The organism is Streptomyces sp. NPDC050422, assembly GCF_044458665.1.
Taxonomy (GTDB): Bacteria; Actinomycetota; Actinomycetes; order Streptomycetales; family Streptomycetaceae; genus Streptomyces.
The window spans coordinates 57,672-114,022 of the sequence record NZ_JBITIE010000016.1; the positions used below are offsets into that span (position 1 = coordinate 57,672).

General features: G+C 70.6%; 51 protein-coding genes and 1 tRNA gene (2 of these 52 cut by a window edge). 31 read left to right on the forward strand and 21 right to left on the reverse strand.

Annotated features, from left to right (window positions below; all coding sequences use genetic code 11):
• A protein-coding gene (locus ACIBJG_RS25035; protein ID WP_399310582.1) for a serine/threonine-protein kinase crosses the window boundary here: on the reverse strand, positions 1–1,883 show its 5' portion. It extends 178 nt beyond the left edge of the window; the window shows 1,883 of its 2,061 coding nt (coding positions 1–1,883); it begins with the start codon at positions 1,881–1,883; its stop codon lies off the left edge, out of view.
• 198 nt (positions 1,884–2,081) lie between these two features.
• Here ACIBJG_RS25035 and ACIBJG_RS25040 point away from each other — a divergent pair, with 198 nt between their 5' ends.
• The 3 genes from ACIBJG_RS25040 to ACIBJG_RS25050 all read left to right on the forward strand — a co-directional run bounded on the left by ACIBJG_RS25040 (position 2,082) and on the right by ACIBJG_RS25050 (position 5,095).
• Entirely contained in the window at positions 2,082–3,443 is a 1,362-nt protein-coding gene (locus ACIBJG_RS25040; protein WP_399310584.1) for an aspartate aminotransferase family protein, read from the forward strand.
• Between the two features lie 66 nt (positions 3,444–3,509).
• Entirely contained in the window at positions 3,510–4,265 is a 756-nt protein-coding gene (locus tag ACIBJG_RS25045) for a GntR family transcriptional regulator (protein WP_399310586.1), read from the forward strand.
• 179 nt (positions 4,266–4,444) lie between these two features.
• Positions 4,445–5,095, forward strand: a complete 651-nt coding sequence (locus ACIBJG_RS25050; protein WP_399310588.1) for a hypothetical protein — start codon at positions 4,445–4,447, stop codon at positions 5,093–5,095.
• A gap of 77 nt (positions 5,096–5,172) precedes the next feature.
• On the opposite strand, the gene ACIBJG_RS25055 is transcribed toward ACIBJG_RS25050, so the two are convergent.
• Positions 5,173–5,967 (reverse strand): SLATT domain-containing protein, encoded by a 795-nt coding sequence (locus ACIBJG_RS25055; protein WP_399310590.1) that lies wholly within the window; start codon positions 5,965–5,967, stop codon positions 5,173–5,175.
• Between the two features lie 377 nt (positions 5,968–6,344).
• Between ACIBJG_RS25055 and ACIBJG_RS25060 the strand changes: the two genes are divergently transcribed.
• The 8 genes from ACIBJG_RS25060 (at position 6,345) to ACIBJG_RS25095 (ending at position 13,595) form a co-directional block, all read left to right on the forward strand.
• Complete coding sequence (locus tag ACIBJG_RS25060) at positions 6,345–6,680, forward strand: YbaB/EbfC family nucleoid-associated protein (RefSeq protein ID WP_399310804.1); 336 nt, start codon at positions 6,345–6,347, stop codon at positions 6,678–6,680.
• Between the two features lie 78 nt (positions 6,681–6,758).
• Positions 6,759–7,358: a recombination mediator RecR gene (recR, locus tag ACIBJG_RS25065; RefSeq protein ID WP_266780167.1), complete on the forward strand. Its 600-nt coding sequence runs from the start codon at positions 6,759–6,761 to the stop codon at positions 7,356–7,358.
• A gap of 101 nt (positions 7,359–7,459) precedes the next feature.
• Positions 7,460–8,119: a DUF5063 domain-containing protein gene (locus tag ACIBJG_RS25070; RefSeq protein WP_399310592.1), complete on the forward strand. Its 660-nt coding sequence runs from the start codon at positions 7,460–7,462 to the stop codon at positions 8,117–8,119.
• Between the two features lie 156 nt (positions 8,120–8,275).
• On the forward strand, positions 8,276–8,827 hold the full coding sequence (locus ACIBJG_RS25075; RefSeq protein ID WP_399310594.1) for a GNAT family N-acetyltransferase: 552 nt from the start codon (positions 8,276–8,278) through the stop codon (positions 8,825–8,827).
• 211 nt (positions 8,828–9,038) lie between these two features.
• Positions 9,039–10,310 carry an aspartate kinase gene (locus ACIBJG_RS25080; protein ID WP_328894868.1) on the forward strand — a complete coding sequence of 424 codons (1,272 nt, stop codon included), beginning with the start codon at positions 9,039–9,041 and terminating at the stop codon, positions 10,308–10,310.
• Positions 10,307–11,371: an aspartate-semialdehyde dehydrogenase gene (locus ACIBJG_RS25085; protein ID WP_399310596.1), complete on the forward strand. Its 1,065-nt coding sequence runs from the start codon at positions 10,307–10,309 to the stop codon at positions 11,369–11,371. Before ACIBJG_RS25080 ends, ACIBJG_RS25085 begins: the two co-directional genes overlap by 4 nt.
• A gap of 359 nt (positions 11,372–11,730) precedes the next feature.
• Positions 11,731–12,306, forward strand: coding sequence for a SigE family RNA polymerase sigma factor (locus ACIBJG_RS25090; protein ID WP_323178042.1), 576 nt, complete (start codon positions 11,731–11,733; stop codon positions 12,304–12,306).
• A gap of 92 nt (positions 12,307–12,398) precedes the next feature.
• Positions 12,399–13,595: a hypothetical protein gene (locus ACIBJG_RS25095; protein WP_399310598.1), complete on the forward strand. Its 1,197-nt coding sequence runs from the start codon at positions 12,399–12,401 to the stop codon at positions 13,593–13,595.
• A 29-nt stretch (positions 13,596–13,624) separates the two neighbouring features.
• Here ACIBJG_RS25095 and ACIBJG_RS25100 read toward each other — a convergent pair whose 3' ends face one another.
• Together ACIBJG_RS25100 and ACIBJG_RS25105 are read right to left on the reverse strand one after the other, a co-directional pair.
• Positions 13,625–14,494, reverse strand: coding sequence for an SURF1 family protein (locus ACIBJG_RS25100; protein WP_399310600.1), 870 nt, complete (start codon positions 14,492–14,494; stop codon positions 13,625–13,627).
• 83 nt (positions 14,495–14,577) lie between these two features.
• Complete coding sequence (locus ACIBJG_RS25105) at positions 14,578–16,425, reverse strand: S9 family peptidase (protein WP_399310602.1); 1,848 nt, start codon at positions 16,423–16,425, stop codon at positions 14,578–14,580.
• A 62-nt stretch (positions 16,426–16,487) separates the two neighbouring features.
• Between ACIBJG_RS25105 and ACIBJG_RS25110 the strand changes: the two genes are divergently transcribed.
• Both ACIBJG_RS25110 and ACIBJG_RS25115 read left to right on the forward strand, forming a co-directional pair.
• Positions 16,488–17,336, forward strand: a complete 849-nt coding sequence (locus tag ACIBJG_RS25110) for a class I SAM-dependent methyltransferase (protein WP_399310603.1) — start codon at positions 16,488–16,490, stop codon at positions 17,334–17,336.
• Between the two features lie 75 nt (positions 17,337–17,411).
• Positions 17,412–17,825: a nuclear transport factor 2 family protein gene (locus ACIBJG_RS25115; protein ID WP_399310605.1), complete on the forward strand. Its 414-nt coding sequence runs from the start codon at positions 17,412–17,414 to the stop codon at positions 17,823–17,825.
• An 88-nt stretch (positions 17,826–17,913) separates the two neighbouring features.
• Here the strand turns inward: ACIBJG_RS25115 and ACIBJG_RS25120 are convergent, their stop codons facing one another.
• Both ACIBJG_RS25120 and ACIBJG_RS25125 read right to left on the reverse strand, forming a co-directional pair.
• On the reverse strand, positions 17,914–18,708 hold the full coding sequence (locus ACIBJG_RS25120) for an SGNH/GDSL hydrolase family protein (protein ID WP_399310607.1): 795 nt from the start codon (positions 18,706–18,708) through the stop codon (positions 17,914–17,916).
• Positions 18,709–19,068: 360 nt separating this feature from the next.
• A complete protein-coding gene (locus tag ACIBJG_RS25125; RefSeq protein ID WP_399310609.1) occupies positions 19,069–20,193 on the reverse strand; it encodes a cobalt-precorrin-5B (C(1))-methyltransferase in 1,125 nt (374 codons plus the stop codon).
• Between the two features lie 11 nt (positions 20,194–20,204).
• Here ACIBJG_RS25125 and ACIBJG_RS25130 point away from each other — a divergent pair, with 11 nt between their 5' ends.
• On the forward strand, positions 20,205–20,960 hold the full coding sequence (locus tag ACIBJG_RS25130; protein WP_399310611.1) for a cobalt-precorrin-6A reductase: 756 nt from the start codon (positions 20,205–20,207) through the stop codon (positions 20,958–20,960).
• Positions 20,961–20,972: 12 nt separating this feature from the next.
• Here ACIBJG_RS25130 and ACIBJG_RS25135 read toward each other — a convergent pair whose 3' ends face one another.
• On the reverse strand, positions 20,973–21,599 hold the full coding sequence (locus ACIBJG_RS25135) for a precorrin-8X methylmutase (protein WP_399310612.1): 627 nt from the start codon (positions 21,597–21,599) through the stop codon (positions 20,973–20,975).
• A gap of 453 nt (positions 21,600–22,052) precedes the next feature.
• Here ACIBJG_RS25135 and ACIBJG_RS25140 point away from each other — a divergent pair, with 453 nt between their 5' ends.
• Both ACIBJG_RS25140 and ACIBJG_RS25145 read left to right on the forward strand, forming a co-directional pair.
• Complete coding sequence (locus ACIBJG_RS25140; protein WP_399310613.1) at positions 22,053–22,241, forward strand: hypothetical protein; 189 nt, start codon at positions 22,053–22,055, stop codon at positions 22,239–22,241.
• Positions 22,238–23,269 carry a LacI family DNA-binding transcriptional regulator gene (locus ACIBJG_RS25145; RefSeq protein ID WP_399310614.1) on the forward strand — a complete coding sequence of 344 codons (1,032 nt, stop codon included), beginning with the start codon at positions 22,238–22,240 and terminating at the stop codon, positions 23,267–23,269. Before ACIBJG_RS25140 ends, ACIBJG_RS25145 begins: the two co-directional genes overlap by 4 nt.
• Positions 23,270–23,324: 55 nt before the next feature.
• Here the strand turns inward: ACIBJG_RS25145 and ACIBJG_RS25150 are convergent, their stop codons facing one another.
• On the reverse strand, positions 23,325–24,290 hold the full coding sequence (locus tag ACIBJG_RS25150; RefSeq protein ID WP_399310615.1) for an ROK family protein: 966 nt from the start codon (positions 24,288–24,290) through the stop codon (positions 23,325–23,327).
• Positions 24,291–24,438: 148 nt separating this feature from the next.
• A complete protein-coding gene (locus ACIBJG_RS25155) occupies positions 24,439–24,837 on the reverse strand; it encodes a VOC family protein (RefSeq protein ID WP_399310616.1) in 399 nt (132 codons plus the stop codon).
• Between the two features lie 91 nt (positions 24,838–24,928).
• Here ACIBJG_RS25155 and ACIBJG_RS25160 point away from each other — a divergent pair, with 91 nt between their 5' ends.
• From ACIBJG_RS25160 to ACIBJG_RS25170, 3 genes are all read left to right on the forward strand, one after another.
• On the forward strand, positions 24,929–25,930 hold the full coding sequence (locus tag ACIBJG_RS25160; protein WP_399310617.1) for a helix-turn-helix transcriptional regulator: 1,002 nt from the start codon (positions 24,929–24,931) through the stop codon (positions 25,928–25,930).
• Positions 25,931–26,140: 210 nt separating this feature from the next.
• A complete protein-coding gene (gene metG, locus ACIBJG_RS25165; protein WP_399310619.1) occupies positions 26,141–27,862 on the forward strand; it encodes a methionine--tRNA ligase in 1,722 nt (573 codons plus the stop codon).
• An 880-nt stretch (positions 27,863–28,742) separates the two neighbouring features.
• A complete protein-coding gene (locus tag ACIBJG_RS25170; protein ID WP_399310620.1) occupies positions 28,743–29,081 on the forward strand; it encodes a MerR family transcriptional regulator in 339 nt (112 codons plus the stop codon).
• Between the two features lie 558 nt (positions 29,082–29,639).
• Here the strand turns inward: ACIBJG_RS25170 and ACIBJG_RS25175 are convergent.
• Positions 29,640–29,713 (reverse strand) — tRNA-Pro (locus tag ACIBJG_RS25175).
• Positions 29,714–29,806: 93 nt separating this feature from the next.
• Positions 29,807–30,748: a metallophosphoesterase gene (locus ACIBJG_RS25180; protein ID WP_399310621.1), complete on the reverse strand. Its 942-nt coding sequence runs from the start codon at positions 30,746–30,748 to the stop codon at positions 29,807–29,809.
• A gap of 79 nt (positions 30,749–30,827) precedes the next feature.
• Here ACIBJG_RS25180 and ACIBJG_RS25185 point away from each other — a divergent pair, with 79 nt between their 5' ends.
• A complete protein-coding gene (locus ACIBJG_RS25185) occupies positions 30,828–31,292 on the forward strand; it encodes a GatB/YqeY domain-containing protein (RefSeq protein ID WP_359080736.1) in 465 nt (154 codons plus the stop codon).
• 97 nt (positions 31,293–31,389) lie between these two features.
• Here ACIBJG_RS25185 and ACIBJG_RS25190 read toward each other — a convergent pair whose 3' ends face one another.
• Positions 31,390–33,612, reverse strand: coding sequence for a transglycosylase domain-containing protein (locus ACIBJG_RS25190; RefSeq protein ID WP_399310623.1), 2,223 nt, complete (start codon positions 33,610–33,612; stop codon positions 31,390–31,392).
• A 398-nt stretch (positions 33,613–34,010) separates the two neighbouring features.
• On the opposite strand from ACIBJG_RS25190, the gene ACIBJG_RS25195 reads away from it, so the two are divergent.
• Complete coding sequence (locus tag ACIBJG_RS25195) at positions 34,011–34,361, forward strand: WhiB family transcriptional regulator (protein WP_018551136.1); 351 nt, start codon at positions 34,011–34,013, stop codon at positions 34,359–34,361.
• Positions 34,362–34,391: 30 nt separating this feature from the next.
• On the opposite strand, the gene ACIBJG_RS25200 is transcribed toward ACIBJG_RS25195, so the two are convergent.
• Positions 34,392–35,876 (reverse strand): ArsA family ATPase, encoded by a 1,485-nt coding sequence (locus ACIBJG_RS25200; protein ID WP_399310625.1) that lies wholly within the window; start codon positions 35,874–35,876, stop codon positions 34,392–34,394.
• Positions 35,873–36,862 carry an ArsA family ATPase gene (locus ACIBJG_RS25205; RefSeq protein WP_399310626.1) on the reverse strand — a complete coding sequence of 330 codons (990 nt, stop codon included), beginning with the start codon at positions 36,860–36,862 and terminating at the stop codon, positions 35,873–35,875. The genes ACIBJG_RS25200 and ACIBJG_RS25205 overlap by 4 nt, the downstream gene beginning before the upstream one ends.
• A gap of 82 nt (positions 36,863–36,944) precedes the next feature.
• Between ACIBJG_RS25205 and ACIBJG_RS25210 the strand changes: the two genes are divergently transcribed.
• The 4 genes from ACIBJG_RS25210 (at position 36,945) to ACIBJG_RS25225 (ending at position 39,442) form a co-directional block, all read left to right on the forward strand.
• Entirely contained in the window at positions 36,945–37,103 is a 159-nt protein-coding gene (locus ACIBJG_RS25210; RefSeq protein ID WP_019063748.1) for a DUF4177 domain-containing protein, read from the forward strand.
• Positions 37,103–37,573: a RidA family protein gene (locus ACIBJG_RS25215; RefSeq protein WP_399310627.1), complete on the forward strand. Its 471-nt coding sequence runs from the start codon at positions 37,103–37,105 to the stop codon at positions 37,571–37,573. Before ACIBJG_RS25210 ends, ACIBJG_RS25215 begins: the two co-directional genes overlap by 1 nt.
• Positions 37,574–37,721: 148 nt before the next feature.
• On the forward strand, positions 37,722–38,615 hold the full coding sequence (locus tag ACIBJG_RS25220) for an NUDIX hydrolase (protein WP_399310628.1): 894 nt from the start codon (positions 37,722–37,724) through the stop codon (positions 38,613–38,615).
• A complete protein-coding gene (locus tag ACIBJG_RS25225) occupies positions 38,612–39,442 on the forward strand; it encodes an MBL fold metallo-hydrolase (RefSeq protein ID WP_399310630.1) in 831 nt (276 codons plus the stop codon). The genes ACIBJG_RS25220 and ACIBJG_RS25225 overlap by 4 nt, the downstream gene beginning before the upstream one ends.
• Positions 39,443–39,520: 78 nt before the next feature.
• Here the strand turns inward: ACIBJG_RS25225 and ACIBJG_RS25230 are convergent, their stop codons facing one another.
• Positions 39,521–40,195 (reverse strand): Crp/Fnr family transcriptional regulator, encoded by a 675-nt coding sequence (locus ACIBJG_RS25230; RefSeq protein ID WP_123460131.1) that lies wholly within the window; start codon positions 40,193–40,195, stop codon positions 39,521–39,523.
• Between the two features lie 681 nt (positions 40,196–40,876).
• On the opposite strand from ACIBJG_RS25230, the gene ACIBJG_RS25235 reads away from it, so the two are divergent.
• From ACIBJG_RS25235 to ACIBJG_RS25255, 5 genes are all read left to right on the forward strand, one after another.
• Positions 40,877–41,875, forward strand: a complete 999-nt coding sequence (locus ACIBJG_RS25235) for a hypothetical protein (RefSeq protein WP_399310631.1) — start codon at positions 40,877–40,879, stop codon at positions 41,873–41,875.
• Between the two features lie 58 nt (positions 41,876–41,933).
• Positions 41,934–43,361: an MFS transporter gene (locus ACIBJG_RS25240; RefSeq protein WP_399310633.1), complete on the forward strand. Its 1,428-nt coding sequence runs from the start codon at positions 41,934–41,936 to the stop codon at positions 43,359–43,361.
• A gap of 161 nt (positions 43,362–43,522) precedes the next feature.
• Positions 43,523–44,356, forward strand: a complete 834-nt coding sequence (gene nth / locus ACIBJG_RS25245) for an endonuclease III (RefSeq protein WP_399310635.1) — start codon at positions 43,523–43,525, stop codon at positions 44,354–44,356.
• Positions 44,357–44,418: 62 nt separating this feature from the next.
• Positions 44,419–45,222 carry an NUDIX hydrolase gene (locus tag ACIBJG_RS25250; protein ID WP_399310637.1) on the forward strand — a complete coding sequence of 268 codons (804 nt, stop codon included), beginning with the start codon at positions 44,419–44,421 and terminating at the stop codon, positions 45,220–45,222.
• Positions 45,223–45,311: 89 nt separating this feature from the next.
• Positions 45,312–46,517, forward strand: a complete 1,206-nt coding sequence (locus tag ACIBJG_RS25255; RefSeq protein WP_399310638.1) for a MarP family serine protease — start codon at positions 45,312–45,314, stop codon at positions 46,515–46,517.
• Between the two features lie 569 nt (positions 46,518–47,086).
• Here the strand turns inward: ACIBJG_RS25255 and ACIBJG_RS25260 are convergent.
• From ACIBJG_RS25260 to ACIBJG_RS25285, 6 genes are all read right to left on the reverse strand, one after another.
• Complete coding sequence (locus tag ACIBJG_RS25260; RefSeq protein ID WP_399310640.1) at positions 47,087–47,290, reverse strand: hypothetical protein; 204 nt, start codon at positions 47,288–47,290, stop codon at positions 47,087–47,089.
• A gap of 105 nt (positions 47,291–47,395) precedes the next feature.
• Positions 47,396–48,448, reverse strand: coding sequence for an alpha/beta fold hydrolase (locus tag ACIBJG_RS25265; RefSeq protein WP_399310642.1), 1,053 nt, complete (start codon positions 48,446–48,448; stop codon positions 47,396–47,398).
• Positions 48,445–48,975 carry a phage holin family protein gene (locus ACIBJG_RS25270; protein WP_399310644.1) on the reverse strand — a complete coding sequence of 177 codons (531 nt, stop codon included), beginning with the start codon at positions 48,973–48,975 and terminating at the stop codon, positions 48,445–48,447. Before ACIBJG_RS25270 ends, ACIBJG_RS25265 begins: the two co-directional genes overlap by 4 nt.
• 39 nt (positions 48,976–49,014) lie before the next feature.
• Positions 49,015–50,421, reverse strand: a complete 1,407-nt coding sequence (gene nhaA / locus ACIBJG_RS25275; RefSeq protein ID WP_399310645.1) for a Na+/H+ antiporter NhaA — start codon at positions 50,419–50,421, stop codon at positions 49,015–49,017.
• Between the two features lie 254 nt (positions 50,422–50,675).
• The gene (gene acs / locus ACIBJG_RS25280) at positions 50,676–52,673 is read right to left on the reverse strand and encodes an acetate--CoA ligase (protein ID WP_399310647.1); all 1,998 of its coding nucleotides are present in this window, start codon (positions 52,671–52,673) and stop codon (positions 50,676–50,678) included.
• A gap of 170 nt (positions 52,674–52,843) precedes the next feature.
• On the reverse strand, positions 52,844–55,759 hold the full coding sequence (locus ACIBJG_RS25285; protein ID WP_399310649.1) for a bifunctional SulP family inorganic anion transporter/carbonic anhydrase: 2,916 nt from the start codon (positions 55,757–55,759) through the stop codon (positions 52,844–52,846).
• Between the two features lie 284 nt (positions 55,760–56,043).
• Between ACIBJG_RS25285 and ACIBJG_RS25290 the strand changes: the two genes are divergently transcribed.
• A protein-coding gene (locus tag ACIBJG_RS25290; RefSeq protein ID WP_399310651.1) for a hypothetical protein crosses the window boundary here: on the forward strand, positions 56,044–56,351 show its start. Its footprint extends 1,024 nt past the window's final position; 308 of the gene's 1,332 nt are visible here — the first part of the coding sequence; the start codon lies at positions 56,044–56,046; the stop codon falls past the right edge of the window.

Genomic DNA, 56,351 nt, shown 5'->3' on the forward strand with positions numbered 1-56,351 from the left:
GCGAGGTCGGCCTCGAAGACGCAGCGGTAGGTGCCGCCGGTGTCGAGCGGGCCCTCCGCGGTGAGGGTGAGGACCGCGTCGCCCACCTGGCCCTGCTGGATGACGAGTTCACGGGTGGAGTGACCGCCGGCGTTGTCGATGCCGGCCGACCAGCTGCCCAGATAGCCCTCCGGGACGAGGCCGTCCTCGTCCTGGCCGTCGTCTCCGTTCCGCCCGTCGGTTCCGGGCGACGAGTCCTGGGGGCCGTCCGGGGAGGGGGAGTTGGAGGAGTGGTCCCCCGGGGAGGGATCGGTCGAATCGGTGGGGGAGGCCGTCGTTCCCGTCCCGCGGTCGTTCATGAGCGCGTAGACGGACCCGCCGGCCCCTATGGCGACGAGCACCGCGATCGCGACGAGAGCGATGGTCGAGCCGGCGCTCCGGCGCGCGGGCGCGGGGACGGGAGGCTGGACGCCGGTCGGGTGGAGCGGGCCGTACGGGGGCGTGTGGCCGAAGCCCGGCTGCTGCGGATAGCCGTACGCGTAGCCCTGGTTGGGGTTCGGCTGCTGCGGGATGCCGTATCCCTGGCCCGGGAGCGGCTGGGCGGGCAGCTGCGGGTAGCCGTACGGGGGCGAGGGCGTTGCGGGCGCCGGCGGTTCGGCGGCGTGCGAGGCGGCGGCCGGTGGGGTGGCGGGCGTGGGAGGCTCGACCATGGTGGGGAGCGCGCCGGCCACGGAGTGCCCCGGAGGTACGGGGGGCACGGCAGGCGCCGACGGGGCGGAATCGGCGGGTGCCCGTGTCGGTCCAGGTGTCGGATCAGGTGTCGGATCAGGTGTCGGATCAGGTGTGGGAACCGGCGTCGGAATCGGTGCCGTAACCGATGCCGGCCCGGCGGCGGCCGGCTCCGAGCCGCTCGGCCCGGCGTCGCTCGGGACGGCGTCGCCAGGGACCGCGTCGCTGGGCGCCGCGTCCGTCGGGTCCTCGGAGTCCAGCAGGCCCACCGCGTGGCGGCCGAGTTGGGCGATGAGCGCGCCCGGAAGCCAGGGCTCGGCGGTGTCGCCCTCGTCCAGCCGTTCCAGGATCTCGTCCGTCGACGGACGAGCCCCCGGCTCCTTGCGCAGGCAGTCCTGGACCAGCTCCACGAGATCGACCGGCACCCCGGTCAGGTCGGGTTCCTCCTGCGCGATCCGGAACAGCAGCGCGTGCACCCCGCTGGCCGCCGCGCCGAACGGGAGGCGCCCGGTCGAGGCGTACGCCAGCACCGACCCCAGACAGAACACGTCGCAGGCCGTGGTCACGCGCTCGCCGCGCACCTGCTCGGGCGACATGAAGCCGGGCGAGCCGACCAGGGCGCCGGTGCGGGTGAGACCGCCGTCCGTGATGGTGTCGAGCGCCCGGGCTATGCCGAAGTCGATGACGCGCGGGCCGTCGATCGTCAGCAGGATGTTGGACGGTTTGAGGTCGCGGTGGATGAGCCCGGCGGTGTGGATGGCCCGGAGCGCGTGGGCGAGGCCGGTCCCCAGGATGTGGACCGAGCGGTCGGGCAGCGGCCCGTACGCCCCCGGGGCCGGGCCGGCCGACGTGGTCGCGCGCCCGGAGACGGTGGACTGGAGGGAGGGGCCGGCGACATAGCCGGTGGCGACCCACGGCACGGCGGCCTCGGTGTCGGCGTCCAGCACGGGGGCGGTCCAGGTGGAGCCGACCCGGCGGGCGGCCTGCACCTCCTGCCGGAACCGGTCGCGGAACTCCTGCTGTGCGGCGAGTTCCCCGCGGACCAGCTTGAGCGCGACCACGCGGCCGCGGTCCGAGCGGGCCAGGTACACCTGGCCCATGCCGCCTGCGCCGAGCCGCCCCAGCAGGCGGTAGGCACCGATGCGTTGCGGATCGGTGGACCCGAGCTTCTCCATGGTGTGCAGTCCTCCCCCGTACGGCGACACGCCGGACGGGGTCGAGAATAGCGGCGCGGGCAGCCCGGGCGGGGGGCCGGTGGGCGGGTGGTCCGGGGACGTCGCCCCGCGGCGACCCGACACCCTGCCGAACCATGAGGCCCACGCCATACAAGGTGGCCATACCGGGCGCCGCCCGGCGCCGCCTACGCTCGTCGCATGACCCCTCATCCCCCTGTCGACTCCGCTGCCGGTGCGGCCGTCAAGGCCGCCGACCGCGCGCACGTGTTCCACTCCTGGTCCGCCCAGGGCCTGATCGATCCGCTCGCCGTCGCCGGCGCCGAGGGGTCGTACTTCTGGGACTACGACGGCAACCGCTACCTGGACTTCACCAGCGGCCTCGTCTTCACCAACATCGGTTACCAGCACCCCACCGTCGTCGCCGCGATCCAGGAGCAGGCGGGGAAGATGACGACCTTCGCGCCCGCCTTCGCGATCGAGTCGCGCTCCGAGGCCGCCCGCCTCATCGCCGAGCGCACCCCCGGCGACCTGGACAAGATCTTCTTCACCAACGGCGGTGCCGAGGCCGTCGAGAACGCCGTCCGGATGGCCCGGCTGCACACCGGCCGTACGAAGGTGCTCTCCGCCTACCGCTCGTACCACGGCGCCACCTCCACCGCGATCAACCTGACCGGCGACCCGCGCCGCTGGGCGTCGGACAACGGTTCCGCGGGCGTCGTACGGTTCTGGGCCCCGTTCCTCTACCGCTCGCCGTTCTACGCCGAGACCGAGGCGGAGGAGTGCGCCCGCGCGCTCCAGCACCTGGAGGACACCCTCGCCTACGAGGGGCCGTCGACCATCGCCGCGATCATCCTGGAGACCATTCCGGGCACGGCCGGCATCATGACGCCGCCGCCCGGCTACCTCGCCGGTGTCCGCGAGATCTGCGACCGGTACGGCATCGTCTTCGTCCTCGACGAGGTCATGGCCGGTTTCGGGCGCACCGGCAAGTGGTTCGCCGCGGACCACTTCGACGTCACCCCCGACCTGATGACCTTCGCCAAGGGCGTCAACTCCGGGTACGTCCCGCTCGGTGGCGTCGCCATCTCCGCCGAGATCGCCGCCACCTTCGAGACGCGCCCCTACCCGGGCGGCCTCACCTACTCCGGACACCCGCTGGCCTGCGCCGCCGCCGTGGCCACCATCCATGTGATGGAGGACGAGAAGGTCATCGAGAACGCCGCCCACATCGGCGAGAGCGTCCTCGGCCCCGGCCTGCGCGAGCTCGCCGAGAACCATCCGTCGGTCGGTGAGGTCCGCGGCCTCGGCGCGTTCTGGGCGCTGGAGCTGGTCCGTAACAAGGAGACCCGCGAACCGCTGGTCCCGTACAACGCGACGGGCGAGGCCAACGCGCCGATGGCGGCCTTCGGCGCCGCGGCGAAGAGATGCGGGCTGTGGCCCTTCATCAACATGAACCGCACGCACGCCGTTCCTGCCTGCAACGTCACCGAGGCCGAGGCCAAGGAGGGCCTGGCCGCTCTCGACGCCGCGCTGTCGGTGGCCGACCAGCACACCGCGTAACGCTGCCGCGCCCCTCCCCTTCCACCTCGTCTAAGGTGACCCGAGGCCGAAATGGGGAGGGGCGCCATGCGCGCGAGCGGAGCGGTCACCCGCAGTACGCTGCGGCAGCAGATCGCGGACGCGTTGCGTGACGAGGTGCTTGCCGGGCGTTTGCAGCCGCGACGGGAGTTCACCGTCAAGCAGATCGCCGAGCAGTACGGCGTCTCCGCGACGCCCGTCCGCGAGGCGCTCTTCGACCTCTCCGCGCAGGGGCTGCTCGAATCGGACCAGCACCGCGGGTTCCGGGTCCACGAGTTCACCGTGGCGGACTACCGCGCGATGGTGGAGGCCCGCACCCTGGTCATGGACGGGGTCATCCGGGACGTCTTCCGGGGCCCGCCCCCCGCGCCGGGGCAGCAGACCCGCTACCGGGACGCGCTCGTATCCGTACGCCGACGGGCCGAGGAGGCCTCCCGTGCGGCGCGCGGCGGCGACCTGGACATCCTCATCGGCTACGACCTGCGCTTCTGGCGCGAGCTGGGCGCACTCGTCGGCAACAGCTACATCACGGACTTCCTCCACCGGCTGCGCGTCCAGGCCTGGGTGTTCGCCGTGCCGTACCTGCGCGGCGACGCCGACGTACGGGACTGGTTGTGGAACGGGCACCCCGAACTCGTCGCCGCGATCTCGCACCGCGACCGCGAGGCCCTGCGCGTGGCTGTCGAGGACTACAACAACCACGCGCTGAGCTGGGCGGACCGGCTGGCGGCCGGAGATCCGACCCATCCGGGACACGAGCCGCGACCGGACGGGCCCGCGGACCCGGCCCGTCCGCGGCCCTGACAGGCCCGGACCACCCGGACCACCCGGACCACCCGGACCACCCGGACCAATGGCGAACCGTGCCGAGTCCGTCCGTGCCGAGTCCGTCCCGATGGGCCACTGTCCGCGACGTCCCGACCGCATTACGCTGTCCCGACCATCGCACCACCGCACGCATCCCCGCATGAGAGCGAGACTTCGTGGCCTGTGACCTGTGGCTGGTCCCCCTCGTCGATGTGCTGTGCCACAGCCCCGACAACCCCTTCGCCGAAGAGATAGCCGTCTACGACAAAGCGCTCGTCGAGGCAGGGCTGCCGCCCGTGCCCGTCTACGCGTACATGCCCGGACTGACCGGTGACGTGGCCCCGGTCGCGGGTTTCGACTACGACGCGCTGCACTTCCTGCGCCGCGCCCACCTCCTCCTTCTCAGCGGCCTCGCCGTCACCCCCGTCGACGAACTGGGCGGGGACTACGAGCAGTTGCTGGAGATGTTCGAGCCGACCGCTCAGCAGTCGCACCTGGTGTGGCACTACGACCACGCGGGCGCGTACGTCCCCGTGGACTTCTCCGTGCCGCTGTCCACCGACGCCCTGCTGGAGGGCGGCGGGCCGCTCGGCTCGGCGCACGGACTGCTGCGGGAGCTTCAGTACGTCGCCCCGTCCATCGGCATCGATCCGGCCAACCCGCCCCCGGCCCCGCTGCCGCCCGCCGCGCCCACCTCGCTGGAGGAACCGGCGGGGCCGATCCCGTACGACGACAACCCGTTCGCCCGGGAACGCCACGTCTGGCTCGGCCTGCACGCGGCGGTCACCCGCAGTCTCGCCCAGGGCTCGATGATCATCTTCAGCTGAAGGGCTGTCGTGTGCCGGCCCCACCCTGCTGAGGGCAGCGGACCCCGCCGCTCCCCGCGGTGCTCACCGGTGACCGGTCACCGCGGGGACTCCGGCGGCCGCTGCCGCGGCATGTTGGGCCGGCTCATCGACTGCAGCGGGAACCTTCCCGGCTGGGCCCCGGGCTCCGTGCGCCCGCCGCCCGAACCGCCGGATACCAGCGCCTGCATCCCCATCGGCGCGGGACCGGCCCGGAACTCCACCATCCAGTCCGCGGTCTCCGACCGTACGAGCTCCGTCACGTCCTCCGAGAAGCGCCGCAGCACCCCCAGACACCGCTCGGCCGCCTCGCTCGCCGTCCCCTCGGCCGGGCCGAGCACCTCGCGCACGCACTCCGACGCCCAGTCGAACTGGAGCACCTGGAGGCGCCGCTGTACGGCCTGCGCCGTGGCGAGATTCCTTATCCAGCCCGAGGTCAGGCCGAAGTACCGGTCGCAAGCCATGCACGCGGCGCCCAGCAGCAGCGACAGATATCCCCAGCCCGCGGCGCCGTGCAGCGCGCCCGTCAGGTCGAGCAGCGGCAGCGCGGCACCCGCGATTGCCCCCGCCGCGGTCCCCATCCGCAGCACCCTGGCGCCGCGCCGCTTCCACACCCGGTCGCCCAGATACCAGTCTGCGGTGCGCAGCGCATCGGCCTCGACCCATCGGTACAGCTCGTCGAGCCGCTGGGCGGGTTCGCCCCAGTCGCCGAGCGGGAAGGGCGTTCCGGTCAGGTCCCTGCCCTGCGCCTCACGGCTCCGAGCGCCGGAACCCGCACCGGAGGAAGTGGCCGGACCGGGCACACCGGATTCGTTGCGGGGCGGCCCTTCGGGCTGCATCTCCGGCTGACTCACCGGGGTACTCCTCTGCATGCTGCATAGCGACGCGTGTTCTCGACCGCGTACTCGACGATGGGCGGATCTCTGCTCCCTGTGCACTCACTGCTCACTGGCCCGGCGCGACCCGCAGTCCCCCGTCCGTAACCTTGCGTGACGGGAGATGTGTGTGCGTGTACCGGGACGCACCCCTTCCTACCGCCGAATGGTGGGCCGTGGGGTCGGAATCGCGGTATTCCTGGGTGCACAGGGCCTCTGGTCAGGTATAGGAGTCCTGCCACGGTCCGCCCGAACTCACTCGAAAGAGTTGCTCGCCAGCGGGTGGGGCGCGCTGCCCGGGGAGCACGTAGGCTCGGCTTACCGAAACATTTGTCGTCGAAATGCCTGGAGTGACCGTGATTCCCGGTGGTGGTCAGCCCAATATGCAGCAGCTGCTTCAGCAGGCCCAGAAGATGCAGCAGGACCTCGCGGAGGCTCAGGAGGAGCTGGCCAGGACCGAGGTCGACGGCCAGGCGGGCGGTGGCCTCGTGAAGGCGACGGTCACCGGCTCCGGCGAACTGCGCGGCCTGGTGATCGACCCGAAGGCGGTGGACCCGGAGGACACCGAGACGCTCGCGGACCTCGTAGTGGCGGCGGTCCAGGCGGCGAACGAAAACGCCCAGCACCTGCAGCAGCAGAAGCTGGGCCCGCTGACCCAGGGCCTGGGCGGCATGCCCGGCCTCCCCTTCTGACGCGGACATACCCAAGAGCGTACGTACCCCCTACGGTACGTACCACGACGCAGCCGACCCGGCCCGAAAGGCGTTCCGTTGTACGAAGGCGTGGTTCAGGACCTCATCGACGAGTTGGGCAGGCTGCCCGGCGTCGGTCCCAAGAGCGCGCAGCGGATCGCCTTCCACATCCTGCAGGCCGAGCCCACGGATGTGCGCCGTCTCGCCCATGCGCTGCTGGAGGTCAAGGACAAGGTCCGCTTCTGCGCCGTCTGCGGCAACGTGGCGCAGCAGGAGGAGTGCGGCATCTGCCGCGACCCGCGCCGGGACCGGACGGTCATCTGCGTGGTCGAGGAGCCGAAGGACGTCGTGGCGATCGAGCGGACCCGTGAGTTCCGGGGCCGCTACCACGTCCTGGGCGGGGCGATCAGCCCCATCGAGGGCGTCGGCCCGGACGATCTGCGCATCCGCGAGCTGCTGGCCCGTCTCGCCGACGGCTCCATCACCGAACTGATCCTGGCGACCGACCCCAACCTGGAGGGCGAGGCCACCGCGACGTACCTGGCGCGGATGGTCAAGCCGATGGGCCTGCGCGTCACCCGGCTGGCCAGCGGCCTGCCGGTGGGCGGCGACCTGGAGTACGCGGACGAGGTCACCCTCGGCCGCGCCTTCGAGGGGAGGCGGCTGCTCGATGTCTGATCGCCCTCCGGCCGTTGACCGGTGGTCTCACGGCGGCTTTACGTTCAGCGCAGCTATCTTCTACTCACCGTCTGCGACCGTGCCCACGGGAGGTCTCCTCGATGTCTGACGCCACGCTGAACACTGTCACGCAGGACCCCGACGACTTCGCGGTCCAGATCGCCGACCAGATCAAGACGTTCATCGTCGCGGTCACCGAGGTGTCCAAGGCCGAGGAGCCCGAGGAGGCCGTCCCGGTCCTGCTCCTCCAGGTCTCCCAGCTCCTGCTGGCCGGCGGCCGGCTGGGCGCGTACGAGGACATCCTTCCCGACGAGCGCTACGAGCCGGACCTGGGCGCCGAGCCGGACGCGGACGGCCTGCGCGAACGGTTCGCAGCCCTGCTGGAGCCGATCGACGTCTACTCCGAGGTCTTCGACCCGTACGAGCCCCGCAAGGCCCCGGTCCCGGCGCGCATCTCCGACGACCTGGCCGACCTGGTCACGGACCTGCGCCACGGCCTGGCCCACTACGAGGAGGACCGCACCACGGAGGCCATGTGGTGGTGGCAGTTCTCCTACTTCTCCAACTGGGGCTCCACCGCCTCCGCCGCCCTGCGCGCGCTCCAGTCCCTGATCGCCCACATCCGGCTGAACCAGCCCCTCCAGGAGCTCGACGGCCTGGACACCGACCAGGACGCCGGCGACGACGACCTGGCCGAGGAGGCGGGGCGCGTGATGGTCGAGGAGATCGCGGGGCCGCTCGGGCTGCGGCCGGTGAAGTAGGGGCTCCTCGTACGGCCTCTGTACGTCTCTTCGCGCGGCCCTCTCGTGCGGCCCTCTCGTGCGGCCCTCTCGTACTGCTCTTCGTACGCGAGGGCTCCGGCTCGGCGGTGCGGAAACAGGATCGCCGCGTGGCCGCTCAGGATTTACGATCACCGGATGATCGAAGGTACGTCGGTAAGACTCCGCGCCCTGCGCGCGGAGGACGCGGAACATCACCTCCTGTGGCGCAACGACCCGGAGGTGGTCCACTGGGCCACGGGCGGTGACCCGGTCTTCGGTCCGGTCACGGCGGAAGCCATCGGGATCGCCTTCGAGACGATGCTGCGGCTGGTCCCGAGGGATTCGGCCGTCTTCACGGTCGAGGACCTGGCCGACGGCGGGGTGATCGGGATGGTGGACTACCGGGACCTGGACCCCTTCGCCGGGCTGGTCACGGTGGGCGTCACCATCGGCAGCCGGGACCACTGGGGACGCGGGTACGGCTCGGAAGCGCTACGGCTGCTGGTGGGGCACCTGTTCGGGGCCTTCGCGCTGCACCGGATCGAGCTCGACACCTGGAGCGGCAACGAGCGGGCCGTCCGCGCCTTCACGAAGGCGGGCTTCCGGGAGGAGGGCCGGCGCCGGGAGACCGTCCTGGTGAAGGGGAAGCGGTACGACACCGTGCTGTTCGCGATGTTGCGCGAGGAGTGGCCGGACGCGGCGCGCTGAGGCCGACTGCGCCGCCCCTGTGTGTGGGCTGGGCCACATAGGGGAGTGGGCGGGTGATCGGCGGGCAGCAGCCCCGTACGAGCAGTTCGGGACGACACGCCGATGATCACGTGGTGAGCGGGACATCTCAGCATGTGATATCAACGGGGCGTTTCCGGACTGCTCGTTAAACTGAGCCGACCGCGATAAATGGATTGAGCGAGGAGCGCACGTGGGCCTTGTCGTGCAGAAGTACGGAGGCTCCTCCGTAGCCGATGCCGAAGGCATCAAGCGGGTTGCCAAGCGAGTCGTCGACGCCAAGAAGAACGGCAACCAGGTGGTTGTCGTGGTGTCCGCGATGGGTGACACGACGGACGAGTTGATCGATCTCGCCGAGCAGGTATCTCCGATGCCGGCAGGGCGTGAGTTCGACATGCTGCTGACCGCCGGGGAGCGGATCTCCATGGCCCTGTTGGCGATGGCGATCAAAAACCTGGGCCACGAGGCCCAGTCGTTCACGGGCAGCCAGGCCGGCGTCATCACCGACTCGGTCCACAACAAAGCGCGGATCATCGATGTCACGCCCGGCCGCATCCGGACCTCGATCGACGAGGGCAACATCGCCATCGTCGCCGGGTTCCAGGGCGTCAGCCAGGAGGGCAAGAACATCACGACCCTCGGCCGCGGTGGGTCCGACACCACCGCGGTGGCGCTCGCGGCGGCACTGGACGCCGAGGTCTGCGAGATCTACACCGATGTGGACGGTGTCTTCACCGCCGACCCGCGGGTCGTGAAGAAGGCCCGGAAGATCGACTGGATCTCCTTCGAGGACATGCTGGAGCTGGCCGCGTCCGGCTCCAAGGTGCTGCTGCACCGATGTGTGGAGTACGCACGCCGCTACAACATTCCGATCCACGTCCGCTCGTCCTTCTCGGGACTGCGCGGAACCTGGGTCAGCAACGAGCCGCAAGGGGACCAGCAGGTGGAGCACGCCATCATCTCCGGAGTCGCCCACGACGTCTCCGAGGCCAAGGTCACGGTCGTCGGCGTGCCCGACAAGCCGGGCGAGGCAGCCGCGATCTTCCGTGCCATCGCGGATGCCGAGATCAACATGGACATGGTGGTGCAGAACGTCTCCGCCGCGTCGACCGGTCTGACCGACATCACCTTCACGCTCCCCAAGGCGGAAGGCCGCAAGGCCATCGACGCCCTGGAGCGCAACCGGGCCGGCATCGGCTTCGAGTCGCTGCGCTACGACGACCAGATCGCGAAGATCTCCCTGGTCGGCGCGGGCATGAAGACCAACCCGGGTGTCACGGCGGGCTTCTTCGAGGCGCTGTCCGACGTCGGTGTGAACATCGAGCTGATCTCGACATCCGAGATCCGTATCTCGGTGGTCACCCGTGCGGATGACGTCAACGAGGCCGTGCGCGCCGTGCACACCGCCTTCGGCCTCGACAGCGACTCCGACGAGGCGGTCGTGTACGGGGGCACCGGCCGATGACCGTACGCCGCCCTTCGCTCGCGGTCGTCGGCGCGACCGGGGCGATCGGCGGCGTCATGCTCCAGATCCTCTCGGAGCACGCGGATGTCTGGGGCGAGGTGAAGCTGATCGACTCACCGCGCCTCGTCGGCCGCAAGCTGGTCGTGCGCGGTGAGGAGGCCGAGGTCCTCGGACTCACCGAGGACGTCTTCGACGGCGTCGACGTGGCGCTCTTCCTGGTGCCCGGCGAGGTGTCCGCACGCTGGGCACCGCTCGCCGCGTCGAAGGGCGCCGTCGTCATCGACGACTCCGCCGCGTTCCGGATGGACGGCGACGTCCCGCTGGTCGTGCCCGAGATCAACCCCCATGCCGTACGGATCAGGCCGCGCGGCATCGTCGCGAACCCGAACTGCACGACGCTGTCGCTGATCGTCGCGGTCGGTGCCCTGCACGCCGAGTTCGGGCTGCGGGAGCTGATCGTCTCCTCCTACCAGGCGGTGAGCGGGGCCGGGCGCGACGGCGTCGCCGTGCTGCGCGAACAGCTCTCGATGGTGGCCGGTACCGAACTCGGTACGAAGCCGGGCGACGTGCGCCGTGTCGTGGGCGACACGGACGGCGGTCCGTTCGCCGCACCCGTCGCCCTGAACGTCGTGCCGTGGGCCGGCACGGACGCGGGCGACGGCTGGTCGTCCGAGGAGCTGGCGATCCGTGACGAGTGCCGCAAGATCCTCGACCTGCCCGACCTGAAGGTCTCGGCGACCTGCGTGTACGTGCCCGTGATCGCCACACACTCGATGTCCGTGCACGCCCGCTTCGAGAACGAGGTCGCGGTCGACCGGGCCCACGAGATCCTGGCCACCGCGCCGGGCGTGGTGCTGTACGACAACCCGGGCGCCGGCGATTTCCCGACCCCTTCCGATGTGGTGGGCACCGATCCGACGTGGGTCGGCCGGGTCCGTCGCTCGCTGGACGACCCCAGGGCACTGGAACTCTTCCTCTGCGGCGACAACCTCCGAAAGGGAGCGGCGCTGAACGTGGCGCAGATCGCCGAAGCGGTGGCTGCCGATTTTCCCCGGTCCTGATCGAACCTGTTTTGTACGCTCTGTGAACGCCCTGTGAGCAAGTTGCTGGTCTGAACCTCTTGAGCTGGGGTGTCGCGGTAGCCGACGATGACCTATCGGCCCGTTGCAACCGCCGGTCGGGTGGCAGGCGTCTCAGCGGTCACTTCTTGCATAACGGGCCGCATATTCGGGGCATTTGGGGAAGAGCGGGTACGTATGAGGGCATTTCGCATGGTGTCAAACGCGGTGTCGTATGCGTACAACCCTGACGGGGGGAAACGTGTCCAACTGGCGTGGCAGAGGTTCTCGATATCACAGTGGTGGGCCCCCTGCGCGGCGCTTCGGTGCGACCGCTCAGACGGCCCCGCGCGTCCGGTGGTATGCCGGTGATCGCGCCCATGCCCGCGGCACGACCTGCGGGGCTGCCGTCGCAGCGCGAGGGCGCTGAGGAGAGCGTGGCAGCCGGAACCACCGTCGACCATCTCACCGAGACCTACCGCGCCCACTATCGTTCGCTGCTCGGCCTCGCCGCCCTGCTGCTGGACGACACGGCGTCCTGTGAGGACGTCGTGCAGGAGGCGTTCATCCGCGTGCATTCGGCGCGCAACCGGGTACGTGAGCCGGAGAAGACGCTCGCGTACCTGCGTCAGACCGTCGTCAACCTCTCCCGCTCCGCGCTGCGCCGTCGCATCCTCGGGCTGAAGCTGCTCTCCAAGCCCATGCCGGACATGGCGAGCGCGGAGGAGGGGGCGTACGACCAGCTGGAGCGGGACGCGCTGATCAAGGCGATGCGGGGCCTGCAACGGCGCCAGCGGGAGGTGCTGGTGCTGCGCTACTTCGCGGACATGACCGAGGCGCAGGTCGCCGAGACGCTGGGGATATCCCTGGGTTCGGTGAAGGCGTACGGCTCCCGCGGCATCGCGGCGCTGCGCGTGGTGATGGAGGCGCAGGCATGAGCAGGCGTCACGACGACGAGCACGGGACCGGAGACGGGGACCGGCGCCGGCCCGCTCACGGACATGGGCATGACCGGACTGGAAACGGAATTGTGAACCACGGGCCGGAGAACACCCCGCACACGGACGGCGACCCAGGGGAGGGCGCGCACCCGGATGCTGCCGGTGGTGCCGATGCTGTCGGTGGCGCCGGTGGTTCCTTGTCCTCCATCGGTGCTGCCGGCCTCTTCGGTCCGGGTGCTGGCCGCTTCGGTGGTGACCCGCTCGACGAGGCCGCGCTGCGCCGGATGATGCACGGCGCCGTGCGGGACCTCGAACCGAGCGACGGAACCCTCGACCACCTGTTCCGCGCGGTGCCCGCCCGGCGGGCGCGGCGCCGGCAGGCGCTGGTCGGGGTGGCGGCGGCGGCTCTGCTGATCGGTACCGCGGTCCCCGCCTTCGTCCATGTGGCCAACTCCGAGGGCTCCACCACCGCCAGCCCCGCCATCGCCGGTCACGGCGAGCAGGCGCAGGGCGGCAACGGCGAGGAACCCGGCGCGGAATCCGGCAACGGGGGCGGCACCGGCGGCGGCGAGGGGCAGCAGAGCGGTACCCAGGGCCTCCCGGACAGCACCGTCACCCCGTCCGACAGCAGCGGCCAGGACGCGGGCGAGAAGACGAACGGCGGCTCCGCGGACGACCCGGCCGCCAGCGCGCAGGCCGCCATGCCGGCCTGCACTCCCGACCAGCTCGGGGTCGCCTCGGCCGGCACCGGTGCGGCCGGTGCCGACGGCACGGTGTACGGGAGCTTCCGCATCGCCAACGTGTCCGGCAAGAACTGCTCGGTGAGCAGCAGCGGCACGGTGGGCTTCGCGGCGACGGGTGCGGCCGACCCGGCCAAGATCGTGGTCGTCCGGCACACCCAGGGGGACCCGGCGTCCGGGCTGCCCGATCCTGCCCAGGAGGAGGCGACGGTCCTCCTGAAGCCGGCCATGGTCTACGAGGTGCAGTTCGCCTGGGTGCCCCAGGAGACCTGCCCGACCACCGGCGGTTCACCCTCTCCGACGCCCACGGACGGAGCGGCCGGCAGCACCGGGGGCGCGGTCGGCTCCACGACGGGCAGCGGGACCGGGGAGGGCGAAGGGGGTACGGAGACGCAGTTCGGCAGCGACGAGGGCGACGGCGCGGCCAAGGGCACCGTCTCCGTGATGCACACGCCGGAACCGGGGGCGCCGGTCGCCGAGACGACGATCCCCAACGCCTGCGCGGGCACGATCTACCGGACGGGCGTGCTTGAACCCACGTCGTAGGCGCGGGGCGGGGCGGGCGGCGCGGGCGGTCAGCTCGCGGGGGTGTCCTCGTCGGCGATCAGGCCGAGCTTCAGGTCACGGGCGGCTTCGGCCTCGCGCCGGAGCAGCCGGAACCACATGAAGACGACGAACGCGGCGAAGACGAACCACTCACCCGTGTAACCGAGATTCTGGAACGCCTTCAGGTCGAGCCCGCTGTTCTGCGGAGCGGCGGCCGGTACCGGACGCAGCTCGCCCCCACCCTTGCCCGGGGTGTCGGTGCGGGTGGCATCACCGGTCCGGGATGTGCCGGTCCCGGACGCTCCGGTCCCGGACGTACCCGTGCGGGCGTCGGTGTCCTGGAGCGTCACCCAGGCGTCGTACACGTCGTACGACACGAGGTTGACCAGGGACGCGGCGCTGATCATGCCGACCTGGCCGTCGGGCAGGCCGCCCTTCGAGTCCACGCCGTCCGTGCCCGTGTTCTCCGAGGCCTGGAGGTCGCCGGTCACGGTGACCAGGCCGGTCGGCGCGGCCGGGACCGGGGTCTGCCCCGCCTTCCCGGGCAGCCAGCCCCGCACCACCGGCAGGGCCTTGCCGCTGTCCGTGCGCAGCATGTCCAGCACGTAGAAGCCACTGCGGTCGTCCAGCTTCCGGCCGGGCACCAGGAACTGATCGGCGTACCGGCCGCTCGCGGTGGCGGGGCGGCCGGAGGTCACCGTGTCGACGGGCAGCAGCTCGTCGAGCGGCTCGGCGGCCAGCGTGCCGGGTGCGGGCTGCTTCTCGGCGGCCTCGTGCGTCTGCACGCGGTCCTCGAAGCGGCCGAGCTGCCAGGTGCCCATGAACACGCAGAACGGGATGGCCAGCACGACGAAGAGGTTGATTCCCCACCATCGCGGGGTCAGCAGGAACCGGTACACCCCTCCACGGTACGGTCCCCGCTCCGGCTCCCCGGAGCGGGGGCACCCCGGACGACGTCCTTTACGCGCTCCCTACGCCACCGCTAAGCGCGTTCGGCCGGGTCTCCCAGGTGGCGTCGGGCGAAGTCGAGTTCCAGGCGGACCTGCTTGATGCGCTCCTCCACGACGAGCGAGCCGTGCCCCGCGTCGTACCGGTAGACCTCGTGCACGGCGTCGCGGCCCTTCAGCCGGTCGACGTAGTTCTCCACCTGACGGATCGGGCAGCGGGGGTCGTTGACGCCCGCCGAGATGTAGACGGGCGCCCGCACGGCGTCGACGTAGGTGAGGGGCGACGAGGCCTCGAACCGCTCGGGCACCTCCTCCGGAGTCCCGCCCAGCAGGGTGCGGTCCATCGCCTTCAGGCCCTCCATCTCGTCGTGGTACGCCGTGACGTAGTCCGCGACCGGGACGGCGGCCAGACCCACGGCCCAGTCGCCGGGCTGTGTGCCGAGGCCGAGCAGCGTCAGATAGCCGCCCCAGGAGCCGCCGGCCAGGACCAGCTTCGCCGGGTCCGCGAGGCCGGACTTCACCGCCCACTCCCGCACCGCCGCGATGTCCTCCAGCTCGATCAGGCCGACCCGGTGCTTGAGCGCGTCCGTCCACGCCCGCCCGTAGCCGGTCGAGCCGCGGTAGTTGACCCGGACGACGGCGTAGCCGTGGTCCACCCAGGCGGCCGGTCCGGCCGCGAAGGCGTCGCTGTCGTGCCAGGTCGGGCCGCCGTGGATCTCGAAGACGGTCGGGAACGGGCCCTCGGCCGGAGCGGCCGGCCGCTGGACGAGTGCGTGGACACGGCCCCCGGGGCCGTCCACCCACACGTCCTCGACCGGGACCGACTCAGGGGCCTTCGCGCCGGGCGGGTCGAGCACCACCGCCCCGGTCGTGGAGCGGACGACGGGCGGCTCGGCTGCCGACGACCACAGGTACTCCACCGTGCCGTCCGGCCGGGCCGTGGCACCCGAGACCGAACCGGTGGGCGTCTCCACCCGCACCAGGGCCCCGTCGGCCGCGGCCGGCTCGTACCGCCACAGCTCGCTGCGGGCCTCGAAGCCGTGCTCGACCAGCAACGCGGAACCGTCCGCGTACCATTCGGCGCCCACATCGCCCGGCAGGTCGATGGCGAGGTCCGTCTCCGTGCCCGCGACCGGGTCCCAGATCATCGGCTCCCAGCGGCCGCGCCGCTGGTGGCCGACCAGCAGCCGGGTGTCCCCGGCGACCGGCGCGAAGCCGAGGACCGCGAGGCCGAGCTCCTTCGTGCCGCCCTCGGTGTCGTCGAGCTCCGCGACCGTGGTGCCGTCGGGCCGCACCACGCGCAGCGCGGAGTGCATCGCGTCGCCGTGCTCGGTGTGCTCCAGCGCGATCAGCGAGCCGTCGTGCGACAGGTCGCCCACCCCCGCCGACTCGCGGTGGCGGTAGATCTCCACGGGCGCCGCCCCGGGCCGTACGACGTGGACCGTCGTGCCGTCCTCGTCCGTCGAACGGCCGATCACCGCGGTCCCGTCCCGTCCGATCGCGAGCCCGGCCGGGTACGAGGGGTCGAGACCGGGAGCCGCCGGCTCGTCCACCGCTTCCTCGCTCCCGGCACTGAACGGCCGGCGCATCCACACCCCGAACTCGTCCCCGTCGGTGTCGCTGAACCACCAGACGGCCTCGCCGTCCGGCGGCAGCACGCCGTCCGTCGTCCCGTTCGGCCGGTCGGTCACCTGGCGCTGCTCGCCCGTCGACCGGTCCCATGCGTACAGCTCGTAGGTCCCCGTCGCGTTGGACACGAACAGCGCGCGGTCCGGCGCGTCCTCCGCCCAGTCGGGCAGCGACACCCGGGGGGCCCGGAATCGTTGCTCCCACGCGGGGACCGAACCGTTCGTCGCACCAGTGCTCTCAGTCATGCCCCCCATTCTGCGCCGGAGGGCCGACAATCCGTTCGCGTCGTCCGCAGCCTGTGGATAACCTCGCCGACATGCCTGCTCCCATACCTGCCGACTGGCGCGAGGCCAACCGCGCGATGTGGGATGAGCGTGTGCCCATCCACGCCGACAGCGACTTCTACGACCTCGACTCCTTCCGTGCGGGCAAGGACGCCCTGCGGGACTTCGAGCTGGCCGAGGTCGGGGACGTGACCGGCCGGACGCTGCTGCACCTGCAGTGCCACATCGGTGTCGACACCCTTTCCTGGGCCCGGCACGGTGCCGCGCAGGTCGTCGGCCTCGACTTCTCCGAACCGGCCGTCGAGACCGCCCGCTCGCTCGCCCGGGAGCTGGGCCTGGGTCCGGACCGGGCGGCGTTCGTCGCCGCCGACGTCCACGACGCGGCCGAGGCCGTGCCGGACTCCTCGTACGACATCGTCTACACGGGCATAGGCGCGCTGAACTGGCTGCCCGACATCGACCGCTGGGCCGAGACAGCGGCCTCACTCGTTGCGCCCGGCGGTTTCCTCTACCTGGCGGAGTTCCATCCGCTCACCGACTGCCTCGACGACGCGACCGGTTCGACAGTCGTGCACGACTACTTCTCCCGCGACGCGTGGGTGGACGAGACGCCGGGCACGTACGCGGACTTCGACGCGCCGACCGTCCGCAACCGCAGCGTCGAATGGCAGCACCCGGTGGGCAGTGTGGTCTCCGCGCTGGCCGCGGCCGGTCTGCGGATCGAGTTCCTGCACGAGCACGACGCTTCGCTCTTCGCCCGCTTCCCGGTGCTGGAGCGCCGGTCGGACGGCTTCTACCGCTTCCCGGCGGACCGGCCGCGCATCCCGCTGATGTACTCGGTCAAGGCGACCCGGCCGGACGAACGAGGCAGTCGCCGGTAGCGCAACGGGACGGTCGGGCGGGGCCGTTCCTCGAGTGCGGGACCGGTTGTCAGTGGCGGGGTCCAGACTCGGACCATGACCACGACTGCTGATTCGACTGCTGATTCCACGGCTGATCTGCGTGCCACGGTCGAGCGCTACTGGACCGCGGCCGACCTCCGTGACTGGGACACCTTCGCGACGACACTCGCGGACGAGGTGCTGTACGACCTGCCGCAGACCCGCGAGCGCATTCGCGGCAAGGCGCGGTACATGGCGTTCAACAGGGAGTACCCGGGGGACTGGCGGGTGCGCGTCGAGCGGATCGTCGCCGACCCGGGCGGGCGGCAGGTCGCCGTCCGGACGCTGATCACGGACAACGGGCAGGAGTCGCTCGCCGTCCACTTCTTCACGTTCGACGCGCAGGGCCGGATCAGCGAGATCACCGACTTCTGGCCAGAACCGTACGAGCCCCCGGCAGGCCGGGGGCACCTGGTCGAGCGGTACTGAGGGTGGCCCCCGAGCGCGACAGCGGCGCGGCACCGCTCCGGAGCCGGGAACTCCGAAGCGATGCCGCGCCGCCGCGACCGTTCAGGCCCTACGCGACCGAACGGAAGGCGGGCAGATAGCCGTTCGACTGTCCCACGGCCTTGGGGTGGTACGAGTTGTAGACCGGGATCGAGACGCTGTGGATCCAGGCATCACCGGAGCAGAGCTCATGCCCGGTGAACTCGTCGACCACGCTGGAGAAGGTGAATCCGGCGTTCGCCGCCTGCTTGGCGATGACGCCGTTCAGTACGTCGGACGCGTTGTTGATCGCGGTGCGCTCCTTCTCCGTGAGACCGGCGATGCAGCTGCCGCCGATCTTGTAGAAGCGCGGGTAGCCCAGCACCACGACGTGTGCCTGCGGAGCCCTGGAGTGGATCGACGCGTAGAGCGAACCCAGCCGGGACGGCAGCGTGTTGTTCATCTGGCCGACGGCCGTGTTGACGCTGGCGACGCAGGTGGCCTCGCCGGACAGCACGCAGTCCTGCATGACGTCGGCGAAACCGACGTCGTTGCCGCCCGCGGTGACGCTGACCAGTGAGGTGGACGAGCTCAGCGAACCGAGCTGCCCGCTGGCCACGGAGCTGGTGGTGGCGCCCGAACAGGCGACGAAGGCGAACGACGAAGGGGAGTTCGCCGCCGCCCACAGGTAGGGGTAGGACTTGGTGCTGCGGCGGCAGTCACCGCTGTCCGACAGATAGCTCCCGGCGCCGACGCCGGACGAGTACGAGTCGCCCAGGGCGACGTACCCGCCGGCGGCGGCCGAAGCCGGCTGAGCCATGCCGAGAGCAGCCGCTGCGGCGAGGAGCAGAGTGGATGCGGACGCCCAGAATCTCCGTACTGACATAGCTGTCAGCCCTCCGAAGTGTGGGGGGTGGGTGGGGGGTTGATGGAACGTCACCTGTTCTAGCAGCTCCGAGTACCCACCGGTAATAGCCATGCGGGAACGTGCCGGATTTGCCCGAATGATCATTCGGGAGTCATAGCTCCGCGCGTAGATAAACCTGTAACTCGCCCTGAAACAAAGGTTTGAGGGCCGCCCGCTCATCACTTCGTAGGCGGTGGAGCGGAGACGGAGCGGAGACGGAGCGGAGACGGAGCGGAGACGGAGCGGAGACGGAGCGGAGACGGAGCGGAGACGGAGCGGCGGTGGAGCGCGGAAGCGGAGCCGCGGTGGGGCAGCAGGGCGTACGGGGCTCTCAGCGAGCTATCGGCGTACGCCGCTGCGCCCGACCACCGCGCCCGCTCGGTCGATACAGATGACGTCGACGGCTACCGGCGCGCCCCGCAGCACCGACAGCGCCTCGTCCCGCGCCGCCGAGGCCACCAGGTCCCCGAGCGGAACGCCGCGCGTCAGGCAGGAGCGGAGCGCCGCGAGCCCGGTGTTCGCTGCGGCCACCTCGGCGGCCAGGGCCTCGTCGGCCCCGCCACGCAGGGCCAGCGCGGCCAGGAACGACGGATCGACCTGGGAGCGCCCGGAGTGCAGGTCGAGATGGCCGGCGGCGAGCTTCGACAGCTTGGCGAACCCCCCGCAGACGGTGAGCCGTTCCACCGGGTGGCGGCGTACGTACTTGAGCACCGCGCCCGCGAAGTCCCCCATGTCCAGCAGGGCGATCTCCGGCAGCCCGTACTCGGCCACCACGGTCCTCTCCGAGGTGGAACCGGTACAGCCCGCCACATGCGTCTGCCCGTCGGCCAGCGCCACGTCCACACCGCGCCGGATCGAGTCGATCCATGCCGAGCAGGAGTACGGCACCACCACACCGGTTGTACCGAGGATGGAAAGCCCGCCCAGGATGCCCAGACGCGGGTTCCAGGTGGAGCGGGCGATCTCCTCGCCGTCGTCCACGGAGAGCGTGATCTCCACGTCCCCCGAGCCCCCGTGCTCCGCCGCGACCCGCTCGACGTGCTCGCGCATCATCCGGCGCGGCACGGGGTTGACGGCGGGCTCGCCGACGTCGAGCGGCAGGCCGGGCAGCGTGACCGTGCCCACGCCCGGACCGGCCCTGAACACCACACCGGAGCCGGGCGGCAGCACCCGTACGGTGGCCCGTACGAGAGCTCCGTGCGTGACATCGGGGTCGTCGCCCGCGTCCTTGACGATGCCGGCCGTGGCCCGCCCGTCGCGCAGTTCCTCTACCGCGAGCGCGAAGGCGGGGGTTCGGCCACCTGGCAGGGTGATGGTCACCGGGTCGGGGAAGTCGCCGGTCAGCAGGGCCGTGTAGGCGGCCGTGGTGGCCGCGGTCGCGCAGGCGCCGGTGGTCCAGCCGGGCCGCAGACCGGTGTGTTTGAGTTGGGCGCCGCGGCCGCCCGCCGCCTCCGCCTCACCCATGGAGGGTTCCGATGCACGTGCTCGTACTCGGCGGCACGGCACAGGCCCGCCGGCTGGCCGGGCTGCTGGTGGCGGAGCTGCCCGCGGGGGCCCGGGTGACCAGTTCGCTGGCGGGCCGGGTGGCCGGACCGAGGCTGCCGCCCGGTGAGGTGCGCGTCGGTGGCTTCGGCGGAGCCGGGGGCCTGGCCGCATGGCTGCGTACGCACCGGGTGGATGCGCTCATCGACGCCACCCATCCTTTCGCCGGGACGATCAGTTTCCACGCGGCCGCCGGTGCCGCTGCCGCCCATGTTCCTCTCCTCGCGCTGCGCCGCCCCGGCTGGGTGCCCGGCCCGGGCGACGACTGGCGCCCGGCGGCCTCCCTGGACGCGGCAGCGGCGATGCTTCCCGCCCTCGGCCGGCGCGTGTTCCTCACGACGGGGCGCCTCGGCCTCGCGGCCTTCGCGGGGCTGGACGCGCTGTGGTTCCTGTCGCGGTCGGTGGACGCCCCTGAACCGCCGTACCCGGCCCGGATGGAGACGCTACTGGACCGGGGGCCGTTCACCCTCGACGGCGAGCGCGAACTGATCCGCCGCCACCGCATCGACATCCTCGTCACGAAAGACAGCGGAGGCGCCGCCACCGCCCCCAAACTCGCCGCCGCCCGCGAGGCGCGGATCCCGGTGGTCATGGTGGGCCGGCCCCCGGCCCCGGAAGGCGTGTCGGTGGCCGGCACCCCGGAGGAGGCCGTCACCTGGCTGCGCGCACACCTCGGGCACCCGGACTGACCGGCAGGCGGCTCACTCCTCCTCGCTGGCCAGGGCGTTGACCGCCGAGGCCGCCATCGCACTGCCGCCCCGGCGGCCCCGCACGATCAGGTGGTCGAGGCCCGACGGGTGCGCGGCCAGGGCGTCCTTGGACTCGGCGGCACCGACGAAACCGACCGGCACACCGATGACGGCCGCAGGCCTCGGCGCCCCCTCCTCGATCAGTTCGAGCAGCCGGAACAGCGCGGTGGGCGCGTTCCCGACGGCGACGACCGCACCGTCCAGCCGGTCCCGCCACAGCTCCAGCGCGGCGGCGCTGCGGGTCGTACCGAGATCCGCCGCGAGACCGGGAACGGCCGGGTCGGACAAGGTGCACACCACCTCGTTGTCCGCGGGCAGCCGCCGCCGGGTGATGCCGCTGGCCACCATCGCCACGTCGCACAGGATCGGCGCACCGCCCCGCAGCGCCGCACGGGCGCGGCTCACCACGTCCGGGGTGAAGGCGAGGTCGCGTACCAGGTCGACCATGCCGCAGGCGTGGATCATCCGGACCGCGACCTGGCTCACGTCGGCGGGCAGCCCCGACAGATCCGCCTCGGCCCGGATGGTGGCGAAGGACTGGCGATAGATGGCCGGTCCGTCCTTCTCGTACTGGTGCACAGTGCTGTCGCTCTCTTCGTCTCTGCGTGGGGCCGACGGCCGTACGGGTGCGTCGCCTCTGCGTGGGGGCAACGGTCGTACGGGTGCGTCGCCTCTGCGTTGGTTCGCGGCCGTCGGGTGCGGCCGCGAACCCCTGGAGCCCCACGAACCGCACCGCCTCCACAAGCACCGTGGGACACCGCACCGGCAGTATCCCCGGAGCAACGGCAAGGCGCTGCCGGCCCCCGGCCTCAGCGGCTGACCGCGGCCTCAGCGGCTGACCGCGGTCTCCGCCCGGACGCGCGACAGCTTCTCGGGGTTGCGTACGGCGTAGAGCCCGGTGATGACACTCAAAGCAACGGTCAGGCACCGCGGGGCCCGCTTCCGCCGTTGCGCCGCGGCCGCTTCGCCCGCGCGGCGGAGTGCGGCGTCACCGTGGAAGCAGCGGAGGGCAGGGGCGATACAGTCGGCGTCGTGGTGAGTACGCACACTCTGCTGAGAGACCTCCTGCTTCAGGCCGACCGCCTGGACCCGTGCGCTGCGGCCGGTCAGGGCCCGCGGACGCTGCTGCCCGGCGGGCAGGCCCGGTTCCGTGCGGCCGGTCTCAGTTCCGTGGGCGCGAAGAGGACGCGGCGGGCCCTCGTCCGCGCGGACGCGAGGTGAACGGTCCCGCACGTGTGACGATCAAGGACGTCGCCGCCCGGGCAGGCGTGTCCAAGGGGGCAGTCTCGCTGGCGTTCAACCAGAAGCCGGGCGTCTCGGACGCCACCCGCCGGAGGATCTTCGAGGCCGCGAAGGACCTGGGCTGGGCGCCGAACCTCACCGCGCGCAGCCTGTCCAGCCAGAAGGTCGACATCATCGGCCTGGCCCTGTGCCGCCCCGCCCGGCTGCTCGGACTCGAACCGTTCTACATGGACTTCATCTCCGGCATCGAAAGCGTGCTGGCCGAGCGGTCGTACTCACTGCTCCTGAGGCTGGTGCGGGATCTCGACGAGGAGATCGAGCAGTACAAGTCCTGGTGGCGCAGCCAGACGATCGCCGGCGCCGTCCTGGTCGACTTCCATGAGGACGATCCGAGGGTCCCGTCCCTGCAGTCCATCGGGCTGCCGGCGGTGGCCGTCGGACATCCGTCCCTGACCGGCGCCTTTCCCGCGGTGTGGACCGACGACGCCACGGCCGCGGCCGAGGCCGTCCGCTATCTGGCGGCGCTCGGGCACCGGCGCATCGCCCGCGTCGGCGGCCCGGTCGGGCTCGGGCACAGCGCCATCCGGACCGCGGCCTTCGCGGCCACGATGCGGGAACTGGGGCTGGCCGAGGGCCGCCAGATAGCGACCGGCTTCGACGGAAGCGAGGGAGCCAGAGCCACCCGCTCCCTCCTGATGTCGGCCGACCGTCCGACGGCCATCGTCTACGACAACGACATCATGGCCGTGGCGGGAGCGGGCGTCGCTGCCGAGATGGGCTTCGCGGTCCCCGACGACGTGTCGCTGCTCGCCTGGGACGACTCGCAGCTGTGCCGGATCACGCACCCCACGCTGTCGGCCATGAGTCACGACGTGCACAGCTTCGGGGCGCAGGTGGCCCGTACCCTGTTCGCCGTCATCGAGGGGCAGCACACCGGTTCCGTACAGGTGCCGACCCCGTCCCTCACCCCACGCGGCTCCACCGCGCAGGCGCCCGCCCGGAGTTGAGGCGGGCAGGCGCGAACGGTCGTGCTGCCTCTCCGCCCGGTCGTGCGGGGACAGGTCAGGAGCGGACGGCGGCCCTGAGCGGGGGAGTGGTGGCCCGTGCGGACGCTACGGCGGCTGCCCCGATGAGCCCCGCGTCCAGGGCCAGCAGCGCCGGTACGACGGGCAGCCCGCGGGTGAAGTCGAGTACGGCGTAGTCGGCCAGGCGCCGTCGCAGGGGGACGAAGAGCGTGTCGCCGGCCTGCGCCACTCCGCCGCCGATGACCACGAGATCGAGTTCGACGAGAGCCGCCGTCGCCGCGATGGCCGCTGCGAGCGCCTGCGCGGCCCGCTCGTAGGCCCCCAACGCTCCCGGGTCCCCCGCCCGCGCCGCCTCCGCGACCGCCGCCGCGGTCGGGGCCACCCCGGCCGGTGCGCGCCACCCGGCCGCCTGCGCGTGAGCGGCGATGGCCGTCCCGCTGGCGAAGCCCTCGACACAGCCGGGAGCCCCGCACGGGCACATCGCACCGGCCAGATCGACGGTGATGTGCCCGATGTGACCCGCGTTCCCCGTCCTGCCGGTGTGCAGCCGGCCGTCGAGGACCAGGCCGCCGCCCACTCCGGTGGACACCACCATGCACAGCGCGTTCTCGAACCCCCGCGCCGCGCCCAGCCAGTGCTCCGCGGCGGTCATGGCCACCGCGTCCCCGACCAGTACGGGCCGCAGTCCCGCGGGCAGCCGCGGGTGCGCCGCCACCCGCCCGGTCAGCGGGAAGTGCCGCCACGCGGGAATGTTGACCGGGCTGACCGTGCCCGCGGCGGTGTCGACGGGGCCCGCACTGGCGATGCCGAGGCAGGCCAGCTCCTCCCACATCGGATGTACGGCCAGTTCGTCGAGCACCGAGGTCACCGCCGCCATGAGCTCGTCGGCGGACTTCTGCGCGGGAGTCGGCCGCTGTGTGCGTACGAGCAGAGTGCCCGCGTCGTCCACGAGCGCTCCGGCGATCTTCGTGCCGCCGATGTCCAGTGCTCCGTACACCGTCACGTCACCACACCCTTCGTGAAGGGAGCGGGTTCCCTTCGCTCCGGAGCCCACTCTGACGGGTGGTGACAACGTTGTCTAGTATGCTGTTTAGTTTAGGTCAAGGTTTAGTAATGTCCTTTGGCTCGTCCGGCAGTCGGCGGGGTGCGCATCAGCGGGCGAACTTCTCGATGGCGGCCGGCGTGACGGGAGTGAAGAAGTTGACGAGGTTGCCGTCGGGGTCGCGGAACAGGAGCGCGCGGTTCCCCCAGGGCATCGTGGTGGGCTCGTTGACGAAGTCCTCCACGAAGCCGGTCAGGTTCTCGTACACGCGGTCCACGTCATCGACGAGGAACTCGAGGATGACGCTGTGGTTCTCGGCCGGACGGGCGGAGCCGGGCGCGAAGAGCGGGACGGTGCGGGTGCTGCCGATCGCCAGGGAGGCCGAGGCGGTCCTGAGCTCGGCGAAGTCCTCCGTGGCCCACTGGGCGGAAACCCCGGTGGCGCGCTCGTAGAAGGCAACGAGGCGGGCGGCGTCGCCCGTGATGATGCGGACAGAGACGAAATCCATGGTCTTCTCCTGGTCGGTCGGTGCTTCCGAGATGCACGCTACGACGCATACCGGGCAGAACTCGCCCGGTATAAGGGGCAGACTTCCGTACATGCCCCGCCCCATCGCCCGCGTCCTCACCCTGCTGGAACTCCTGCAGTCGGGTGGCATCCGCACCGTGCCCGAACTCGCCGACCGGCTCGGCGTCGACGAACGCACCGTGCGGCGCTATGCCGGCCACCTCATCGACCTCGACGTGCCCGTCGAGTCGGTACGGGGCCGCTACGGCGGCTACCGGCTCGCCCCCGGCTACCGCATGCCCCCGCTCATGCTGAACGACGACGAAGCGCTCGCCGTACTGCTCGGCCTGGTCGCGGGCCGCCGGTCCGGGCTGACGACGGCCATGGGAACGGCGGGTGAGACGGCGGCGGCGAAGATCCGGCGCGTGCTGCCCGAACGGCTGAGAGCCGGGCTCGACGCCGTACTCGCCACCCTCGCCTTCACGGCTCCGCCCGGCGAGGCGGGCCCCCCGGACTCCGCGGTGCTGCTCCCGATCGCCGACGCGGTGACGCGCCACCGGCCGGTCTCGATCCGGTACACCGCCGCCGACGGCCGGCGCAGCGAACGCACCCTGCATCCGCACGGGATCGTCGCCCACTCGGGGAGGTGGTACGTCACGGCAGCGGATCCCGCGATCGGCGAGGACCGGACGTTCCGGCTGGACCGCATCAGTGGCGTGCGGACCCTGCCCGGCTCGTTCGAACCACCCGCCGGAGTGGACCCGGCGAAGCGCGTACTGACTGGGCTCGCCACGGCTCCGTACCGGCACGAGGTGACGCTGCGGGTGCAGGGGACGGCCGAGCAGATCCACGCCCGGCTTCCCGCAGGCATCGCGATCGTGGAGGAACTGCCGCCCCCGGACGACGCAGGCCCGGTATCCGGGCGCTGGGCCCGCGTCGACCTGCGTGTGGAGCGGCTCGACTGGCTGCCTGCCGTACTCGCCTCGCTGGACCGTCCGTTCGTCATCGAACGCCCGGACGAACTCCGCGGCCTCGTGGAAGCCCTCGCCGAGCGCCTCGCGGCCTCCGCCCGGCGGGGCCGGCCCCTTGTATAAGGACCCTGGACCGAGGCCGGGTCGCTGCCCTCGACCGACGGAAAACGACTCGCCAGGGCTGCACCCGGGTGCCATACGATTGCGGCCGCCTGCACACGCGGTCGCCGCCCGTCACGACGCGTGACACGGTTGAACGACCTGAACGACCTGAACGACCTGAACGACCTGAACGACCTGCGTGGTCGCGTCTACACATTGGAGCATCCAAGGATGGCTCGACACCTGGTAACCAGCGCGCTTCCCTACATCAACGGGATCAAGCACCTGGGAAACATGGTCGGGTCGATGCTTCCGGCGGACGTGTACTCCCGGTACCTCCGCCAGCGTGGTCACGACGTCCTCTACATCTGCGCGACCGACGAGCACGGGACACCGGCCGAACTGGCGGCCAAGGCGGCCGGAATGTCGGTGGTGGAATTCTGCGCACAGGCCCATGAGGCGCAGAAGGCCGTGTACGAGGGCTTCCAGCTCGCCTTCGACTACTTCGGACGCAGTTCCTCGCGGCAGAACGCCGAGATCACGCAACACTTCGCGCGCCGCCTGCGCAGTTGCGGCTTCATCGAGGAACGGGCCATCCGCCAGGTGTACTCACCGGTCGACGGCCGCTTCCTGCCCGACCGGTACGTCGAGGGCACCTGCCCGCACTGCGGCTACGACAAGGCCCGCGGCGACCAGTGCGAGAACTGCACCCGCGTCCTCGACCCGACCGACCTGCTGAACCCCCGCTCGGCGATCAGCGGATCAACGGAGCTGGAGGTCCGCGAGACCACGCACCTGTTCCTTCTGCAGTCCAAGCTCCAGCACGAGGTCGAGGCGTGGGTCGCGCTTCACGAGGAGCAGTGGCCGCAGCTGTCCTCCTCCATCGCCCGCAAGTGGCTGACCGAGGGCCTGCGCGACCGCGCCATCACCCGTGACCTGGACTGGGGCGTTCCGGTCCCTGCCGACACCTGGCCGGAACTCGCCGCCGAGGGCAAGGTCTTCTACGTCTGGTTCGACGCTCCGATCGAGTACATCGGCGCGACGAAGGAGTGGTCGGACGCCGCTCCGGACGGTGAGACACGCGACTGGAAGTCATGGTGGTACGAGGCTGACGACACGGTCCGCTACACCCAGTTCATGGCCAAGGACAACGTCCCGTTCCACACGGTGATGTTCCCCGCCACGGAGCTCGGTGTCCGCGAGCCGTGGAAGAAGGTCGACGTGGTCAAGGGCTTCAACTGGCTGACGTACTACGGCGGCAAGTTCTCCACCTCGCAGCAGCGGGGCATCTTCACCGACGCCGCGCTGGAGACGCTGCCGGCGGACTACTGGCGCTACTTCCTGATCGCCAACGCCCCCGAGTCCGACGACTCCGCCTTCACCTGGGAGCACTTCGCCGCCACGGTCAACAAGGACCTCGCCGACACCCTCGGCAACTTCGTCAACCGCGTGCTGTCCTTCTCCCGCAAGCGCTTCGGGGACGACGTCCCTGCGGGCAACGCGCCAGGCGAGGGGGAGACGCGTCTCGGCGAGGAGATCGCACGTCTCCTGGCCGAGTACGAGGACCAGATGGAGGCCCTCCAGTACCGCAAGGCCGGGGCCGCGCTGCGCGCTCTGTGGTCGGCGGGCAACTCGTACCTGGAGGAGAAGGCTCCCTGGCTGGAGATCAGGACCGACTCGGAGGGTGCGGCCCTGACCCTGCGCACGGCGATGAACCTCATCCACCTCTACGCGATCGTCTCCGAGCCGTTCATCCCGGCCTCGGCCGCCGCCATGCGCGGTGTCTTCGCCCTGGAGAGCGACACCGTGACCTGGGTGACCGCCGAGCAGGCCACGTCCCTGGACGCGGTCCCGGCCGGCACGGCCTTCACCGTGCCGCCGGTGCTCTTCGCGAAGATCACGGCGGAGGACCTGGAGTCCTACCGCGAGCGGTTCGGCGGGGGCGACGCCTGAGGGCGAAGGAGGAAATGGCTGCTCGTGCAGGAACTGCGGCGGGCGAGCCTGTAGGCGGCCATGGAGGACGTGCGAGGAGCACCCCGACGCACGCCGAGACTCTGGACGAGGCCATCCAGACCCGCCAACCGCGCGAAGCGCCGGGTGTGGCGCGTGTCCTGAGCGGCCATCACCCGCATGGCCGCCGGGGCCACTGTGGGCCGCTATGGGTCGCTGTGGGTGTTCGTGGCATCGGCGCCGGTGTATCGATGCTGGTCAGGGCGGGTGAGTCTGACCGGAGCGGAGCCGCAGCGCATCCACCCTTTGGCCGATACCGACTATCTCTCCACAGAGCCCACGAAAATCTATGGTGGCCATCGTAGACATTGGCTGGTGGCGTAGCTATGGTTTCTCTCGTAGCCCAAGAGGGACGGCAGGGCCCGGCAGAGACGAACTGCCGGGCAGCGGTAACCGAAGTTGGGTGCGCAGGACGGTGCGGTGGTGGAGTTTCGAAGCCAGGGTTGTTGCAGGTCGGCGACGGGACTGACGACCGGACCGGGTGGCCCGCAGTGATCAGGGGCCGCCGTGAGCAGTACCGCAGTTCATGCGGAGCAGTACCGGCATGAGGCAAGTGATCAGTCCCAGAGGGAAGAACGGAGGAGCCAGACGCCATCAGGATCGCCCGGGTGGAATCTTGAGCCCGGGTACCGCAGGACATCGATAGTGAGGTGGTCTCCGGTCAAGCAACCGCGATCCCCGTACACCCGACAACTTCCAGGTCGGGTCAGCGGACACAGAAGGCCGGCGCGGAATCAGCGTCGGCAGGTGGTGTAGCAGTTCCTTCGGGGCCCGGGTGCATAGAGCACCCGGGCCCCTCCACGCGTTCCACAGAGAGGTGCAAATGACAGCAGGCGAATCGTTCGGCCGTCTCGACGACGACGACTATCCCGCCTACACCATGGGCCGGGCCGCCGAGATGCTCGGCACCACCCAGGGCTTTCTCCGTGCCATCGGAGAGGCCCGCCTCATCACCCCGCTGCGATCCGAGGGCGGACATCGCCGCTACTCCCGCTACCAGTTGCGGATCGCCGCCCGCGCCAGGGAACTCGTCGATCAGGGCACCCCGATCGAGGCCGCCTGCCGCATCGTCATCCTTGAGGACCAACTCGAAGAAGCCCAGCGCATCAACGCGGAATACCGCAACGCCGCCGAATCGGCGCGTCCGACGGCCGCTGGCTGAGGCAGTGAGCACCCCGCCCGGCTTCCCGTCCGGGCTGGGAGCGCAGAGCATCTCGGGCGGGCTCGGGCTCTGCCCAGCGACTGGTTCGCATGAACAGTGGGCGTCGGCCGTCAGACGATGGTGGTGGGATCCGAGGCGCTTGTGACAGGGTCGCGCAGCAGCAGCAGCAGCAGCAGCAGCAGCAGCGCCGCGCGACCCTGATCTGCGGAATTCGGGCACCCGGGCGGAGCCGGGTGGCGCCCCTTCCCTTACCGGTGCGGCAAGGCGAGCCCGCCGGGGCGACGCAGGCAGCCGCCGCACGGTCGGGCCTGTCCTCGTCCCGCAGCCAGTAGTACGTCCTGCGCACGCCGTCCCCGTTGTGTGCGGCTTCCCTCGGAAGCGCACTGTCGAGACCGAGCGCGTAGGTGGGTGCTGCGGTGTGTGCACGGCACGCACCACCCCGCTGCGGGCCTACAGGCCGCATTCGTTCGGCGCACTCGGCTCCCAAGACGCCCCCAGGAACGAGTCAGGGGCCTGATCCACTTAGTGGATCAGGCCCCTGACCTGGTACTTCAGCTGTCGGGGTGGCGGGATTTGAACCCACGACCTCTTCGTCCCGAACGAAGCGCGCTGCCAAGCTGCGCTACACCCCGATCGCCGCCGGTCTCCCGGCGACATCGATTACTTTAGCCCACCGGCGCCCGGAGACGAAATCCGCTTTTTGCCGATGCGGCGGGCGTCGCCCGTCATACGTCCCGCGCCGTCAAGGTCAGCAGGGTCGCCTCCGGGGGACAGGCGAAGCGGACCGGGGTGTAGCGGTTGGTGCCGCAGCCGGCCGAGACGTGGAGGTAGGCGCGGTGGCCGTCGGCCGTGTGGCTGGAGAGGCCCTTCGCCCGGTCCGTGTCCAGGTCGCAGTTGGTGACCAGGGCTCCGTAGAAGGGAATACACAGCTGGCCGCCGTGGGTGTGGCCGGCCAGGATCAGCGGGTAGCCGTCCGCCGTGAAGGCGTCGAGTGAGCGCAGGTACGGGGCGTGGACCACGCCGATGGAGAGGTCGGCGCCCGTCTCGGGGCCGCCCGAGACCTCCGCGTAGCGGTCGCGCTTGATGTGCGGGTCGTCGAGCCCGGTGAAGGCCAGCTCCAGGCCGTCGAGCTTCAGGCGGCCGCGAGTGTTGGACAGGTTCAGCCACCCCGCGTCGTCGAAGGCGTCGCGCATCGGTTCCCACGGGTTGTGGACGACGCCGACAGCCGGGGCGTTCCCGTTGAGGCCGTGCTTGCCCGCGGTCTTCTCGAAGAGGTAGCGGGCGGGGTTGCGGAGCTTGGGGCCGTAGTAGTCGTTGGAGCCGAAGACGTACACACCCGGGAACTCCATCAGCGGACCGAGTGCGTCGAGCAGCTCCGGTACGGCCTCCGGGTCGGAGAGGTTGTCGCCGGTGTTCACGACGAAGTCCGGGCGCAGGCCCGCCAGCGACTGCAGCCAGGCGCGCTTCTTGCGCTGGCCGCTGACCATGTGGACGTCGGAGACCTGCAGCACGCGCAACGGGCGTGCCCCGTGCGGGAGTACCGGGATGGTGACCCTTCGCAGGCGGAACGAGCGGGCCTCGAATCCGGCTGCGTAGGCGAGACCGGCGGCGCCGGCCGCGGCGGTGACCGCCGTGATTTTCAGGGGTACTCCGTAGCGTGCGCGCATGCGCCCATCGTCGCAGACGGGGCGTGCCCGCAGGAAAACCGGCGGGCGGTGAGCGCCCCGCACCTGCCACAATCACCCCATGACCACGCTCAAGTCCAAGCTCAAGGAAGACCTCACCACGGCCATGAAGGCGCGCGACGAGCTGACCTCGTCCACGCTCCGGCTGACCCTCACCGCGATCACCAAGGAGGAGGTCGGCGGCAAGACGGCCCGCGAACTCTCCGACGACGAGGTGCAGAAGGTGATCGCCAAGGAGGCCAAGAAGCGCCGCGAGGCGGCCGAGGCCTTCGCCAAGGGCGGCCGGACCGAGCAGGCCGAGCGGGAGAAGAGGGAGGGTGAGCTGCTCGACGCCTACCTCCCGCAGCAGCTGAGCGACGACGAGCTGACCGCGATCGTGGCGTCCGCCGTCGACGAGGCGAAGTCCGCCGGGGCCGAGGGGCCGCGCGCGATGGGCGCCGTCATGAAGATCGTGAACCCGAAGGTTGCGGGGCGCGCCGAGGGCGGCCGGGTGGCTGCCGCGGTGAAGAAGCTCCTCGCGGGCTGAGGCCGCGAAGCGCAGCAGGCAGCAGACATGAAGGTGGGGCGCCCCCGGATCGGGGGCGCCCCACCTTCATGTCCGACGTGCGCCGGGGCCGGCCGGGTCAGGGGCCGTTCTGACCGCGGCCGTTGCCGTCGTTTCCGCCGATCAGATTCGGCGGGATGCTGATGCCGGGGAAGGGGTTGTCGTCGCCGGGCTTGTTGTCGCCCTCGCCCGGCTTCTTCTTGTCCTTCTTGTCCTTGTCCGCCTTCGGCTTCGCCCGCGGTACGTCGACCGGGTTGAAGGCCGGGGTCTCGGAGGCGTTCAGGGAGCCGGTCATCGCCGTCCGCCAGATCGGACCCGGCAGACAGCCACCGCAGACGTCCTCGTAGTACTGGCCGCCGATGGTGATGTTGCTCATCGGGATCTGCTTCGCACCGTCGCTGCCGACCCACACCGCCGTGGACAGGTTCGGTGTGTAGCCGACGAACCAGGCGTTGATGCGCTCGTCGGTCGTACCGGTCTTGCCCGCGTTGTCACGGTCGATGAGACCGGCCGACTTCCCCGTGCCATCCTCGACGACACCCTTGAGCATCTGGTTGATGGTGTCGGCCGAGTGCTCGCTCATGGCCTTGTCGCACTGCGACTTCGGTACGTCGATCTTCTTGCCGTCCGGCTTGGTCACCGACAGGATCGCGATCGGGGAGCAGTACGTGCCGCGGTTGGCGAAGGTGGCGTAGACGGAGGCCATCGCCAGCGGCGTCGACTCCTGGCCGCCGAGGGTGGTGGAGGGGGCCTGGCGCAACGGCTTGTTGTCGCCGCGGTTGTAGCCGACCTTCTTCGCCATCGTGAGCGTCTCGCAGAGACCGGTCTTCTGCTCCAGCTTGGCGAAGTAGGTGTTGATCGACTTGCCCAGCGCGCTGGTCATGTCGAAGGTGCCCTTCTCGTCCTCCCGCTCGTTCGCGACGTCCCACGGGATGGTGTCCGCGGCCTGGTTCTCGCAGGTGCGGAAGGCGTCGGCGGGCAGCGTGATCTTGTGGTCCGTGGTGAAGCTCTGGGCCGGGCTGATCCCCTTCTCCAGCGCCGCCGCGGCGGTGATCGGCTTGAACGTCGATCCCACCTGGAAGCCGGCGTAGCTGCCGCCCATCTTGTGGTCGACGGAGAGGTTCAGGACGGTCTGGTGCTTGGACGCGTCCAGTCCGTAGGGACGGGACTGGGCCATCGCCATGATCTGCCCGGTACCGGGCTGGACCTGGACGACCGAGGTCGCGACCTTGTCGTCCTCGTTGACCCGGGAGGTGGCTGCCTCGTTGGAGGCGGCCTGGGAGCGCGGATCCAGGGTCGTCTTGATGGTCAGTCCGCCGGTCGCCCACAGCTTGGCGCGGTCCTTCGCGGTTTTGCCGAAGGCCGGGTCGCTCGTGACGATCTGGCGTACGTAGTCACAGAAGAAGCCGGAACCGCTGACCGCGGTGATGCAGCCGTTCTTCGGCCGCTTCACCTTCAGCTTGATCGGGGTCGCCTTGGCCTTGGCGGCCTCTTCCGGAGAGATGTCCCCGACGTCCGCCATCCGCTGGATCACGGTGTTGCGACGCTTGGTCGCCTCCTCCGTGTCGTTGACGGGGTCGTAGCGGCTGGGTGACTGCACGATGCCGGCCAGCATCGCCGCCTCCTCCAGCTTCAGGTCCTTCGCCGACTTGGAGAAGTAACGCTGGGAGGCCGCCTCGACGCCGTACGCCTGCTGGCCGAAGAACGTGATGTTGAGGTAGTTCTCCAGGATCTTCTTCTTGCCGAGTTCCTCCTCGACCTGGATCGCGTACTTCAGCTCCTGGACCTTGCGGCCCAGCGTCTGCTGGGTGGCCTGGGCGACCTTGGTCGGGTCGTCACCGGCCTCCTCGACGAAGACGTTCTTCACGTACTGCTGAGTGAGGGTCGACGCGCCCTGCGCGGTCCCGCCCGCCTGTACGTTGCGGTTCATCGCACGCAGGATGCCCTTGAGGTCGACCGCGCCGTGTTCGTAGAAGCGGGCGTCCTCGATCGCGATGATCGCCTTCTGCATGTACGGGGAGATCTTCGTCAGCGGCACCACCGTGCGGTCCCGCGAGTACACCGTGGCGATCTGGCCGCCCTGGTTGTCCAGGATCGTGGTGCGCTGGCTCAGCGGCGGAGTCTTCAGATTGGCCGGGATTTCGTCGAACCCGTCGACCGTTCCCTTCGCGGCGAGACCCAGTGCTCCGGCGGCCGGCAGCGCGATGCCCGCCAGGACCACTCCGGAGAGTGCGGCGACACCGAGGAACTTGGCGGCCTGCTGGGTCGTCGTGAGACCCCCGCCCGAGCGCTTCTTTGGCATGGGGGCAGCCTACGTTCTCATTCGCCGGACACACGTATATGCCTTGGCCTAAGCTGCTCTCAACTGTCACAGCAGTCCGGTTTTGTATCAACCCCCCTGCATGACCCTGTGCATGACCCGGCCACGAGTTCAGGCGCTCCCGAAATCGCCTCGTGTGTCATCGACCGTCCGTTATGACTCAGGTGGTCTGTCCCGATTCTGCCGGGATAGTCGTGCATGTCCTCACCTCACTCCCCTGGGTGATCTGCCGCATACGCATAGTCCGTTCGGGCCATTCAAGATTGGGCCCGAAGGGGGTGTTGTGCTGTCGCCACCTTCCGTAACGTCCTCAACTGGCAGCGGTGAATATGCCGCTACCGCCGTGGGGGAGCCTCGATTCGGGAGAGGACGGCGCCGGGATGGGCTGGGTAACCGACTGGAGTGCGCAGGCAGCCTGCCGCACTACCGATCCGGATGAACTGTTCGTACAAGGGGCAGCGCAGAACAGGGCCAAGGCGGTGTGCACCGGATGCCCGGTGCGGACCGAGTGCCTTGCCGATGCGCTCGACAATCGCGTCGAATTCGGCGTGTGGGGCGGAATGACCGAGCGGGAGCGCCGCGCACTGCTGCGCCGACGCCCGACGGTCACGTCCTGGCGCCGGCTGCTGGAGACCGCGCGCAGCGAGTACGAGCGGTCCACGGGCATCCTGCCCGTGGCGATCGGGCTGGAGGACGACGAACTGCACGAGACGTTCGCCGCCGTGGGGTAGCCCCGGGCGGCAGGGCGGACGACGGGGAGGCTACGCAGCTCCGGCCGAGGCGGAACCGGCCGCGAGCCGGTCCCCGATGGCTCGCAGCCCTGCGAGGTCATGGACATCACCGGGCAGCGCGGCCACCGCGGTCACGGCCACCTCGGGATGCAGCGCGGTGAAGCGGTCGCGTGTGCGCTGTTCGCGCGCGACCACCTGCATCCGTTCGGCATGCAGGCGCAGCAGACCTGCCGTCAACTGTTCGACGGTCACGACGTCTGCGGTGAGGGCGTCTGTGGTCACGGGGTCTGTGGTCACGCCGTCTATCGCGGCGTCGGTACGGGCGTCGGCATCGGTGTCCGCGATGTCGGCGGGCTCGTGCTCCGAGGCATGCTCGGACGGTTCGGGGGTGGCGGCTCCTGCGGTGTCCGGGGTCTGTGCGGAACCGGCCGCGGGGGATTCGGCGGGCTCACGAAGTCCAGCCTTCCCGGCCCCCTGATCCACAATGCCGTCGGCATCAAGATTTTCTGCGGCCGCCAGCGCGCGCTCCGCGGAGAGCCTGGCGGCGTCACTGCCGTGAACCCGGTTGAGCACCAGCCCGGCCAGCGGCATGTCCTCCGCGGCCAGCCGCTCCACGAAGTACGCCGCTTCGCGGAGCGCGTCCCGCTCCGGTGTCGCGACGACGAGAAACGCCGTACCGGGTGCCTGGAGAAGCTTGTACGTGGCATCGGCGCGGGTGCGGAACCCGCCGAACATGGTGTCCATCGCGGCGACGAACGTCTGCACGTCCCGCAGGAACTGGCCGCCGAGCAGCTTGCCCAGCGTCCCGGTCATCATCGACATGCCCACGTTGAGGAACTTCATTCCGGCCCGGCCGCCCATTTTCGCGGGGGCCATCAGCAGCTTGATGAACTTGCCGTCCAGGAACGAGCCCAGCCGCTTCGGCGCGTCCAGGAAATCCAGCGCGGACCGCGACGGCGGGGTGTCGACGACGATCAGGTCCCACTCGTCGCGCGCCCGGAGCTGCCCGAGCTTCTCCATCGCCATGTACTCCTGCGTGCCCGCGAAACCGGCCGACAGTGACTGGTAGAAGGGGTTCTCCAGGATCGCCCGTGCCCGCTCCCCGTCCGCGTGCGCCTCGACGATCTCGTCGAAGGTCCGCTTCATGTCGAGCATCATGGCGTGCAGCTCACCGGAGCCCCGCGTCCCGATGCCCTTCACCCGGCGGGGGATGTTGTCCAGGGAGTCGATGCCCATGGACTGGGCGAGCCTTCGCGCCGGGTCGATGGTGAGGACGACGACCTTGCGACCGCGCTCGGCCGCGCGTACGCCGAGGGCCGCAGCGGTCGTCGTCTTGCCGACGCCGCCCGAACCGCAGCAGACGATGATCCGGATGTCCGGGTCGTCGAGCAGGCCGTCGGTGTCCAGGGCGGGGGCCGCGGCCGGGGCCGTACCGGCGTCCGCCTCCGTCTCCGCGTCCGTGCTCGCGGCGGTGTCCGTACTGCTGCCCGTGTCCGCGCCGGTGCCCGATGTCATGAACCCACCCCTTGTTCCGCCCCCTCGTCGCCCACGCCCTGCTTGCGCAGCTCGACCGCCAGCTCGTACAGCCCGGCCGGGTCCACGCCCTCGCCGATCAGCGGGAGTTCGTATCCCGGCAGTCCGAGCCCCGCCAGTACGGCGCGCTGCTCACGCTCCAGCTCCACCCGCTGGGCGTGCTCGGCCGCCTGTTCGACCAGGGGGCGTACGAGCCCTGCGGAACCGGTCACGCCTGCCCGGGTGAGCGTCTTGGCGATCTCCTTGCGCCGCCCGCCCGCCGCGGTGCGCAGGGCGTCCTCGTCCAGCAGGTGCGGGCGCACCATGTTCACGATCACCCGGCCCACCGGCAGTTCGGCGGCCTGCAGCTCCGCGATGCCGTCGGCGGTCTCCTGGACCGGCATCTCCTCCAGGAGGGTCACCAGATGCACTGCCGTCTCGGGAGACTTCAGTACCCGCATCACGGCCTGCGCCTGATTGTGTATCGGGCCGATCCGGGCCAGCCCCGCCACCTCGTCGTTCACGTTGAGGAAGCGGGTGATGCGGCCGGTCGGCGGGGCGTCCATGATCACGTAGTCGTAGACGAACCGATTCCGCTTGTCCTTGCGGCGCACGGCCTCGCACGCCTTGCCCGTCAGCAGGACGTCCCGGACGCCGGGCGCGATGGTGGTGGCGAAGTCGATCGCGCCGAGCTTCTTCAGCGCCCGGCCGGCGCTGCCGAGTTTGTAGAACATCTGGAGGTAGTCGAGGAGCGCGCGCTCGGCGTCGATCGCCAGCGCGTACACCTCCCCGCCGCCCGGCGCGACGGCGATCTTGCGCTCCTCGTAGGGGAGGGAGTCCGCCTCGAAGAGCTGGGCGATGCCCTGTCTGCCCTCGACCTCGACGAGGAGGGTGCGCCTGCCCTCGGTCGCGAGGGCGAGCGCGAGGGCGGCGGCGACCGTGGTCTTACCGGTACCGCCCTTGCCGCTGACGACCTGGAACCTGCTCACGTATTCGAGCCTAACCAGTCGCGCCGCAGGCTACGCACGAGGCTGCGCGTCCCGTGGATTACTCAGGCATTACAGTCGGGCCATGACCAAGTGGGAATACTCGACTGTGCCCCTTCTCGTGCACGCGACCAAGCAGATTCTGGACACCTGGGGCGAGGACGGCTGGGAGCTGGTCCAGGTCGTTCCCGGCCCGAACAACCCCGAGCAGCTCGTGGCCTACCTGAAGCGGGAGAAGGCCTGATGGCCGGCACCGTCGAGGCGAAGCTCGCCGAACTCGGGCTGGCCCTGCCGGACGTCGTGCCGCCGATCGCCTCGTACCAGCCGGCCGTGCAGTCCGGGGTGTACGTGTACACCTCGGGCCAGCTGCCGATGGTGGACGGCAAGCTCGCCGTCACCGGCAAGGTCGGCGCGGAGGTCACGCCCGACGAGGCGAAGGAACTGGCGAAGACCTGCGCGCTGAACGCGCTGGCCGCCGTGAAGTCGGTCGCGGGCGACCTGGACCGGATCGCCCGCGTCGTGAAGGTCGTCGGTTTCGTCGCCTCCGCCACGGACTTCACCGGTCAGCCCGCCGTGATCAACGGCGCGAGCGAACTGCTCGGCGCGGTGCTCGGTGACAAGGGCGTGCACGCCCGCAGCGCGGTCGGCGTCGCGGTGCTGCCGCTGGACGCGCCGGTCGAGGTCGAGGTCCACGTCGAGCTGACCGGAGTCTGAGCCGACGTCGTACCGCTGCCGGTGTGCGACACCGGACGAGTGGGGATCCCGTCCGGTCGCGACGACCGGGCGGGATCATCTGTGTACAGGGCATGTACGGATCACCGCGCCCCTCGAACATCGGCGCGGTTCCGGATAGCCTCCGGCCATGTCCAATGGTCAGTGGTACCCACCGGAATGGCCCGACCGGATCCGGGCCCTCGCCACCGGCGAACTGACGGCCGCGACTCCTCGGCGGGCCGCCACCGTGATGCTGCTCCGGGACACCGCCACGGGTACCGGGGACGGGCCCGCGGTCCACATGCTGCGCCGGCGCACCTCGATGGCCTTTGCCGGAGGGGCGTACGCCTATCCGGGTGGCGGGGTCGACCCGCGCGACGACGACAGGCTCGTGGGCTGGGCCGGACCCGCGCTGGAGAGCTGGGCGCGGCGGCTCGGAGTCGGGACGCCGGCCGAGGCGCAGGCGATCGTCTGCGCCGCCGTACGCGAGACGTACGAGGAGGCGGGCGTCCTGCTCGCGGGGCCGACCGCGGGCACGGTCGTCACGGACACCACCGGCGAGGACTGGGAGGCCGACCGCGAGGCGCTGGTCGCGCGGGAGCTGTCGTTCGCCGAGTTCCTCGACCGGCGCGGGCTGGTGCTGCGTTCGGACCTGCTGGGCGCGTGGGCGCGCTGGATCACTCCGGAGTTCGAACCGCGCCGCTACGACACCTGGTTCTTCGTCGCCGCGCTCCCGGCCGGCCAGCGCACCCGCAACGCCTCGACGGAGGCAGACCGCACGGTGTGGATCGGTCCCGGCGAGGCGGCCGACGGATACGACCGGGGGGAGCTGCTGATGATGCCGCCGACGGTTTCGACCCTGCGCGCGCTCAGGCCGTACGCCACCGCCGCGCAGGCGTTGGAGGCGGCATCGGGCCAGAACCTCGCCCCCGTGCTCGCACAGGCCCGTCTGGAGGGTGACGAGCTGGTGCTGAGCTGGCCGGGGCACGCGGAGTTCACCAAACGCATCCCGACGGGCGGTACGGGCGGTGGTTCCGCATGAGCGAGGCCGCAGCGCTGCCCGGACAGCCGCGTGGTGGCGTGCTGTCCGGCCCCGCCACGACCCGTGCGGTTAACGTCCTCGCGCCCAACGCGTCGGCGATGACGCTGGACGGCACCAACACCTGGATCGTCGCCGAGCCCGGCTCGGACCTCGCGGTGGTCATCGACCCGGGCCCGCTGGACGACGCCCATCTGCGGGCGGTCATCGACACGGCCGAGCGGGCGGGCCGCCGGATCGCGCTCACGCTCCTCACCCACGGCCACCCCGACCACGCGGAGGGCGCGGCGCGGTTCGCCGAGCTGACGCGTACGAAGGTACGGGCTCTGGACCCGGAGCTGCGTCTCGGCGACGAGGGCCTGGGGACGGGGGACGTGATCACGACCGGCGGGCTGGAGATGTACGTGGTGCCGACCCCGGGCCACACCGCGGACTCGCTCTCCTTCCATCTGCCCGCCGACCGCGCGGTGCTGACGGGGGACACGATCCTCGGGCGCGGGACGACGCTGGTGGCGCACCCGGACGGACGGCTGGGCGACTACCTCGACTCGCTGCGGCGGCTGCGCTCGCTCACGGTCGACGACGGGGTGGACATCGTGCTGCCGGGCCACGGCCCGGTGCTGGACGACGCGCAGGGCGCGGTCGAGTTCTACCTGGCGCACCGTGCGCACCGTCTGGCCCAGGTGGAGACGGCCGTGGAGGCGGGATATCTGACGTCGGCGCAGGTGGTGGCACATGTGTACGCGGACGTGGACCGGTCCCTGTGGCCCGCGGCGGAGCTGTCGGTACGGGCGCAGCTGGAGTACCTCAGGGAGCACGGACTGATCTGAGGGGCCTGCCCCGGACACGTACGCGAGGGGCCCCGCCGGTGTCGGCGGGGCCCCTCGGGCGTTGCGTACGACGACGGGTCAGCGGGACCGCTTGGCCAGCCGCTCCACGTCCAGCAGGATCACGGCACGGGCCTCCAGCCGCAGCCAGCCGCGGCCGGCGAAGTCGGCGAGGGCCTTGTTGACCGTCTCGCGGGAGGCGCCGACCAGCTGGGCCAGCTCCTCCTGCGTCAGGTCGTGCACGACGTGGATGCCTTCCTCCGACTGGACGCCGAAGCGGCGCGACAGGTCGAGGAGGGCGCGGGCGACACGGCCCGGCACGTCGGAGAAGACCAGGTCGGACATCTGGTCGTTGGTCTTGCGCAGGCGCCGGGCGACGGCGCGCAGCAGGGCCGTGGCCACCTCGGGGCGGACGTTCAGCCAGGGCTGGAGGTCGCCGTGACCGAGGCCGAGGAGCTTGACCTCGGTCAGCGCGGTCGCGGTGGCTGTACGCGGGCCCGGGTCGAAGAGCGACAGCTCACCGATCAGTTCGCCGGGGCCGAGGACCGCCAGCATGTTCTCGCGCCCGTCGGGGGAGGTGCGGTGGAGCTTCACCTTGCCCTCGGTGACCACATAGAGGCGGTCACCCGGGTCACCCTCGTGGAACAGCGCGTCGCCGCGCGCGAGGGTCACCTCACTCATCGAGGCGCGGAGCTCCGCGGCCTGCTCGTCATCGAGCGCCGCGAAAAGCGGGGCGCGCCGCAGAACGTCGTCCACGAGTTCTCTCCTTGTCGGCCTGTTCAGGGAACCGTGGTCCCCATCATGCCGGACGGTAAAACAGTGCGATCGATCACAAACCAGTTTGACGCACGCGCGTGCCGGAGCGTACGGCAGGGGGCCGATTGGGGGTGGATCGCCGGTGAGCGGGGTGGACGCCGGCCCCGGGCACTGGGCCGGCCGGGTGACCGGAACGCCGGTGGGAGTGCAGGCCGGAGGGGGCTGACAGGTGACAGCGGGCCGCGATTCCGCTGTGGGCGAACAGGGCGTCAGGGGTCGGGGAAATGCGACAAATGCCCTGCGTGGGTGAGGGGTGAGGGGTGAGGGGTGAGGGGCGGGGCGGGGTGGCGCCTCGCGGTCGAAGCGGCGGAAGCGGTCGAAGCGGTCGAAGCGGTCGGCGGGGTGGCGAGGCGGCGGGGGTGTTCGTGAGCGTCGGGGGCGACCCGGATCCAGATACCCCCTCCTGGTATCTGGATCTGGGTTGACTACATACCCCTAGGGGGTATCTACTCCACGTGTTGCCGCTCCGCCCACCGGAAACGAGGAGGCCCGCATGTCCCATGGCCACGACTGCCCGGTCGCCACGACGGCCCGTGCCGCAGCAGGGCCGTGCAGGCCTTCGCCCGCCTGACACACGTCCGAACCCGCACCCCTCCCGCTCGATCCGCTGAGGAGTCCGCCATGAACACAGCCCTGAAGATCACCGCCTTCGCCGCCGGCCTCGCCACCGTCTTCGGCGCTTCGTACGGCATCGGCCACGCCACCGGTGGCACGTCCCCGAAACCACCCGCCGCCGCCCACCCGGGGCACGCCTCCGCCGCGCCTTCGGATCCCGCCTCCCCGGACGGCGACGGCGACGGCGCGTCGGGCGGCGCCGGCCATCTGCCCGGTGGCCTGCAGATCTCCGAACGCGGCTACACGCTCAGCCTCGGCGACTCCTACGTCACCGCAGGCGCCCCCATCGACCTGCGCTTCCGCATCCTCGGGGCGGACGGCAAGCCCGTCACCGTCTTCCGGCCCGAGCACGGCAAGGAGTTGCACCTCATCGTCGCCCCGCGCGACCTCTCCACCTTCCAGCACCTGCACCCCACCCGGGCCGCCGACGGCACCTGGCGCACCTCCGCCGCCCTGCCCGCCGCCGGCGCGTACCGCGTCTTCGCCGACTTCACTCCGGCCGGCGCCTCGCAGGGCCTCACCCTCGGCGCAGATCTGCATGCGGCCGGCGACCTGCGCCCCGTACCACCGGCCAGGACGGGACGCACCGTCACCGTCGACGGCTACCGCGTCACCCTGACCGGCGACCTCACCCCCGGCCGCTCCACGCGGCTCAGCCTCGCCGTCGCCAAGGACGGCAGGCCCGTCACCGATCTCCAGCCCTACCTCGGCGCATACGGCCACCTGGTCGCCCTGCGGGCCGGAGACCTCGCCTACCTGCACGTCCACCCCGACGGCGAGCCGGGCGACGCCGGCACCGCGCCCGGCCCGGACATCACCTTCACCACGACCGCGCCGAGCCGGGGCGACTACCGCCTCTTCCTGGACTTCCGGCACGAGGGCGTGGTCCGTACCGCCGCCTTCACGGTCACCGCAGCCGACGGCCCGGCGGACGCGGCCACCTCGGCCCCGTCTTCGGCCGCCCCGTCCGCTTCCGCGGGGCACGACGGCGAACACCAGCACTGAAGCGGACCGCAGCCCGATCCCCTTCCTCGTTCCCTCCCCGGCATAGGAGTACACGGTCATGTCCGACCTCAACGCGACACCCGCACCCAGACGCTGGGCGGCACTCGCCCTGATCGCCCTCGCCCAGTTCATGGTGATCATGGACACCTCGATCATCGGCGTGGCCCTGCCCGAAATGCAGACGGCGCTGGGCTTCTCGCAGGAGAACCTGTCGTGGGTCTTCAACGCCTACGTCGTCGCCTTCGGCGGACTGCTGCTGCTCGGTGGCCGGCTCTCCGACCTGTTCGGCGCCAGGCGGCTGTTCTTCGCCGGATGGGTGGTCCTGGCCGTCGGGTCGGCCGTCGCCGGGCTGGCCGGAGAGGCCTGGGTCGAACTGGTCGGCCGGGCCGTCCAGGGCGCCGGTTCCGCACTGATCGCGCCCGCCGCGCTGACGCTCCTGATGACCCTGTTCGGCGGACGGCCCCAGGAGCTCACCAAGGCGTTCGCCCTGTATGGCGCGGCCGCGCCGGCCGGCGGCACCGCAGGCGTCTTCCTGGGCGGCGTGATCACGCAGTACGCCAGCTGGCAGTGGGTCTTCTGGATCAACGTCCCGGTCGCGCTCGTCGTCCTGCTCGTCACCCCCGCCGTGATGCCGGCCGTCCCCGCCCGCCGCGGTTCGGTCGACTGGCTCGGCGCGGTGACCGTCACCCTCGGCCTGGCCGTCTCCGTCTACGCCGTGGTCCGTGCCCCGGAGACCGGGTGGGGTTCGCCGGTCACCTGGCTGGTCCTGGCCGCCGGCCTGCTGCTGATCGGCGCGTTCGTCGCGCTCCAGGCCAGGCGCCGCGAACCACTGATGCGGCTCGGCATCTGGCGCAGCGCCAACCTGGCCGGCGCCAACCTCGCCCAGTTGCTGATGGCGTCCGCGTGGATCCCGATGTGGTTCTTCCTCAACCTCTACCTCCAGCAGGTGCTGGGGCTGGAAGCGTTCGCCTCGGGCGCCGCGCTGCTGCCGATGACCGCGGCCACCATGCTGATGATGATCGTGGCGGCACCCCGGCTGATCGCCCGCTTCGGGCCGAAGCCGCTGATCGTCACCGGTCTGCTGGCTCTGGCGGCCGGCATGGTCTGGCTCTCCTTCGTCCGGTCCGACGGCAGCTTCGTCGTGGACGTCCTGCCCGCCTCGCTCCTTGCCGCGGTCGGCATGTCGCTCGCGTTCATCCCTTCGCTGGGAACGGCGCTCGCCATCCCCGACCCGTCGGAGGGCGGGCTCGCCTCCGGGATCGTCAACACCAGCTACCAGGTCGGCTCGGCCCTCGGCCTCGCCGCGATGACCGCGGTCGCCGCCGCCAACGGTGCCGGTGAACTCGGCGACCCCGAGGCCCTCACCGACGGCTTCTCCTCGGCCTTCCTCGGCGCGGCCGCCCTCGCCCTCGCCGGGGCGATCGCCTCCGCCTTCACCCTTCGCACGCCGGCCCGCGCCACCGAGGAACCCGCCTCCGTCGGCTGACCCCGGTGATCCTCGAGGACGCCGGCCCGGAACCACGGGCCGGCGTCCTGACACGTGCCGCCGGGGCCGCGGACCGGTGACTGCGGAGGGAGGAACACCGACATGGTGACCGGCCCACGAAGCGGCCCCGTGGGTTCGTCCCTTCGGCGTAGCCTTCGTACATGGCAGAGAGCAAGGTCCGGAAGTCCGCGGTCGAACCGGCGGTGAAGGCGGCTGCGAAGCCGAGGAAACCGGAGTCGCGCCTGGCGATGGTGCGGCGCGCGCGGAAGATCAACCGCGTCCTGGCGGAGACGTATCCGTACGCCCATCCGGAACTGGACTTCGAGTCGCCGTTCGAGCTGCTGGTGGCCACCGTGCTGTCGGCGCAGACGACGGACCTGCGGGTGAACCAGACGACGCCGGCGCTGTTCGCGAAGTACCCGACTCCGGAGGACATGGCGATGGCCGTCCCGGAGGAAATGGAAGAGATCATTCGGCCGACCGGCTTCTTCCGGGCCAAGACCAAGTCGCTCATAGGCCTCTCCGTCGCCCTCCGGGACCGTTTCGGCGGCGAGGTGCCGGGACGCCTGGAGGACCTCGTGACGCTGCCCGGGGTCGGCCGCAAGACCGCCAACGTCGTCCTCGGCAACGCGTTCGGAGTTCCGGGCATCACGGTCGACACGCACTTCGGCCGACTGGTCCGCCGCTGGAAGTGGACCGAGCAGGAGGACCCGGAGAAGGTCGAGGCGGAGGTCGCGGCGATCTTCCCCAAGAGCGAGTGGACGATGCTCTCGCACCGCGTCGTCTTCCACGGCCGCCGCGTCTGCCACGCCCGTCGGCCTGCTTGCGGCGCCTGCCCGGTCGCCCCGCTCTGTCCTTCGTACGGGGAGGGCGAGACGGACCCCGAGAAGGCCAGGAAGCTGTTGAAGTACGAGATGGGGGGTCAGCCGGGCCAGCGGCTGAGGCCGCCGTCGGACTACCCGGGCAGTCCCGCCCCCGCGCTGGGCGCCGGCTGAAGCGACGGGGCCGCGCCGGAACGAAATGCGTGAGGACAGGCGTTGTGAAACGAGGGGTGCCTATGAAGACGGACGAACACAGTACGGAAGCGGCCGCCGCCGCCGCACAGGCCGAGCCCGCTGCGGCGGCCGCACGCAACGCCCCGGACGAGGCACATGACGGTGCACGCGCCACCGCGGACGAAGCCCGGGACGACGCCGCGATCGATGTTACGACCGAGGGTCTGCCCGGCTGGCTGGACCCCGTCGCCCGGGCGGCGCGGACCATCGAGCCGCAGCAGCTCAGCCGCTTCCTGCCGCCCGCGAACGGTGCGGGGCGGCAGTCAGCCGTACTCGTCCTGTTCGGCGAGGGCGCACGAGGGCCGGAGCTGCTCCTGATGGAGCGCGCCGGAAGCCTCCGCTCCCACCCGGGCCAGCCCTCCTTCCCCGGCGGCTCCCTGGACCCGTCCGACGGCGACCAGGAGACGACGGGACCGCTCCGGGCCGCGCTGCGCGAGGCCGAGGAGGAGACCGGCCTCGATCCGCACGGGGTGCAGCTCTTCGGGGTGCTGCCCCGGCTCTACATCCCCGTGAGCAGCTTCGTGGTGACGCCCGTCCTCGGCTGGTGGCGTTCGCCCAGCCCGGTCGGGGTCGTCGACCCCGCCGAGACCGCCCGGGTCTTCACCGTTCCCGTGGCCGATCTCACGGATCCGGCCAACCGGGTGACCACGCGCCATCCCAGCGGCCATTGCGGCCCGGCATTTCTGGTCGAATCCGCACTCGTATGGGGGTTCACGGCAGGGGTGATCGACCGGATTCTGCACTTCGCGGGCTGGGAGCGCCCCTGGGACAGGGCCAAGCAGGTGCCGCTCGACTGGCGCGCATGACAGGCTGACTCCCGTGCTCCGCTGCTCCGGGCCTTCCCGGTCACGGGGAGACGTACGGGCCCGGTGACGAATCTGCGAGGCAATAGACGGTGAACGTGCTGGACATCCTGCTGCTGGCCGCTGCCGTGTGGTTCGCGGTCATCGGCTACCGCCAGGGGTTCGTCGTCGGCATCCTGTCGGTGATCGGGTTCCTGGGCGGCGGTCTCGTCGCCGTCTATCTGCTGCCCATCCTGTGGGACCAGGTGACGGACGGCTCCGAGGTCTCGTCGACCGCGGCCATCGTCGCGGTCGTCATCGTGATCGTGTGCGCCTCGGTGGGGCAGGCCTTCACCACTCACCTGGGGAACAAGCTCCGCCGGTACATCACGTGGTCGCCCGCGCGCGCCGTCGACGCGACCGGCGGTGCCCTCGTCAACGTCGTCGCGATGCTGCTGGTGTCCTGGCTGATCGGCTCCGCGCTGGCCGGTACGTCGCTGCCGACGCTGGGCAAGGAGGTCCGCAGCTCCTCGGTCCTGCTCGGCATCTCCCGGGTGATGCCGCCCCAGGCCTCCACCTGGTTCACGGACTTCTCCTCGGTCCTCGCGCAGAACGGCTTCCCGCAGGTTTTCAGCCCGTTCGCCAACGAACCGATCACCGAGGTCAGGGCCCCCGACCCGGCCCTGGCCGGCAGCCCCGTCGCGGCCCGCGCCAAGGAGTCGATCGTCAAGGTCGTCGGTACGGCCCCGAGCTGCGGCAAGGTCCTCGAAGGCACCGGCTTCGTCTTCTCCGACCGCCGGGTGATGACCAACGCCCACGTCGTCGGCGGCGTCGACGAGCCGACCGTGCAGATCGGCGGCCAGGGACGGCTGTACGACGCGAAGGTCGTCCTCTACGACTGGCGGCGTGACATCGCCGTACTCGACGTGCCGGACCTCGACGCGAAGCCCCTGCGGTTCACCGACACCGACCACGACGCCGCGACCGGGAACAGCGCGATCGTCGCGGGGTTCCCGGAGAACGGCTCCTACGACGTACGCTCCGCGCGCGTCCGGGCCCGCATCGACGCCAGCGGGCCCGACATCTACCACCGGGGCACCGTCCGCCGCGATGTCTACTCACTCTTCACGACGGTCCGTCAGGGCAACTCCGGCGGTCCGCTGCTGACACCCGAAGGCAAGGTGTACGGAGTCGTCTTCGCCAAGTCGCTCGACGACCCCGACACCGGTTACGCCCTCACGGCCGACGAGATCCGCCAGGACATCACGCAGGGCCGTACCGCCAACCAGCAGGTCGACAGCCAGGGGTGCGCACTCTAGGCCGTGGTCCCCTGCGGTCGGCCGAGCGCGGCCCCGACGAACCGGATCGCGTCCCGGGCCGATGATGTCCTCCCCGTACGCACGGTCCGCCGCGGCGATCGCGCAGCGCGACATCGAGAAGGTCTTCCCGGCCGACAAGTACTCGGCGGTGGGTTCGGCGGTGGGTATCGCCGGTAATACGGCCGGTCCGGCCGGGCGATCGAGATCGCGTCGAATTGCGCGGCGACGTACCACTGCCGCCGCACCCTGTCTGTCCGTGGGCCTGACCCTGTCCGTGGGCCGGGCTCGACGGCGGCACGTGCAACGCGATGCGCGTCTGGGTCCTTTGGCGGCGGCCGGTGGATCGGCCCCCTGGGCGGCCCTGATGGCCGGTTCCCTGGCGCTCCGTCACGAAGTCCTGCGGCAGGGGCTCCTCGGCGGGGTGGTACCGGGCGAGGTCGAACAGCGGGTCAGGGATGTCGTCGGGGCAGGGATGTCGTCGGGGCAGCGCTCGACGCCCTCGAGCGAGGCTCTGCACACTCCTGACAGAGGTCTTTGCCCCTGCCGTACGGAACCTCTGGGGGTGGGTGTCATCCCCGCGGATGGCGCAGTCGTGCCGAGACCCAGCGGGCCCGGCGGCGGAGGATGCGCGGAATACCGAGCCGGGGATCATGCAGAACATGCATTGCGTGCACCCGGCCCTGGGGGCCGCCCCTCTCGTGAGTGCCCGGTGCCGCCGTGGCGGTCGAGCGACGATTACGTGCTGCGTCACCGAAGTCGTGCGTCCAGCCCATACCCCGACGTCTGCCCGTGACGCATGGTCGGTAACCGCCTGTCCGCCAGCCAATTGGCCTATGCGGCAGGCAAGTGGCTGTTCGTCGGACAGGTGTGCCCGTCGGCTACCGGTCGGGCTCGGGATCCTTGAGCCAGTTGATGAGTTCGGCCGAGAACCCGGCCGGATCCTCCTCGTGGGGGAAGTGCCCCAGACCGTCGAAAAGTCGCCAACGGTACGGTGCTTCGACGTACTCGGCGGACCCCGCCGAACTCCGGGTGCGGACTGCCGGATCGAGTGAACCGTGCAGATGCAGCGTCGGCACCCGCACCGGCCGCTTCATGCGCCGGTTGAACTGGATGCCGTCCGGGCGTGCCAGCGAGCGCACCATCCAGCGGTAGGGCTCGATCGAGCAGTGCGCCGTCGACGGGATGGACATGGCACGCCGGTAGACGTCCACCGTCGCGTCGTCCGGGAACTCCGCCGTACCCGGACCCGCCCATTCGTGGACCAGCCGTCCCACCAACGCGGCGTCGTCCGCCACGAGCTGACGCTCCGGCACCCACGGCCGCTGGAAGCCCCAGATGTAAGAGCCCGCACGGGACTGGGCGAAGTCGGAGAGCATCGAGGAGCGCCACCGGCGGGGATGCGGCATCGAGGAGACCACCAGCCGGCGCACCAGCTTCGGACGCATCACCGCGGCGGTCCAGGCGAGGTAGCCGCCCATGTCGTGGCCGACCAGTGCGGCGTCCGGCTCGCCGAGTGAGCGGATGACGCCGGTGATGTCGAGCGCCAGGTTGGCGGGGTCGTAACCGCGTGGCGTCCGGTCGCTGCCGCCGACCCCGCGCAGGTCCATCGCCACGGCGCGGAAGCCCGCGTCGGCGAGTGCCGGCAGTTGGTGGCGCCACGTCCACCAGAACTGCGGAAAGCCGTGCAGGAGAAGGACCAGCGGCCCTTCACCCATTTCGGCGATGTGGAAGCGGGCGCCGTTGGCCGCGACGTCCCGGTGGGTCCAGGGGCCGTCGATACGCACGGGGCCGCCGGCGGGGCCCGGTGGGCCACCGGGAGCTGCGGCGGACGGGACCGGGGCGGTGGGGCCGTCCGGGCCGGCGGTCTTCTCTTGACCCGCCCGGCCTTCCGGGCCCACAGGGCGAAATGCGCTGGAATCGGGGACCGTCATGTGGATGAGCGTGCCACAGCAGACGCCTTGTCCTGGACCGGACGGTTCTCGATGGCCTTGTCCGCAACTGTGCTGCCGCCCAACGGAAGGATCGCGTCCGCGCCGACGCTCGCACGCGGGTGCGGCTTGACCCCCTGCAGTACGGCGGCGGTCTGCTTGGCCGAGGCGATGGACTTCTCCGGCGGCTTGACCTTCTTGAACTTGGCGTAGCCGAAGAGCGCGAGCAGGATCCCGAGCAGGATGAACGCACCGCCCACGATCAGGAACGACCAGGCCAGCCCCAGCCCCAGGTTGTGGATTCCGTACGCGGCCGCGAAGCTCAGCACCGGGATCGCGAACAGGATCAGCACACCCGTGACGATGAACGCCACGCTGCCGATGACGCCGCGCTTGACGTCCTGTCGTACCTCGGCCTTGGCCAGGGCAATCTCGTCGTGCACCAGAGCCGACAGTTCGGCCGTCGCCGAGGCGACCAGCTGGCCGAGACTGCGGTCGGCGCTGCCCGCGTAATTGCCGGGGTCGCTCATCCCTGACTCCCTCTCCTGTTCAACACATCCGATGTCAGATCATGCCGGACTGTCCGGCTTGCTGCTCGCTGCCCCCGCCAGTTGGGCAAGGCGGCGGTGCTCGGCCGCCTTCTTCTCGTAGAGCGCGGCCATCCGCAGGTGGTACTCCGGATCGTCCTGCTCGTAGATGTCCGGAATCCCGGACGCGTCCTCGTCGAGTTCCTCGGCGTCGAACAGCGCCCGGTATCTGCGTACCCGCAGTTTGAGCAGTACACCGGAGAGTACGGCGGCAATCAGGGAACCGATGAGAACCGACGCCTTGATCTCGTTGATCATTTCGTCGTCGCCGGTGAAGGCGAGCTCCCCGATCAGCAGCGAGACGGTGAAGCCGATGCCCGCGAGCGAGGCGACTGCGAAGACGTCTGCCCAGGCCAGGTCCTTGTTGAGCTCCGCCTTCGTGAACCGGGTGGCCAGCCACGTACCGCCGAAGATGCCGATCGTCTTGCCGACGACGAGTCCGAGGACGACACCGAGCGTTTCGGGCCGGGTGAACACGCCGGCCAGCGCGCCGCCGGAGAGGGAGACCCCGGCGGAGAAGAGCGCGAACAGCGGTACGGCGAAGCCCGCGGACAGAGGGCGGATCAGGTGCTCGATGCGTTCGCCGGGTGAGCGGTCCTCACCTTCGCGCCGGGTGCAGCGCAGCATCAGTCCCATGGCGACACCGGCGATGGTGGCGTGGATGCCGCTGTTGTACATCAGCCCCCAGATGACCAGGGCGAGCGGTACGTAGACGTACCAACCGCGGACGTTGAACCGCAGCAGCAGGTAGAAGACGGCGAGGCCGGCGAAGGCGCCGACGAGCGCGACGAAGTCGATGTTCTCGGTGAAGAAGACCGCGATGATCAGGATCGCGAAGAGGTCGTCGACGACGGCGAGCGTCAGCAGGAACGCGCGGAGCGCGGACGGGAGCGAGGTGCCGATGACAGCGAGGACGGCGAGAGCGAAGGCGATGTCGGTGGCCGTGGGGACGGCCCAGCCGGCGGTGGAACCGTCGCCGACCACGTTCACCAGCGTGTAGACGACCGCCGGCACCGCCATGCCGCACAGCGCGGCGACGACCGGGAGCGCGGCCGCCTTGGGGTCGCGCAGTTCACCCGCGACGAGTTCACGCTTGAGCTCGACTCCTGCGACGAAGAAGAAGATGGCGAGCAGTCCGTCGGCGGCCCAGTGCGCCACGGACAGATGGAGGCCGAGCGTGCCGGGCCCGAAATGGAAGTCGCTGACGGACGAGTAGCCCGATCCGAAGGTGTTCGCCCAGATGAGGGCGGCCACGGCGGCGACGAGCAGTATGACTCCGCCGACCGTCTCCGTACGCAGAGCGTCGGTGAGGTAGTTGCGCTCGGGGAGGGGGAGGCGTCCCAGGAAGGTGCGGCGGGGGGAGGGGGGTGCGGGGGTGGGCGTGGCCACGGGGGGAGACCTCCGGGTCGGTACGGCAGCGATGGCATGGCTGATGCACTTGCCGACCAGACTTCCCGGCACACCCTTTGGAGATTTCTTATCGTTTTATTGATCAGCTGCCACTGTACCCGGGGTGCGCGGGGCTGTGACCGGTGATCTTCACCCTAAATGCCCGAAGGGCATCCGGCGCGTTGCCGGATGCCCTTCGGGGTGTGCGCTGCCCCGGGTCCCGGGGCGCTGGGGTCCGCCGGGGCCCGATGGTCCTAGTCCTCGGAGGAGGACTGCGGCAGCTGGGTCTGGATGAGATCCATGACCGAGGAGTCGGTCAGCGTCGTGACATCACCCAGGGCGCGGTTCTCCGCGACGTCGCGGAGCAGACGCCGCATGATCTTGCCGGAGCGGGTCTTCGGCAGCTCGGCCACCGGCATGATCCGCTTCGGCTTGGCGATCGGGCCGAGCGTGGTGCCGACGTGGTTGCGCAGCTCCGCGACCAGTTCGTCGGACGTGGTCGCGGTACTCCGCAGGATCACGAACGCGACGATGGCCTGACCGGTCGTCTCGTCCGCGGCGCCGACCACGGCGGCCTCGGCGACTGCCGGGTGCGAGACGAGCGCCGACTCGACCTCGGTGGTCGAGATGTTGTGCCCGGATACGAGCATGACGTCGTCGACGCGGCCGAGGAGCCAGATGTCGCCGTCCTCGTCCTTCTTGGCGCCGTCACCCGCGAAGTACTTGCCCTCGAAGCGCGACCAGTAGGTGTCGAGGAAACGCTGGTCGTCGCGCCAGATGGTGCGCAGCATCGACGGCCACGGCTCGGTGAGGACGAGGTAGCCGCCCCCGCCGTCCGGGACCTCACGTGCCTCGTCGTCGACGACGGTGGCACTGATGCCGGGGAGTGCGCGCTGGGCGCTTCCCGGCTTGGTCTCCGTGACCCCGGGGAGCGGCGAGATCATCATCGCGCCGGTCTCGGTCTGCCACCAGGTGTCCACGATCGGGCACTTGTCGCCGCCGATGTGCTTGCGGTACCACATCCACGCCTCGGGGTTGATCGGCTCACCGACCGAACCGAGGACCCGAAGGCTGCTCAGGTCGAACTTGGCGGGGATGTCGTCTCCCCATTTCATGAACGTGCGGATCGCGGTCGGTGCGGTGTAGAGGATGGTGACGCCGTACTTCTGGACGATCTCCCAGAAGCGCCCCTGGTGCGGGGAGTCGGGCGTGCCCTCGTACATGACCTGTGTCGCACCGTTGGCCAGCGGGCCGTAGACGATGTAGGAGTGCCCGGTCACCCAGCCGATGTCGGCGGTGCACCAGTAGACGTCGGTCTCGGGCTTCAGGTCGAAGACCGCGTGGTGCGTGTACGCCGCCTGCGTGAGGTAGCCGCCGGACGTGTGCAGGATGCCCTTGGGCTTCCCGGTGGTGCCCGACGTGTACAGGATGAAGAGGGGCTGCTCCGCCTCGAACGCCTCGGGGGTGTGCTCGGTCGACTGGCGGGCGGTGATCTCGTGCCACCAGACGTCGCGGCCTTCGGTCCAGGCGGTGTCCTGGCCGGTGCGGCGGACGACGAGGACGTGCTCGACGCTCTCGATGCGGGAGACGGCGTCGTCGACCGCGGGCTTGAGCGCGGAGGGTTTGCCGCGGCGGTAGCCGCCGTCCGAGGTGATGACGACCTTCGCGTCCGCGTCCTGGATGCGGGTGGCGATGGCGTCGGCGGAGAAGCCGCCGAAGACGACCGAGTGCGCGGCGCCGATGCGGGCGCAGGCCAGCATCGCGACGGCGGCCTCGGGGATCATCGGCAGGTAGACGGCGACCCGGTCGCCCTTGCCGACACCGAGTTCGATGAGGGCGTTGGCGGCGCGGGAGACCTCGTCCTTCAGCTCCGCGTAGGTGATGGCACGGCTGTCGCCGGGCTCGCCCTCGAAGTGGATGGCGACCCGGTCGCCGTTGCCCGCCTCGACGTGGCGGTCCACGCAGTTGTACGCGACGTTGAGCTCGCCGTCCGCGAACCATTTCGCGAAGGGCGGGTTGCTCCAGTCGAGCGTCTCGGTCGGTTCGGTGGCCCAGGTCAGGCGGCGGGCCTGCTCGGCCCAGAAGCCCAGCCGGTCCGCCTTGGCCTGCTCGTACGCCTCCGCTGTGACGTTGGCGTTCGCGGCCAGATCGGCAGGCGGTGCGAACCGCCGCTCCTCTTTGAGCAGATTGGCCAAGCTTTCGTTGCTCACGACATCTCCCAGTCCCAGGGTGTCCGTTGTGTCCCGGGGCATAGCTCATCAGTCCAAGGGCCAGGTGACAAGTGTCTGCCGGAAATTGGTTTAGACCTGTGTCTTCGTGTATGGGGCACGATCCCGCTTCCGCGACGGGGCGATGGTGCGTGCACGTTGCTGGTCTGCGGAAGCGGGACCACAAGGTCTCACGGACCCGAGGGGTATGTGGTTCAGGCGCCGGTGCGCGTCAACTCGGCTGGACGGGACGGATCGACCGGATGGGCTGGATCAACCGGATCAGCCGGATCAACCGGATCGACGGGATTGGCTGCGCCGACCGGATCAAGCGGATCGGCCGACGGAGAGGGATGGGACGGACCGATCGGGTCGAACACCTCGTCGAGTCCGCTGCCGGCGCTCGCGCCCTCGGTCAGCAGGTACGACTGTGCCTCGGCCACATGGAAATACATGCCATGGAGCTGAAGGGTCCCTTCGGCCAGGCGCCGCGCCACCGACGCGTGAGCCCTTAGATGGTCCAACTGCTGGACGACGTTGGTGAGGCACAGCTGCTCCACCGCATCAGCGGGCATCCGGCCCGGGATCCGGGCCCAGGCCAGGTCGCGCGAGGCCATCCGCTTCAGGCTGGGGAGCCCGTGCCGGAGCCAGCGCCAGAGAGCCGTCTCCGGTCCCTCCGGCCTGGTCCCGAGCAAGGCGTTCATCGCGCCGCAGCCGGAGTGCCCGCAGATGGTGATGGACTCGACCCCCAGCACATCCACCGCGTACTCGATGGCCGCACCGACCGAGTGGTCGCCGGTCTCGGAGTCGGGCGGCGGTACGAGATTGCCGATGTTGCGGACGGTGAACAGGTCGCCGGGGCCGCTTGCCGTGATCATGCTCGTGACCAGCCGGGAGTCAGCGCAGGTGATGAACAGCTGCGAGGGGCTCTGTCCCTCCCTGGCCAGCCTCGCCAGCTCCTCACGGACCAGCGGAGCCGTATTGCGCTGGAACGAGCTGAGGCCACTGACCAGCCGTTGGCTGCCGGTCGGGAGCGGACGTGGAGCGTGGTGGTCGGGCGCGAAATCGCCTGTGCTGTCCGGCGCGGGTTGCGGCGCGTCCCCCTCCGCGCAGGCGGGTGACTCCGGGGCGGGGAGGGGGCTGGGCCGTGCCTGCGCCCCGTCGGAGCCCGGTGCTCGGTGACTGGTTCGCGCAGGTGCGGTTGTGGGCGTGGGCGTGGGCGTGGGCGTGGGTGGGAGTGCGGGCGCTGGTTCTGGTTCTGGTGCGCCGGTTGTGAGGCGGGCGGGAATGGCGTCGGCCACCGCAGTCGCGGCAGCCAACCGGGCCGCTGGGCTTGGGCCTGCATCTGTACCGCTATGCGCCTGAGCATTCGCACTCGCACCGGCGACGGGCACGTGCTCGGGCCGGTCGTGGCAGTGGTGGTTGCGCCAAGGGGTCCACGGGCGGCAGCAGGAATGCGCCGCAGAGGCAGGTTCGGCGATTCTGCCTCCGGACCTGCCGGTGAACGCGACCCGGCCACCGTGGGCGGCATGGGCGATGCTCCAGTCGTGGATCAGTTCGTAGGCGGCGTGATCCATGAAGAAGCCGTCCAACTCGACGACTGCGTCCGCGTCCTGCGGGAGCCGGCCCAGCGCCCTGCTCAGACGGGGCACGGCGAGAAACGTCAACTGACCCCGCACGACCACCAGATGCCGGCCCTCGTGGTCGGAAACGGTGATCCGGGTTCGGGCCAGCCGGTGCAGGGCGACGGCCACCGCCACGGCGATCCCGATCGCCACACCCTTGAGCACGCCGAAGACCAGCACGCCGGTGATCGTCGCTCCGTACACCAGGAATTCCCGGTGCCTGTGCACGTTACGGATATGGGCGAAGTTCACCATCTGGATACCGACCACCATCACGAGCGCGCCGAGGGCGGCCAGTGGGATCCACTCCAGTGCGGTGACCAGCAGTCCGGTGGCGACCAGGACCCAGACGCCGTGCAGCACTGTGGAGGCACGCCCGGTCGCTCCGGCCCGAATATTCGCCGAACTGCGCACCGCGCCACCGGAGACTGCCAGCCCGCCGAGCAGGCCGGAGACGGTGTTGGCGATGCCCTGTGCGCGGAGCTCCCGGTCGAGATCGGAGCGTTTGACCCGGGGTGCGGCTGTGGCCGGACCCGCCCCGGGGGCGTCAGCAACTGGTCCGCCGGGCTGACTCCCGCTGCCTTCGGCGGTGGGACCGGACGATCGCTCGCGGCTCCGGTCGGCCGTCAGTTTGTCCACCGCGACGGCGGCGAGCAGGGATTCGAGGCTGGCCACCAACATCATGGTGAATACGGCTGTGGCAAGGCCGAGCAAAGGCCCTTGAGGCATTTCCGGCAGTGCGTGCGAGCGCCAGGACGGGAGGTCGACCCGGGCGATCGAGGGGGCGGCGAGCGCGGCCACCGCGGTCGCCGTGGCCACCGACGCCAGGGCTGCCGGGATCCGCCGCATGTGCCGTCCGGCTCGTCCCGGGAACCGTGGCCACAGCACCAGGACGGCGACGGTGAGTCCGCCGATCAGGGGCGCCGCCGGCCCTGTCCGCTCCAACTGGCCGGGCAAGTGCAAGACGTTGGACACGGCCGAACTCTGTGGCGAACCGCCGAGCACGATGTGCAGTTGAGCGAGTGCGATCGCCACGCCGATGCCGGCGAGTGTGCCGTGGACGATGGCCGGGCTGACAGCCAGTGCGCTGCGCGCGGTCCGCAGCGAGCCCAGCACGATTTGCAGCAGACCCGCACCGATGGTGATCGCGCAGGTGGTGCGCCAGCCATAGATCTGGATCAACTCGGCTGTCACCACGGTCAGTCCGGCGGACGGGCCGGAGACCTGCAAGGGGGTGCCGCCGAGCAGTCCGGCGACGATGCCGCCGACTGCGGCGGAGATGAGGCCCGCCTCCAGCGGGGCGTCCATGGCGACGGCAAGGCCGAGCGACATGGGGACGGCAAGCAGGAAAACAGTGATCGATGCGGACAGGTCGGCGCCCGCGATGCGGAATCGTCCGCCGCGGCGCGGCGGTGGCGGGCTGTGTGGTCGCTTGACCCCTGATGACCGGGGAGGGCGCGAACTGCGGGATGAGTGGTCATGACGAATGGGGACGCAGGCAGACATGTTTCCCGTCTCCTCCGGGGCAGCGCGGTCGCGGAACGTGGGGACGCGGCCGTGGGTCACGGCGTGCAGCGGCGGGATATCTCAACTCTCGGTAAACAGATCGTAATGGAGAGTAAAGATGCGTGTCCAGGATTAAGGGCAAATGGGCCATCTAAGCACCCGTTCCAGTGAATAGGCAGCTTTTCATGCGGCCTGTCGCCCGGATTTGTGTGCAGTGCGTGCGACTTTGGCCGCGCCGTGTCGGCACTTCAGCGCAAGTTACCTGCAAGGAAGAGGGTGGGCGGATGATGGCCGCCGCGAAGAGGTTCGCTTTGGGTGTCATGGCCGTTGCGCTGGTCGCGGGGGTGGCCGGCTGCACCGGTGCGGGTTCCGGCCCGAGCGGATCCGGCCCCGGCACCGCGAACGGCGCCGCGGGGGCGAAGAAGAAGGCGGCCGAAGCGGCCCCCAAGAGTGCGGTCCGGCTCATCGGTGACGGGTCGACCGCCTTCACGGGTGCCCAGCCGAAGCAGCCCGCCGTGCGTCGTCTGACGTCAGGCCAGAAGCCGCCGCAGTTCGTGGTGTTCTCCTGGGACGGTGCCGGAGAGGACAGCCA

Bases quoted from the DNA above. Each gene is read 5' to 3' on its own strand.
- ACIBJG_RS25040 (WP_399310584.1), top strand. From the start codon at position 2,082: ATGACCCCTCATCCCCCTGTCGACTCCGCTGCCGGTGCGGCCGTCAAG.
- ACIBJG_RS25045 (WP_399310586.1), top strand. From the start codon at position 3,510: ATGCGCGCGAGCGGAGCGGTCACCCGCAGTACGCTGCGGCAGCAGATC.
- ACIBJG_RS25070 (WP_399310592.1), top strand. From the start codon at position 7,460: ATGTCTGACGCCACGCTGAACACTGTCACGCAGGACCCCGACGACTTC.
- ACIBJG_RS25075 (WP_399310594.1), top strand. From the start codon at position 8,276: ATGATCGAAGGTACGTCGGTAAGACTCCGCGCCCTGCGCGCGGAGGAC.
- ACIBJG_RS25085 (WP_399310596.1), top strand. From the start codon at position 10,307: ATGACCGTACGCCGCCCTTCGCTCGCGGTCGTCGGCGCGACCGGGGCG.
- ACIBJG_RS25090 (WP_323178042.1), top strand. From the start codon at position 11,731: ATGCCGGTGATCGCGCCCATGCCCGCGGCACGACCTGCGGGGCTGCCG.
- ACIBJG_RS25105 (WP_399310602.1), bottom strand. From the start codon at position 16,425: ATGGGGGGCATGACTGAGAGCACTGGTGCGACGAACGGTTCGGTCCCC.
- ACIBJG_RS25110 (WP_399310603.1), top strand. From the start codon at position 16,488: ATGCCTGCTCCCATACCTGCCGACTGGCGCGAGGCCAACCGCGCGATG.
- ACIBJG_RS25115 (WP_399310605.1), top strand. From the start codon at position 17,412: ATGACCACGACTGCTGATTCGACTGCTGATTCCACGGCTGATCTGCGT.
- ACIBJG_RS25120 (WP_399310607.1), bottom strand. From the start codon at position 18,708: ATGTCAGTACGGAGATTCTGGGCGTCCGCATCCACTCTGCTCCTCGCC.
- ACIBJG_RS25125 (WP_399310609.1), bottom strand. From the start codon at position 20,193: ATGGGTGAGGCGGAGGCGGCGGGCGGCCGCGGCGCCCAACTCAAACAC.
- ACIBJG_RS25130 (WP_399310611.1), top strand. From the start codon at position 20,205: ATGCACGTGCTCGTACTCGGCGGCACGGCACAGGCCCGCCGGCTGGCC.
- ACIBJG_RS25155 (WP_399310616.1), bottom strand. From the start codon at position 24,837: ATGGATTTCGTCTCTGTCCGCATCATCACGGGCGACGCCGCCCGCCTC.
- ACIBJG_RS25160 (WP_399310617.1), top strand. From the start codon at position 24,929: ATGCCCCGCCCCATCGCCCGCGTCCTCACCCTGCTGGAACTCCTGCAG.
- metG (WP_399310619.1), top strand. From the start codon at position 26,141: ATGGCTCGACACCTGGTAACCAGCGCGCTTCCCTACATCAACGGGATC.
- ACIBJG_RS25170 (WP_399310620.1), top strand. From the start codon at position 28,743: ATGACAGCAGGCGAATCGTTCGGCCGTCTCGACGACGACGACTATCCC.
- ACIBJG_RS25180 (WP_399310621.1), bottom strand. From the start codon at position 30,748: ATGCGCGCACGCTACGGAGTACCCCTGAAAATCACGGCGGTCACCGCC.
- ACIBJG_RS25185 (WP_359080736.1), top strand. From the start codon at position 30,828: ATGACCACGCTCAAGTCCAAGCTCAAGGAAGACCTCACCACGGCCATG.
- ACIBJG_RS25190 (WP_399310623.1), bottom strand. From the start codon at position 33,612: ATGCCAAAGAAGCGCTCGGGCGGGGGTCTCACGACGACCCAGCAGGCC.
- ACIBJG_RS25195 (WP_018551136.1), top strand. From the start codon at position 34,011: ATGGGCTGGGTAACCGACTGGAGTGCGCAGGCAGCCTGCCGCACTACC.
- ACIBJG_RS25200 (WP_399310625.1), bottom strand. From the start codon at position 35,876: ATGACATCGGGCACCGGCGCGGACACGGGCAGCAGTACGGACACCGCC.
- ACIBJG_RS25210 (WP_019063748.1), top strand. From the start codon at position 36,945: ATGACCAAGTGGGAATACTCGACTGTGCCCCTTCTCGTGCACGCGACC.
- ACIBJG_RS25215 (WP_399310627.1), top strand. From the start codon at position 37,103: ATGGCCGGCACCGTCGAGGCGAAGCTCGCCGAACTCGGGCTGGCCCTG.
- ACIBJG_RS25220 (WP_399310628.1), top strand. From the start codon at position 37,722: ATGTCCAATGGTCAGTGGTACCCACCGGAATGGCCCGACCGGATCCGG.
- ACIBJG_RS25225 (WP_399310630.1), top strand. From the start codon at position 38,612: ATGAGCGAGGCCGCAGCGCTGCCCGGACAGCCGCGTGGTGGCGTGCTG.
- ACIBJG_RS25235 (WP_399310631.1), top strand. From the start codon at position 40,877: ATGAACACAGCCCTGAAGATCACCGCCTTCGCCGCCGGCCTCGCCACC.
- ACIBJG_RS25240 (WP_399310633.1), top strand. From the start codon at position 41,934: ATGTCCGACCTCAACGCGACACCCGCACCCAGACGCTGGGCGGCACTC.
- nth (WP_399310635.1), top strand. From the start codon at position 43,523: ATGGCAGAGAGCAAGGTCCGGAAGTCCGCGGTCGAACCGGCGGTGAAG.
- ACIBJG_RS25250 (WP_399310637.1), top strand. From the start codon at position 44,419: ATGAAGACGGACGAACACAGTACGGAAGCGGCCGCCGCCGCCGCACAG.
- ACIBJG_RS25260 (WP_399310640.1), bottom strand. From the start codon at position 47,290: ATGGGCTGGACGCACGACTTCGGTGACGCAGCACGTAATCGTCGCTCG.
- ACIBJG_RS25265 (WP_399310642.1), bottom strand. From the start codon at position 48,448: ATGACGGTCCCCGATTCCAGCGCATTTCGCCCTGTGGGCCCGGAAGGC.
- ACIBJG_RS25270 (WP_399310644.1), bottom strand. From the start codon at position 48,975: ATGAGCGACCCCGGCAATTACGCGGGCAGCGCCGACCGCAGTCTCGGC.
- acs (WP_399310647.1), bottom strand. From the start codon at position 52,673: ATGCCCCGGGACACAACGGACACCCTGGGACTGGGAGATGTCGTGAGC.
- ACIBJG_RS25285 (WP_399310649.1), bottom strand. From the start codon at position 55,759: ATGTCTGCCTGCGTCCCCATTCGTCATGACCACTCATCCCGCAGTTCG.